The organism is Clostridioides sp. ES-S-0108-01 (assembly GCF_020662285.1).
GTDB lineage: Bacteria > Bacillota > Clostridia > Peptostreptococcales > Peptostreptococcaceae > Clostridioides.
This window is the reverse complement of the sequence record NZ_JADGMN010000008.1, coordinates 1-57,671: the sequence shown is the minus strand read 5'-3', so window position 1 is coordinate 57,671 and position 57,671 is coordinate 1. Positions and strand designations below refer to the sequence as shown.

Genomic DNA, 57,671 nt, shown 5'->3' with positions numbered 1-57,671 from the left:
AGCCAAAGTAATTCAAGTGATTCTAGTCAAAGCAATGATAAAAAAAGTACTAATAAGGTTGTAAATACAGCTTCTTTAAACGTAAGAAGTGGACCAGGTTCTACATATAGTAAGTTAGGAAAGGTTTATAAAGGAAGTAAGGTAACTGTATTATCAGAAAGTAGTGGATGGGCTAAGATTAATTTTAATAATAAAGAAGCCTTTGTAGTAGGTAATTATTTATCTACTTCAACAGATACATCAAATAATAACTCAAATAGTAACTCTGATAGTAGTTCTAATAATAATGGTAATGATTCTTCATCATCAGGTCAAGTAAATGGTATGTCAGGTATAAGTGGGGCTAAAATTGATTATAAATCTTTGAGTTATACTTTGGAGTCTCATATAAGTAAACAAGTTGAAAAGGCAGTAGCAGGAGGAAATGTGATAGCACCAAGTAACAGGAGAAGCACTCCAAGTCCTGAATTTAGTACTTTTTCAGCCCAAAGAACAAGCTCATTTGTAAATGCAAGTTCAAGTGATATAGAATATTATTTAAATCCTAAAAACTTTACAAATACTACTAAGGGTATGATGCAGTTTTTAAAGATTAACAGTTACAGAGGAGGTATCTCAGAATCAAGTCTTAACTCGTATCTTAATGGTTTATCTTCTAGTGTATTTAAAAATCAGGGAGCAGCATTTATAAATGTTGCCAAGAAGTATAATATAGATGTTGTATACTTAGTATCTCATGCTATGTGGGAAACTGCTTATGGTAAGTCTACACTTGCACAAGGTCAGACACTAACATCTTATAAGGGTCAACCCCTTAGTAAACCAGTTAAAGTATACAATTTTTTTGGGATAGGAGCAATAGATAAAAGTGCTAATGTTTCAGGTGCAGAAGCAGCGTATTCCAATGGTTGGACTAGTGTAGAAGCTACAATAGATGGCTCTGCAAAGTGGATATCACAAAATTATGTAAATAGTTCTAAGTACAATCAGAATACTATCTACAAGATGAAGTGGAATTATGATTATACATGGCATCAGTATGCAACTGATGTAAACTGGGCTAATGGAATTTCTGGAATTATGGAGAATTTAATTGGTCTTTATGGAGGAGGAAGTAATTTGGTTTTTGAAGTTCCTCAATACAAGTAGTACATAAATAAAGAATATAGACTATGGGTAGTTTTCATTTTATTTAAATTATCTATAGTCTTTTTGTATATAATTTACAAACCGTAAATTTAGTATCAATAAAATTTTTATGTTATAATATTAATTCTAAGTAAATATAAGTGAATAATAGATAGAAATAGATAAAAGGTGGTAATAATATATATAAAGATAATTTTGAGAAAGGAGGATATATATGGAAAGTATTAAGGAATATTTAGATAAATTAGAAATTAATAATAGTGGTCTTGGAAAGCAACTTAAAGAAGTTTACATAAATAGAGTAGTTTATTTTAAGGAAGATAAGATAGTTTATTTTTATCTGACTTCTAAAGATATTGTTTCTCATGAACTTTTAGATAAATTTAAAGAAGAATTGATGTATAAACTCGACTATTTTAAAGACATGAGAATGAAGATAAGGTTTACTGGTTTTGAGAGGAAATCTAATAAAGATGTTATAAAAAAATATTGGAATAATATATTGTATATATTAAAGTGTCTTTGTCCATCTATTGCAGGATGGTATAAACAAGTAGAATTTCTTTGTTTAGATGAAGAATTAAAAATAAAACTTCCAAAAGGTATATTTTATGAGCGATTAATGAAAAAAAATGTAATTTATGTACTTAAAACTGTGCTTAGTGAAGAGCTGGGATTAGATTTAAATATAACAATAGAAAAAGCTGTTGATGAAAAAGTAAATAAAGAGAGACTTATAAGAATCAATGATAGAGAAATGGAAGAAAGAATTAGGGCTTTAGAAATTGGAAAAGTTAATAACTGTGAAGAAAGTGAAGAGGAAAGTTATGTCATTAAGTCTGAAGTGGATGAAAATTTAATCTATGGAGATAATGCAAATGCTATGATTGAAAATATAGTTGAATTAAATGCATCTTCTGGAACGGTTGCAGTTGTTGGAGACATATTTGATGTTGACACTAAAGAACTTAAAAATGGGAAAATACTTATGATAGCATCAATTACAGATTATACTAGTTCAATAAGCTGTAAGCTTTTTTTAACAGATACAAACAAAGATGGAGTACTTGAAAGTGTTAAAAAAGGAGCATACTTAAAAATCAAAGGTGACATAGTTTACGATACATATCAAAGAGAAATTAGTATGATGATTAGTGGGGTAAGAAAAGAAACTAGAATAGAGAGAGAAGATAAATCAGAAGAAAAAAGGGTAGAACTACATGCACATACACAAATGTCTTCTATGGATGCTATTTGTTCTGTTAAAAAACTTGTAGAACGTGCATCTAAATGGGGACATTCTGCTATTGCTATAACAGACCATGGTGTTGTACAAGGATTTCCAGATGCCATGAGTGCAGGTAAGTCAAATAACATAAAAATACTTTATGGAGTAGAGGGATACTTGGTTGAAGATGATTCCCTTATTATAGAGGATGCAAATGATAAAGAACTCTCACAGACATTTGTTGTATTTGACATAGAGACAACTGGGTTTTCCAATACAAATGATAAAATAACTGAAATTGGTGCTGTAAAAATAGAAAATTTTAAAATTGTAGATAGATTTAGCGAATTGATAAACCCTGAAAAAGATATTTCTTATAAGATACAGGAATTGACAGGAATAACTAATGAGCTAATTAAAGACAAGCCAACTATTGAAGAAGTTCTTCCTAAGTTTATGGAATTTGTTGGAGACAGTGTATTAGTAGCACATAATGCAGAGTTTGATACTGGGTTTATATCACAAAAATGCAGGGAACAAGGTTTATTATATAATAACAAAAAAGTAGATACACTTATGTTGGCAAGAGTAATGTTGCCAAACTTAAAAAGACATAGATTAAATGTTGTTGCTAAAGAGCTTGGTATACCTCTTTTAAATCACCATAGAGCAGTGGATGATGCTGAGGCTACAGCACTTATATTTAATAAGTTTTTACAGATGCTTACAGAAAAAGGTGCAAAAACTCTAAGTGATGTAAACAATATACTTGGAAAAATTGATTATACAAAGCTTAGCACAAATCATATAACCTTGATAGCAAAGAATTCTGTAGGCATAAAAAATTTATATAAAATAATTTCAGATGCACATGTAAATCATTTTTTTAGAGCACCGAGAATCCTTAGAAGTGTATTAAATGAGTATAAAGAAGGGTTAATAATTGGTTCAGCTTGTGAAGCAGGAGTGGTTTTTCAAGCTGTAAAGAAGAATGTGTCTGATGAGGAAATGAAAAAAATAATAGATTTATACGATTATATTGAAGTAATGCCTATAGATAATAATAGATTTATGATTGATAAAGGAGAAGTAAAGGATGAAGAAGAGTTAAGGGAACTTAATAGAAAGTTAATTGATACAGCTAAAAAATTTAATAAAATTCCAGTAGCTACTGGGGATGTTCATTTTTTAGATAAACATGAAGCAATCTTAAGAAAAGTTCTTAAATATTCTCAAGGATTTAAAGTAGATGAAGAAGAAACTTATTTACATTTTAGAACAACAGATGAAATGTTGGAAGAGTTTAGTTATCTTGGTGAAGAATTAGCGTATGAAGTTGTGGTTGAAAATAGCAATTTGATTGCTGATATGGTTGAAGATATAAAACCTATACCAGATGATACTTATCCTCCAATTATAGAGGGTTCAGATGTGGAGTTAAGAGAAATGTGTTATAAAAAAGCCAAACGTATCTATGGAGACCCAATACCAGAAATAGTTCAAAAAAGGCTGGATAGAGAATTAAATTCAATAATAAGCAATGGATATGCAGTTATGTATATTATAGCTCAAAAACTAGTTGCAAAATCTCTTTCAGATGGGTATTTAGTTGGTTCAAGAGGTTCAGTTGGTTCATCTTTTGCAGCTACAATGAGTGATATAACAGAAGTTAATCCTCTCCCAGCACATTATATTTGTGAAAATGAAGACTGTAAATATTCATTTTTTTATGAAATAGGTGAATGGGGTTCAGGTGTTGATTTACCAGATAAGGATTGCCCGAAATGTGGAAGAAAACTTGCCAAAAACGGTCATGATATTCCATTTGAGGTTTTCTTAGGTTTTGAAGGTGATAAAGAACCTGATATAGACTTAAATTTCTCAGGAAATTATCAGCCAACGATTCATAAATACACAGAAGAACTATTTGGAGAGGGATACGTATATAGAGCTGGTACTATAGGTACTGTAGCAGAAAAAACAGCTTTTGGATATGCAAGAAAATATGTAGAAGAAAATAATATAAGTGTACCAAATGCAGAAGTACTTAGGCTTTCAAATGGATGTACTGGAGTAAAAAGAACTTCAGGACAGCATCCTGGGGGAGTTATGGTTATACCAGATTATAAAGATGTATATGATTTTACACCTATACAGTATCCAGCAAATGATACTTCTTGTGGAGTTATAACTACTCACTTTGATTATCATTCAATAAGTGGTAGAATACTTAAACTTGATATACTTGGACACGACGGTCCTACCATTATAAGGATGCTCGAAGATATGACTGGAATAAATATAACAGAAATTCCGTTGGATGATAAAGAGACTATGTCTTTATTTACATCTACAGAAGCATTAGGTGTTACACCAGAAGAAATAAACTGTCCTATAGGTTGCCTTGCTGTACCTGAGTTTGGAACTAAGTTTGTACGACAAATGCTACTTGACACCAAACCTACTACATTTGCAGAACTTGTACGTATATCTGGTCTTTCTCATGGTACAGATGTTTGGGTAAATAATGCACAAGATTTAGTTAGAGAAGATATAGTTGGATTAAAAGATGTTATATCTACACGAGATGACATAATGAACTATTTAATATTTAAAGGATTACCTCCAAAAATGAGTTTTACAATAATGGAGAGTGTAAGAAAAGGTAAAGGTCTAAAACCAGAACACATTGAAGAAATGAAAAAAAATAATGTTCCAGAATGGTATATAGGTTCATGTAAAAAGATTAAGTACATGTTCCCAAAAGCACATGCTGTTGCTTATGTCATGACATCATTTAGAATTGCGTATTGTAAAGTTCACTATCCAGAAGCATTTTATGCTACTTATTTTACTACAAAAGTTGAGGATTTTGATGCAGATTTAATTGTTAAGGGATTAGATGCTATAAAATCGAAAATAAATGAAATTGAGGCACTGGGAAATGATGCAACTACAAAAGAAAAAGGTATGTTAACCGTTTTAGAAGTTGCTCTTGAAATGTATGCTAGAGGAATAAAATTATTACCAGTTGATATATATAAATCAGATGCGACTGAGTTCATAGTTGTAGGAGAAAAAACATTACTTCCACCAATGGCAGCAATACAAGGCTTGGGAGGAAATGCTGCTATAAATATTCAAAATGAAAGAAAAAATGGTGAATTTATATCAAAAGAAGATTTAAGAAAGAGAACAAAAATATCAAAAACGGTAATAGAAACTCTTACTAATCATGGTTCACTTGAGAATATGAGTGAGAGAAATCAACTGTCATTGTTTTAAGTTAGCTCAAAAAGTTGCAAATAAAAGAATTTTATGATATCATAGTATAGAAAATAGTATACTTTGCAGAAACTAAGAGTGAGACCGCTGTTCTCACTCTTTTATTTTAAATATATTATTAAAAAGCTGGTTTAATTTTATTAAATATATTTTATTTAAGATTATATGAACTGGTCATTTACAATTGAATAGGAGGAAATTTAATGAAAAAAAATTTAGAAGCTACAATCGAGGAGATTGTAACTAAAATAACGGATGAGCATGGATTTGAAATGGTTGATGTTGAATATGTAAAAGAAGCAGGAGAATACTACTTAAGAGTATACATAGATAAAGAAGAAGGAATATCTTTAAATGAATGTGAATTAGTTAGTAGAGAATTAAGCCCAATACTTGATGAAAAAGACCCTATAAAAGAGAATTACTTTTTAGAGGTATCTTCTCCAGGACTTGATAGAGCATTAAAAAAAGACAGAGATTTTGTGAGATATCAAGGTAGAGATGTAGATTTAAAATTATATAAACCGTTAAATGGATGTAAACAATTTGAAGGTGAACTTGTAGGATTAACAGAAGATAATAATATAAAAATCATTGTAAATGGTAAGGAAATGGAATTTAATAGAAAAGATGTTGCTATTGTCAGATTAGCAATAAAGTTTTAGTGGTATATTAAATAGGGAGGATATAAAAAAATGAATCATGAATTTATGGAAGCATTAGATGAATTAGTAGTTGATAGAGGTATAGATAAAGAGATACTTATAGACACTATAGAACAAGCTCTTTTAACTGCATACAAGAAAAACTTTGGTTCAGCACAAAATGTTAGAGTTGAGTTTGATAGAGACAAGGGAGATATAAAAGTATTTTCTCAAAGAGTTGTTGTTGATGAATCAGATTTATATGATACTTTCTTAGAGATAGAGTTGGCAGATGCTAGAGAGATAAATCCTAATTATGAATTAGGTGATATTATAGAACATGAGGTTACACCTAAAAATTTTGGAAGAATTGCAGCTCAGACAGCAAAACAAGTAGTTGTTCAAAGAATAAGAGAAGCTGAGAGAGAAATAGTGTATAATGAATTTATAGAAAAAGAAAATGAAATAGTTACAGGAGAGGTTGCTAGAGCAAATAAAAATGTTGTTTATGTAAACCTTGGAAGAATAGAAGGTATAATGACTCAAAGTGAGCAAATACCATTTGAGAATTATAGAGCAGGTCAAAAAATAAAATTCTATATACTTGAAGTTAAAAAGACTAACAAAGGACCTCAAATAGTTGTATCAAGAAGTCATCCAGGTTTAGTAAAGAGATTATTTGAAGAAGAAGTTCCTGAAATATATGAAGGAATAGTTCAAATAAAATCTGTAGCAAGAGAAGCTGGGTCAAGAACTAAAATGGCAGTAAAATCTATAGATGAAAAAATAGACCCAATTGGAGCTTGTGTTGGACCAAAAGGACTTAGAGTAAAAAATATAGTGGATGAACTTGGTGATGAAAAAATAGATATAATAAAATATAGCGAAGACCCAGCAGAGTTTATATCAGCAGCACTTAGCCCATCAAAGGTTGTTAGAGTAGATATAAATGAAGATGAAAAGTCTGCATTAGTAATCGTTCCAGATTATCAGTTATCGCTTGCTATAGGTAAGGAAGGTCAAAATGCAAGACTTGCAGCAAAATTGACTAACTGGAAAATAGATATTAAGAGCGAATCTCAAGCAGAACAAGAAATGTTAAATCTTGAAAATTCCAAAGAAATAGAAGATGAGGATGTTGAAGCTGAATTTATCAACCAAGAGGAGTTAGATACTTCAGATGATAATTTTATTGAAGAAGAGTAAGGAGGGATGATTTTGAAAAAAGTAAAAAAAGTGCCTCAAAGAAAATGCATAGCATGTCAAGATAGAGACTCTAAAAAAGAGCTTATAAGAATAGTTAAAAATAAAGAAGGAAAAATATTTTTAGACCCAACAGGAAGAGCTAATGGAAGAGGAGCATATGTATGTAAAAGCTCTGAATGTTTAAAAAAAGCTATAAAAAGTAAAGCGTTAAATAAAGCTTTTAAGATAGATGTTCCTGATGAAGTCTATGATAATCTACTTATGGAGTTAGAAGAATATGAAAAATAATAAAGAAAAAGTACTTTCGTTCTTAGGGCTCGCAACTCGTGCAGGGAAAATAGTGTCTGGTGATGATTCAACTTTGCTTGACCTTAAAAAAGGAAAAGTAAATTTAATTTTAATAGCAGAAGATGCATCAAATAATACCAAAAAACTTTTTAAAGATAAATCAACTTTTAGAAATATTCCATATCTATTTTTTTCAACAAAAGAGGAAATAGGATTTGCAATAGGAAAATCTCCAAGAGCAGTTGTAGGAATAAAAGATGAAAATTTTTCTAAAAAGATAATTGAACTAATAGAAATTTAAAATAAAATAGGGGGTGATCTTGTGTCAAAAACAAGAGTATACCAAATAGCAGAAAAATTAAATATATCAAATGAAGAGCTTATAAATAAGTTAGCTGAATTAGATATAAATGTAACTGACAAAGATTCAGTATTAGAAGGTGAAGAGTTAGAATTAGCACTTGAAATGTTAGGTGAAGATTCATCTCAAGAAAATGGAAATGTTATAGAAATAGATGGAAAGTTGACAGTACAAGTATTAGCAACGAAATTAGATAAATCTCCATCAGAAATAATTATGAAGCTTATGAAAATGGGAACTATGGCAACAATAAATCAAGAGATAAGTTTTGAGATTGCTGCTTTAGCTGCCAAAGACTATGGATTTGAATTAACAGTAGCTGAAAGTGATGATACAGAAGCTTTAGAAATAGAAGCTTTAATGGAAATTGAAGAAGATAAAGAAGAGGACTTAAAACCTAGACCACCAGTTGTTACAGTTATGGGACATGTTGACCATGGTAAGACATCTTTATTAGATGCAATAAGAAAAACTGATGTAATTTCAGGTGAAGCAGGAGGCATTACTCAACATATAGGAGCTTCAGAAGTCAAAATCAATGGACACAAAATAGTATTTTTAGATACTCCAGGACATGAGGCTTTCACATCAATGAGAGCAAGAGGAGCACAAGTTACAGATATAGCAATATTAGTAGTTGCAGCAGATGATGGTATAATGCCTCAAACAGTGGAAGCTATAAACCATGCTAAAGCAGCAGGTGTACCTTTAATAGTTGCTATCAATAAAATAGATAAGCCAGGTGCAAATCCAGACAAAGTTAAACAAGAATTAGCGGACCAAGGATTATTAGTTGAAGACTGGGGTGGAGAAGTAATAGCAGTTCCAGTATCAGCTAAGAAAAAAGAAGGAATAGATACACTTTTAGAAATGGTATTATTGGTTGCTGAAATGGAAGAGTTAAGAGCTAATCCAAATAAAAGAGCAGTAGGAACTGTTATAGAAGCTGAGCTTGATAAAGGAAGAGGACCAGTTGCAACAGTACTTGTTCAAGGTGGTACTTTAACAGTAGGTGACCCAATCGTTGCAGGTGTTGCATGTGGTAAAGTTAGAGCAATGATAAATGCAAAAGGTAAGAGAGTAAAAACAGCAGGCCCATCTACAGCAGTGGAAATATTAGGTCTATCAGAAGTTCCACAAGGTGGAGACCAATTTGTTGAGGTTCCAACAGATAAAATTGCTAGAAGTGTAGCAGCAAGAAGACAACAATTAGTTAGAGATGAGATGTTAAAATCAACTCAAAGATTATCACTAGATGCTTTATTTAGTCAAATGAGTGAAGGTTCTATAAAAGACCTTAATATAGTTATAAAAGCAGATGTACAAGGTTCAGTACAAGCAGTTAAACAATCTTTAGAAAAATTATCAAATGAAGAAGTTCAGGTTAAAGTAATACATGGTGGTGTTGGAGCTGTAACAGAATCAGACATATTACTTGCAGCAGCTTCTAACGCAATAATCATAGGATTCAATGTAAGACCAGTTCCAGGTGCAGAATCTCTAGGAGAAAAGGAAAATGTTGATATAAGAACATATACTATAATATACAAGGCTATAGAAGATATACAAGCTGCTATGACTGGTATGTTAGACCCTGAATATGTTGATGAAGAAACAGGAAAAGCTGAAATAAGAGAAATATATAAAATATCTGGTGTTGGAACAGTAGCTGGATGTTATGTGACTAATGGTAAGATATTTAGAAACTGTAAAGTAAGATTAGTTAGAGATAGTATAATAATACATGAAGGTGAGCTTGCAGCACTTAAGAGATTTAAAGATGATGTAAAAGAAGTTAATTCTGGATACGAATGTGGTATGAGTTTTGTAAATTATAACGATATAAAAGAAGGCGATATAGTAGAAGCTTATATAACTAAAGAAGTAGAAAGAAAATTATAAATTCGTATCAAAGAAAATCAGTTAGTAAAGAAGGTCGATGGTATGGCATCATATAATAGAACAAGAAGAATAGCAGAAGAAATAAGAAAAGTAGTAAGTACTATGCTTATAAATGGAGTAAAAGACCCTAGAATAACCTCTATGGTAAGTGTAACTGATGTAGAAGTTACAAATGACCTAAGATATGCTTATGTATATGTAAGTGTTTTAGGTGGAGATGAAGAATCTACACTAACAGGTCTTAAAAGTGCTGGAGGGTATATAAGAAGAGAAGTAGGAAAAAATATAAAACTTAGATATATTCCTGAGATAGTATTTAAAATTGATGATTCAATAGAAAAAGGAATGTATATGGATAGCCTTATAAAAAGAGTTAATGAAAAAAATGCTCAACAAAATGAGGATGAAAATTATGATGAATAATATGGATAGTATCATAAACTATATTTATGAGGGTGACTATTTTATAGTTACCTCTCATATCAGTCCAGATGGAGATAATATTGGTTCTACACTTTCAATGTATTATACATTGAAGAATTTAGGTAAAAATGTATATTATGTACTTGATGACGAAGTTCCATTAAATTTAAGATTTTTGGTTGAAGGTGTAAAAATCTATAAATCTAATGAACTTAATATGAAGGAGTATTCTCTAATTGCACTTGATTGTGGAGATAAAATGAGAATATGTGTAAGTGATGAAATAAAAAATAATGCATCAAAATTAATCTGTATTGACCATCATGCTAGTAATGATTCATATGGAGATTTAAATTATGTGGATATTGATGCATCTTCTACATGTGAATTAGTTTATAATTTATTGGTCAGATTCCAGCAAATAAAAGATATTAATATTATAAATGAAGATATAGCAACATGTTTATATACAGGTCTTGTAACTGACACTGGAAATTTTTCATATTCAAATGCACATGCAAGTAGTTTTGAAATGGCAAAGAATTTACTTGTTTTAGGTGCACAAAAAAATACTATAATACAAAATATATATCAAAGTAATTCTTCTGATTATTATAAATTGTTGGGAGAAGCTCTAAAGGGTTTGGAGATATTTGATTAAAAAATAGTTACGCACACTCGTGACTTTAGTCATGAGTTAGTAGCTAAAATAGTCAGCATATAGGGAAACTTATATGTAGAGATAGGATAAAACCTATCCAATACTACTTGAATTGCTGGAAACCCCTAAAGCTAACCAAACTAAAACATAAGGATGAAATAAACCTAAGTGTGAAAGTTACGAAAGTAGAAAAAATTGGTTAGATGGTATAAGGTTAAATCCTAAGTACTTTAAAATGGGCAATCAGCAGGTAAACTCCGAATAGGAGAAACTTCAACGACTATTCCTCTTGAGGGAAGTACACTACAAGTTATTGGTAGTGGAAGTGGGTAGACCTTAACGGATAATGCCGAAGGATAAGATATAGTCTGTGCTTGCATGAAAGTGTAAGAAGTTCATAAGAGAACTGCATAGGTAGTAGCGAACTTATGTGAACGACAACCTCAAAAATGATAAAAGTTAAGACTTACGGTTCTTAAATATGTTATTTAAAATTAAATATAAAACCTTCTAAATAATTGTTTTAAATAATTACATTTGTTAATATTATGATAGGTGATTAATAAATTGTTCACCACAGCATTATATAATATATTAAATATGATAAAATCATTAAAAAGTGTATCAAAAAACAATTAAAGTGAGGTGATAGCAGTGGAAAAAGCTTATAAGTTTAGAATGTATCCAAATAAAAAACAGCAAGAGTTAATTAACAAAACTTTTGGATGTTGTAGATTTGTATATAATAAGTATCTTGCTAAAAGAATAGAAGTTTATAAAAATGATAAAGAAACTTTTACTTATAAACAGTGCAGTTCTGATTTGACCAATTTAAAAAAAGAATTAAAGTGGCTTAAAGAACCTGACAAATTTTCACTACAAAACGCCTTAAAAGATTTAGAAAACGCATATGAAAAATTCTTTAAAGAAAAGGCAGGATTTCCTAAATTTAAATCAAAGAAAACTAATAGATTTTCATATAAAACTAACTTTACAAATGGAAACATTATGTACTTTAGTCAATATATAAAATTACCTAAACTTGGTATGGTTAAAATAAGGGATAAACAAGTACCTCAAGGGAGAATACTTAATGCTACTATATCTAAAGAGCCAAGTGGTAGATATTATGTATCATTATGCTGTACTGATGTAGATATTGAAGTATTTGAAAATACTAATAATCAGATAGGTTTAGATTTAGGAATTAAAGAATTTTGTATCTCAAGTTGTGGAGAATTTATAGAAAATCCTAAGTATCTTAAGAAGTCATTAAACAAGCTTGCTAAATTACAAAGAGAATTATCGAGAAAAACAATCGGTAGTTTAAATAGAAATAAAGCAAGATTAAAAGTTGCAAGACTTCAAGAACATATAGCCAATCAAAGAAATGATTTTCTACAAAAACTATCTACTAAATTAATAAAAGAGAATGATATTATTTGCATAGAAGATTTACAGAGGATATGATTAGAAATCGTAAACTATCTCGCTTAATTTCTGATGTGTCATGGTCAGAGTTTATTCGTCAATTAGAATACAAGGCTAATTGGTATGGTAGACAAATTGTAAAGGTGGGTAAATTCTTTGCAAGTTCACAAATATGCAATAAATGTGGGTACAAAAACGAGGAAGTGAAGAACTTAAATATAAGAGAATGGATTTGTCCTAGTTGTAATGAAACTCACGATAGAGATATAAATGCAAGTATAAATATATTAAAAGAAGGATTAAGACTAATAACAATTCAAAATAAATAACGTATGTAAGAACCGTAGGAACTACGGGGATAGCCTGTGGAGAATTAGTAAGACATATTTTAATATGCAAAATTCTGTGAAGCAGGAACCCTGTGACTTTAGTCATGGGAGGTTCAGTCAAAGGTATCTAGTATAGTTTTAACTCAAGACATGATGAATAGAAATAATATTAGCTTTAATGATGTTGATGGAATAACAACATATACAAGAGACATAAAAGGTATTGAAGTTGGAATTTTATTTAAAGAGAAAAAACAAAATGAAGTTAAAGTGAGTTTTAGGTCAAAAAATTATGTTGATGTAAGTGAAATAGCCAAGTTATTTGGCGGTGGTGGTCATGTAAGGGCTGCTGGATGTACTATTAGAGAGAGTATTGATAATGCAAAGAAAATGGTACTAGAGGCAGTGTTAAAATCAATTTAAGGTGACAGTAAAATGAATAAGATTATAAGTATATTGAAACCTACAGGTATGACATCTCATGATGTTGTAAGTAGAGTGAGAAAGATTTTAAATATAAAAAAAGTCGGTCACACAGGTACTCTTGACCCAGATGCTTCAGGTGTTTTACCAATCTGTATAGGGAAAGCTACAAAAGTATGTGAAGTTATCTTAAATAAAGATAAATCGTATATATGTGAGCTTACTTTAGGTATAAGTACAGATACCTATGATGCCTCAGGTGAAATTTTAAAAAAAGTTGATGATTTTAAATTTAGTGATGAAGAGATAGAAAGAGCTTTTGATACACAAAGAGGAGAAATAAATCAACTTCCACCAATTTATTCAGCTTTAAAGGTAAATGGAAAGAGAATGTGTGATTTAGTAAGAAGTGGTAGGCAATCTGAAATTACTTTAAAAACAAGAAGAGTAAATATAAAAGACATAAAAATACTCAGTATAAAAGGTAAAAAAGTAATGTTTTATGTTGAGTGTTCTAAAGGGACTTATGTGAGAAGTATTTGCCATGATATAGGAGAATATCTAGGTTGTGGAGCATACATGTCATTTTTGAATAGAACATCTTCTGGTAAATTTGACTTAGATAATTCAATAACATTAGAAGAACTAGAATTGTTTTATGAAGATAAAACTTTAGACAAATACTTATATGATATAGATTATGTACTTGATTCGTTTAATTATATTGTATTAAATCCTAGTGCTATAAAATATTATAGCAATGGTGGCTCCATAGATGATAAAAGATTTTTGAAAAATAATTGCAATAAAGATGATGAATTTGTAAGGGTATACAGTACAGATAATTTCTTAGGCTTAGGAAAGTTATCAAAACATAATAATACAATAAGTGTTAAAAGTGATAAGATGTTCATATAACTAATGTATTTAAAAAAACAATAAAAGAGATAGTACTATAATAACTTCTATAGTCTATCTCTTTTACTTATGCTATAATAGTTTGTGAATAAGTTAAGAGTAAATTATATTTTAGCGGGGAAAATTTATTATGGTGATTATAAAATCTATAAAAGAAATAGCAAACATAAAAGGAAGTGTCATTACCATAGGAAATTTTGATGGTGTACACAAAGGACATCAAGTTCTTATAAGAAAAACAGTTGAACATGCAAAAAAAGAAAATATGCAGAGTATCGTATTTACATTTGCAAATCATCCTGTAAATTACTTTAGACCAAACTCAACAAAAAATATTATAAGTAATGATGATAAGATAAAATTATTAGAAGAATTGGGAATAGATATAGTTGTAATCATACCATTTGATGAGTATATGACTAAAATACCTGCAAAGGATTTCGTAAATGATATACTAGTAAAAAAATTAAAAGCTAAAAAGGTAGTAATTGGACATGACTTTACGTTTGCAAGAGCCAAAGAAGGTAATGTTAATCTATTAAAAAGCTTAGAACATGAATTTGGTTTTGAGGTAGAAGTAATAAAACCAATCAAAATAAATGGTGTAAGAGTGAGTAGTACTTATATTAGAAGTTTAGTATCTCAGGGTGATATGGCTAATGTCAAAGAGTATTTAGGTCGTAATTACAAGTTAGAAGGTTGTGTTATACATTCCAAACATCTTGGAAGAACTATTGGATTTCCAACAGCAAATATTGACCTTAAGAATAATATGCTCGTTCCAAAGAGAGGTATCTATACTTCTATTGTACATATTGGAGATGAGGCTTATTTTGGTGCTACAAATGTAGGTTACAACCCAACAGTTAATGGAAAATCTTTATCTATTGAAACAAATATTTTAGAGTTTGATAGAGATATTTATGGTGAAAATATAATTATTGAATTTTTGGAAAGAATAAGGGATGAAAGAAAGTTTAATTCAATAGATGATTTAAAAAATCAATTGTTTAATGATACAAATTATGTGTATGAAAACTATGTTTGCAAAAGTAAGTAATGTATGGTAAAATGATTAAGGAAAATAACCATTACTCGGCATTTGAATACTCCAATCAATGCTTAGTAATAGGCGTTTCTAAAAAATTATGGAGGTAATCTAAATGATAAACAAATCAGAAATAATAAAAGAATACGGAAGAGCTGAAGGAGATACTGGTTCTCCAGAAGTACAAATAGCTTTATTAACAGCTAGAATAAACGAGTTAAATGGACATTTAAAAACTCATAAGAAAGACCACCATTCAAGAAGAGGACTATTAAAAATGGTTGGTAGAAGAAGAAACTTATTAGCTTACTTAAAAGAAAAAGATCTTGAGGGATATAGAGCATTAATAGCTAAATTAGGATTAAGAAAGTAATTTCATTCTTTATAAAAAAGCAGGTATAGTGTATACCTGCTTTTTTATAGTTAATTCATTATAAAGTAAAATGGTTAATAATAAAAGTATTTCATATATTATAAAGAATTATAAAATGAATAATATTGGGTAAGAATATTAAAATAGTATATAAATACATAATCAATTTAAAAGGAAAGACAGGATAAATATAGAAGTTTTATAACAGGATAATTAGTTGGAATAAGGAGGATATTATTTTGAAAATAAAGTTAATATGTGATAGTTTATGCGATATTCCAGATGAAATATCAGAAAAAGATTATATAGAGATAGTGCCACTTACAGTTATTTTTAATGATAGAGAATATATAGAAGGCGTAGATATAAAGAAAGAAGAGTTTTATAAAAAAGTAAAAGAAATCAAGCAAATACCTAAAACTTCACAAGCTACGTATATGGAGTTTAAAGAAGTATTTGATAAGGTCATAGAAGAGGGCTATTATATAATTTGTCTAACAGGAGCAGCAAACGCATCAGGAACTTTCCAAAGTGCCATGATAGCTAAAAATGATGTAGATGAAAATGAAAAAATACATATATTTGATACTAGAAATTTATCTCTTGGCAGTGGACAATATGTTATAAAGGCGTGTGAACTTCTTGAAGAGGGTCTAGGCTTTGAAGAAATCATAGAGGAGCTAGAGAATACTCGCAGTAGTGTAAGATTACTTTTTGCACCATATACACTTGATTTTTTAAAGCAAAGTGGAAGAGTTCCAGTTGCAACTGCTTTGATAGGAAATATGTTGAATATAAAGCCTATATTTTTCTTTGATAATGGGGAAGCTAAGCTAGTAAATAAGGTTAGAGGAGTAAAGAATATAGCAAGCAAATTGGTTGACATAATTTTAGAAATGAATGAAGGGTCTTTGGAAGGAAAAATCGTCACAATAGGTTGTGGAGATAATTTACATGATTGTGAAATATTAAAAGATGAAGTAAATAAAAGGATAAAGGCAAGAAGATTATTATTTACTCGAGGAGGAGTTTCTATTTGCTCTCATACAGGGCCAGATATATTGGCTATAAGTTGTTCTAATTAGTAGTAATATAAGGTTTTTGCATATATATGTGAAGATAATTTTATATTGTTAATTTATAGTATTTTTGATAATATAGTAAATAGAGTGATATACGTGTTTTTTAATAAGAGGAGGACAAGCATTAATGTTTGAACATAAAATATTTAAAATGGATTTTGCAGGAAGAGAACTTTCTGTAGAAGTAGGAAAGATTTGTGAAATGGCTAATGGTAGTTGTATAGTTAGATATAGTGATAGTATGGTAATGGTAAATACAACTAAGTCAGCCAAACCTAGAGACGGAATAGACTTTTTTCCTTTAAGTGTGGATTATGAAGAAAAATTATACTCTGTAGGTAAGATACCTGGAGGTTTTTTAAAGAGAGAAGGTAAGCCTTCAGAAAAAGCTATACTTACATCAAGATTGATAGATAGACCAATAAGACCTTTATTCCCAAAAGGATTTAGAAATGATGTTCAGGTAGTTGCAACAGTTTTATCAGTAGACCAAGATTGCACACCAGATATAGTAGCAATGATAGGTTCTTCAATAGCCCTTTCTATATCAGATATACCATTTAATGGACCAACAGGTTCAGTATGTGTTGGTCTTGTAGATGGTGCATTTGTTGTAAATCCAAACGCAGAGCAAAGAGAAAAAAGTTCAATGCATCTAGTTGTTTCAGGTACAAAGGAAGCAATAATGATGGTTGAAGCTGGAGCTGATGAAGTTCCAGATGAGGTAATGCTTGATGCTATTTTATTTGCTCATCAAGAAATAAAAAAAATAGTTGAGTTTATAGAAGGTATAGTTGCAGAAGTTGGAAAAGAAAAAATGACTGTTGAATTATACCATGCAGGAGAAGAAATAACTCAGTTGGTTCGTGAATTTGCAACTGATAAGATGAAAAAAGCAGTTCAGACTTTTGAAAAGTTAGAGAGAATGGAAAATATGGATAGAGTTAAAGAAGAAACTTTAGCTCACTTTGGGGAGACTCTAGAGGATTTTGAAGAGTTTATTGGTGATATAGAAGAAGTATTACAAGATATAATAAAAGAAGAAGTAAGAAAACTTATAGTACATGAAAATGTAAGACCAGACAATAGAAAACTTGAAGAAATAAGACCTATATGGTGTGAAACTGGTATGATACCTAGAGCTCATGGCTCAGCTATATTTACTAGAGGACAAACTCAAGTACTTAATGTGGCTACTTTAGGTGCTTTAGGAGATGTTCAAAAGTTAGATGGATTGGATGAAGAAGAAAACAAGAGATATATGCATCATTATAATTTCCCTGCATATAGTGTTGGAGAAGCTAGACCATCAAGAGGACCAGGAAGAAGAGAAATAGGACATGGTGCCTTAGCAGAAAGAGCTTTATTACCAGTAATACCATCTCAAGAAGAATTTCCTTATGCTATTAGATTAGTTTCTGAAGTATTAAGTTCAAATGGTTCTACATCTCAAGCAAGTGTATGTGGTTCAACATTATCTTTACTTGATGCAGGTGTACCTATAAAGGATATGGTTGCAGGTATAGCAATGGGACTTATAAAGCATGATGGTAAGGTTGCAGTGCTTTCAGATATACAAGGTATGGAAGACCATTTAGGAGATATGGACTTTAAAGTAGCTGGTACAGAATATGGTATAACAGCAATACAAATGGATATAAAAATAGATGGTATAGACAAAGAAATTCTACAACGTGCTTTAAAACAAGCTAAAGAAGGTAGAATCCATATACTAGGAGAGATGAGAAAAACTATATCTCAGCCAAAACCAGAACTTTCACCATATGCACCTAAGATTGTTAAAATGCAAATAAATCCTGACAAGATAAAGGATGTAATAGGACCTGGTGGAAAGATAATAACTAAGATAATAGACGAAACTGGAGTTAAGATAGATATTGAACAAACTGGAGAAGTATTTATATCAGGTATTGAGATTGATATGATTAAGAAAGCCCAAGAACTTATAAATAATATAGTAGTTGAACCAGAAGTAGGAAAAACTTATAAAGGTAAAGTAAGTAGAATAATGAACTTTGGAGCATTTGTTGAGATACTTCCGGGAAAAGAAGGATTACTTCATATATCTCATATAGCTCATGAAAGAGTTGCCAAAGTTGAAGATGTATTGAATATAGGAGATGAAGTTGAAGTTAAAGTTACAGAAATTGATGAAAAAGGAAGAGTTAATTTATCAAGAAAAGTTCTTTTACCAAAACCAGAGCATAAAAATAAATAATTTATTATATAATTAAAAGCAAAGTCTTAGGATTTTGCTTTTTTAAATACAAAAAAGTAGATAGTTTTAAAAGACTAGTGATAGATAACTTACAGTTCTTTTTTTGTAAACTTTTACTCTTATGAAGAAGTTATTTAAAAGTTAATTAATAGAAAGTTTTATTGGTATATAGAAAATCACTTAAGTTATATTTAGTGCATAAACAGAGCTTATTTTTAATAGTATTAAATAAGAAACAATTTGTACATAATTAGGGGGAGTTTTAATGATAATGATGGTACTTAATAAGAGTAAGCTCAAAAAAATCATAATACTAATTTTAGTAATATTATTAGTATTATCAGGAGGGGTAATGGTATTAAAGTTATTTAACAATAAGCCGGTATTTAATTTATTTAATGGTGTAGATTTACCATATGAAAGAGGTACAAAGGATAAAAGTGGATATGTTGCGTTGACCTGTAACATAGACCTTGGATGGGAAACAGAGTACGTAGAATCCATTTTAGAAACACTTAAAAAAGAAAATGTAAAGATTACATTTAATGTAACTGGTAAATGGGCAGAAAAGAATAAGGACGAATTATTAAAGATAAAAAAACAAGGACATGAAATAGGTAATCATGGATACAAACATTTAGATTACTCGACATTATCATATGAAAATAATTATGAACAAATAGAGACATCTAAAAAGATAATTGAAGAAATTATAGGTGAAAAAACTAAATTTTTTCAAGCACCAGCAGGTTCTTTTGGTCCAGAAACAGTAAAGGCTGCTAAAGCATTAGGATATACTTCTATCAAATGGGATGCTGATACTATAGACTGGAAATACAAGGACCAACCAGAAGTAATCATTGACAGAATGAAGAAAAAAGATATTAAAGATAGTAGTATAATCTTAATGCACCCAACTGATGCAACGACAAAATGTATAGATGATATTATAGCAATTGTAAGAGAAAAAGGACTAAAGCCAGGAAAACTTAGTGATGTATTTAAGTAGACAAAGTATAAATATTTGGTTAAGATTGTATAGGTTGTGGTTGAATTAATTAAGAGACTGACTTATAATGTAATACATATAAAAATAAATAGAATTAAAACATAGTGTTTTCAATAATCCAATATGAAACAAATAATAAATTTTTAGGAGAATGTAATGTATAAGACAAAAATACTAGAAAATGAACTTACAATAATTGGTGAAGAAATACCATATCTAAAGTCAATAACATTAGGTATTTGGATAAATGCAGGCTCTAGGATAGAAGAACCACAGGTGAGTGGAACTTCTCATTTTATAGAGCATATGATGTTTAAAGGAACAAAAAACAGAACATCAAAAGAGATTGCTAGCTCAATAGATAATTTGGGTGGTCAAATAAATGCATTTACAAGTAAAGAATGTACATGTTATTATGTAAAACTAATAGATGAGCATATAGATACAGGAATTGATGTATTAAGTGATATGATACTAAATTCTAAATTTGATAAGAATGATATAGATAAGGAAAGACTTATAATATTGGAAGAACTTAAGATGTATGAAGATTCCCCAGATGACTTGTCGTATGATTTGTTGGTAGAAAATATATATGCTAATGATGGTCTAGGAATGAATATAATTGGGACAAAAGATTCTCTATACAGTATAACTAGGGAATCCATGTTAGAATACTTAAACAAGTATTATATTCCAAATAACGCTGTTATTTCTATAGTTGGAAACTTTAACTTTGATGATATGGTAGAGAAAATTAAATCAAAATTTGGACACTGGGAAAAGAAAAATTTAAGTATAGACATAAGCGAGGCTGAGTTTAATCCTTGCTTTGTATCAAAAAATAAAGATATTGAACAGGTAAACTTAGCTATGTGTCTAAAAGGTATTCCTTTTGAAAATGATGAAGAGGTCTACTCAATGGCAGTGGTAAATAATATTTTCGGTGGAAGTATAAGCTCAAGGCTTTTTCAGAAAATAAGGGAGGAAAAAGGTTTAGTATATTCAATATACTCATCACAGACATTATATAGAAAATGTGGTGAATTAGGTATATTTGCAAGTATGAGTACAGAAAATTTGCAAGATGTGTATAACTTAATAAAGAAAGAAATTGAAAATATAAGGAAAAACTATCTTACAGAAAAAGAAATATCTGAAAGTAAGGAGCAGTTAAAAGGCAATTATATATTGGATTTAGAAAGTACCAGCAGTAGAATGATGTCTACTGGTAAATCTATGTTACTTAGTAAAAAAGTAAAAACTACAGATGAAATACTTGAATGTATAGATAATGTTGATATTAGTTCAGTAAAGAAGGTTGTTGATAAGGTATTCAATATCGAAAATATTGGTACATGTATAGTTGGAAGAGATGTAGAAAAGATTCTACACCTGGATTAATATTGAAAAAAGTAAATCTCTGGAGGTATAAAATATGAATTTATCTGAAATAGCAGGTAAGGAAATAGTTAACTTGGTCACAGGAGAAAGATTGGGGGTCATTGGAGAATGTGACCTTATACTAGATGAAACTACAGGCGGTATATTAGCGCTTTTAATTCCAAGAGAAAAAGGCTTTTTTGCCAGAAGAAAAGATAAGTCATTTTTAGAAGTACCATGGAGAAATGTAAAAAAAATAGGTAATGACATGATAATTATAGAATATGAGGGATATATTTAGGAGGAAAAAATGAGTATTTTAGTGCAAAAGTTTGGTGGGACATCAGTAGAATCATATGAAAAAATGAATGAAGTATGTAAGATAGTAAAAGCATACAAAGAAAATGATGAAGAATTACAATTAGTACTAGTAGTTTCAGCAATGGGAAGAAAAGGAGCTCCATATGCTACAGATACACTTATAAATTTGTGTAGTGCAGTAAATGATGAACCAAGTAAAAGAGAACTTGATTTAATAATGTCTTGTGGGGAAATAATATCAGGAACAATTCTTGCTAATTTATTGAATGCACAGGGGATAGATTCTGTTTTCTTTACTGGTCAGCAAGCAGGTATAATTACAAGTGATGAATATTCTAATGCAAAGATAAAGTATATAAATCCTAAAAAGGTAAAAAGAGCTTTAGATGATGGTAAGGTTGTAGTTATAGCTGGATTCCAGGGTGTAACAGATGATGGAGAAATAACTACTCTTGGAAGAGGAGGAAGCGATACATCAGCAGTTGCTATTGGTAAAGCTTTAGAATGTGAAACCGTTGAAATTTACACTGATGTGGATGGTATAATGACTGCAGACCCTAGAGTAGAGCCAAACGCTAAAGTATTAAGTTTTATAGATTATGAGGAAGTATTCCAAATGGCTGACAAAGGTGCAAAGGTAATACATCCAAGAGCCGTACAATTAGCTAAAAGTGGCAATATAACTTTAGCTATAAAAAATACAATGAACCCAACTTTTGAAGGTACAAGAATAGGTTCTTTATGTAGACATTTAGAAGAGAATATAGAATATGAACAAGAAAAAGATTTTAAAGTTGCTGTTGCAAACAAAGATAGTGTAGCACAAGTTAAGATTAAATCAGCAGAAGAAGTGTTTACAGAAGTGTTAAATGAGATAGAAAAGAAATTTATAAATATAGATATGATAAATTTTTTCATATCAGAAAAAGCGTTTGTTGTAGAAGATGCTGATATAAAATCATTAAAGGAAATATTAGATAAATTTGAATTGGATTATGAAGTAAATAGAGATTGCGCTAAGGTAACATTGATATGTTCAAGAATTGCTGATGAAATGTCTGGTATCATGTCAAAGGTGGTTAGAGGATTATCAAAAGAAGGAGTATCTCTTTTACAAACATCAGACTCAAATATGACTATATCTTGTTTAGTTAGTGAAGAAGATATGCATACAGCAGTACATGCTATACATCAACAATTTTACTTAAAATAAACACTATAATACAATTATTTTTTGCTTAAATTTGATAATTTCATATATATCTTAATATATTTGATTTATTTGGTAAAACTAAGTTAAATATAATTTTGATAGGAGTTTTTTTATGAAAGATTATAGAGAAGATAATGAAAGATTTGATAAAGATAATTGTAGTGAAGAATCTAGTTGCGAAGAGAGAGAATGTATAAAGCAATTTGGCACTAATGAAATGCCACCTCAACCTCCTAAGGATATTCAATGTATAACTATAATTGGAGAAATTGAGGGACATTTTATAGGAAATCCTCAAAAAAAAGCTACAAAGTATGAGCATATAATTCCAATGCTATACTCAATTGAGGAAAGTAATGATGTCAAAGGAGTATTAGTTGTTTTAAATACTGTTGGAGGAGATATTGAAGCAGGTCTAGCTATTGCAGAGCTTTTAAACAGTATGTCCAAAAAAGTAGTTACTCTTGTTCTAGGAGGAAGCCATAGTATAGGAGTTCCTCTTGCTACAGCTGGAAATTACTCATTTATAGCACCAACAGCAACCATGATTATACATCCTGTGAGAACTACTGGTCTTGTGATTGGTATAAATGAGACTTTTGAATATTTTAAAAAGATGCAAGATAGAATAATTCAATTTATAATAAGAACATCAAATATAAAAAAAGATGTACTTGAGAAACTTATGCATGAAAAAGACGAACTTGTAAGTGATGTTGGCAGTGTATTAATAGGAAAAGAAGCTGTAGATTATGGTCTCATAGATGAAGTTGGAGGATTAAAAGAAGCACTTAAGAAATTAAAAGAGCTTATAAAAGAATCTGAAGAAGAAAAAAATAATGATTAAAATTTGTTTAAATAATAAAATTTATGATATAATGATGTAATAAAGTAGGAGTGTTAGTGTTAAGGCATTAGCACTTTTTGCTGTGAAGGGGTAAAACTTGCTAAAAATAAGGAGTGATATTAATGGCCACGAAAAAGAAGAAAAAAAAGAAGGTAAATACCTTAAGTTTTAATGCAGAATATCATAATTTAATAACAATATTTATAGGTGTATTTTTATTATATAGTTTAAATTCTAATTCTATGGGATGGATACCTGTGTTAATGCAAAATCTTTTTAAAGGATTATTTGGAGGGCTTTCAATAGCAATACCATTTATAGTGATTATAACAGGACTTTTAGGATTTTTTGATGGAAATGAATATATATATAGGCTGAGAAAGACTAAACTATACTACATAATTATTTTATTTATATTTGTATTTTATGGATTATTAAATGCAGGAACTCTTCCTGTAGATAGCCCACTAAAAGGTAACATGTTTGATGATGTTATGAAATTGGGGGTAAGTGGACAAGGTAGTGGTTTGATAGCAACTACTATTGCGTATTATATGAGTAAAATATTTGGGATAGTAGGTGGATGGTTAATAAGCATATTTGCCCTTATACTCTCTATAATGTTTATATTTAATATTTCTATAAAAGATTTGGTATCAAATGCAAAATCAAAGTCTAAAGCATCAAAAGATAGTAATTTAACATTTAAAGATAAAATTGCAAATATGAAAAAATCTGCAATAGATATGATGACTGATGAAGTAGATGATACTACCATAAATAAAAAACCAGGATTCTTTAAAGGGTTAATGTCAAAAGGTCGTAATAATGAAGATGAAGACGATGAATATTTTGAAGAAGAAAATGGTGATGGTGTAGATGATAAGACTATTAAAATAGTTGGGTTTAATAAGGCAGAAGATGAGTACTTAGAAATATTAGAAGGAACTCAAAGTATGCCAGAATTAGATGTTTTAAAAGAATTGCAAAAAGCTACAAATGAAAGTCCAGTTGCAGATACTAAACCAGAAAAAAAAGTTGATATAACTAAATCCAATTTAAATATAGAAAAAACTCAACCTATTAGTATTGTAGCAGAGTCGGCTAATGAGGATTATTCAAACTATAAAAAGCCTAGCATTGAGCTTTTAAACAAAGTAAATAAGAAGTCTGATGAAAATGGTAAAAAGAAGGTATTAAAAAATGCTTCTCTTTTAGAAAAGACACTATCAGATTTTGGAGTAGAAGCAAAAATTAATCAAGTTACAGTTGGACCTACTATAACAAGATATGAGATACAACCAAGCCCAGGAGTAAAGGTAAGTAAAATTGTAAATTTAACTGATGATATAGCTTTAAGTTTAGCAGCTAAAAGCATAAGAATTGAAGCACCAATTCCTGGTAAAAGTGCAATTGGAATAGAAGTTCCAAATGAAGAAGCTCAAATGGTTGGTGTAAGAGAAGTTCTAGAAAGTGAAGAATTTAATAATTTTAACTCTCCTCTTGCAATGGGACTTGGAAAAGATGTAGCAGGAAAAATTATAATTGGAGATATAGGTAAGATGCCACACTTACTAATAGCTGGTTCTACAGGTTCAGGAAAGAGTGTGTGTGTAAATACTTTGATAAGTAGTATTTTATATAAGGCAAATCCTGATGAAGTAAAATTACTATTAATAGACCCAAAAGTAGTTGAACTTGCAAATTATAATGGAATACCACATCTATTGATACCAGTAGTTACTGACCCTAAAAAAGCTGCAAATGCATTAAACTGGGCAGTTACAGAGATGAATAGAAGATACAAGCTATTTGCAGATGCTCAAGTAAAGGATGTAACAAGTTATAATGAGAAAGCAGAAGAAAAACTGCCTAAAATAGTAATAATAATAGACGAGTTGGCAGATTTAATGATGGCAAGTGCAAATGATGTAGAAGATTATATTTGTAGACTAGCTCAGATGGCAAGAGCTGCTGGAATGCACTTGATTGTAGCAACTCAAAGACCATCTGTTGACGTTATAACAGGGGTAATAAAGGCTAATATACCATCTAGAATAGCATTTGCAGTATCATCTCAAACGGATTCAAGAACAATCCTTGATATGGGTGGTGCAGAGAAGCTTCTAGGTAAAGGGGATATGTTGTTCTACCCACTTGGTGCAGCAAAGCCAGTTAGACTTCAAGGGGCATTCATATCAGAGAGTGAGTCAGAAAAAGTAATTGATTTTGTAAAAAGTCAGGTTAAAGATGGAATAAAATATGAAGAAGACATAATTGAAACTATATCTAAGGTTAGTACTTCAAAGGGTAGTGATGAGGATGAATTCTTGAGTGAAGCTATAGAATTTGTCGTGGAGAGTGGTCAAGCATCTGCCTCTATGTTACAGAGAAGATTTAAAATTGGATTTAATAGAGCAGCTAGACTTATAGATTCCATGGAAGAAAGAGGAATAATTGGAGCAAGTGAGGGAAGTAAACCAAGAAAGGTATTAATAAGCAAACAGGATTTGCAGAATTTAGAAGGTGAATAGAATTGTCAGTTATAAAAATAGAAAAAGCACTTAAGCTAGATAAAGTAATATTTGTAGATGTGAGAACTGAAGGAGAATATGAAGAAGACCATATATTGAATGCAATCAATATGCCTCTTTTTAAAAATAACGAACATAATGAAGTTGGAACAATTTATAAAATGCAGGGAAAACATGAGGCAATACAAAAGGGTTTTGACTATGTATCGTATAAATTAAAAGATATATATTTACAAGCAGCAGAACTTGCATCAAATTATGATAATATTGTCATATATTGTGCAAGAGGTGGAATGAGAAGTGGAAGTATAGTGAATTTATTATCATCATTGGGTGTAAATGTGTATCAACTTGAAGGTGGATATAAGGCTTATAGAAATTTTGTTTTAGAGTATCTAAGAAATGTAATGGATACAAAAAACTTTGTATCTGTTCATGGATTGACTGGTACAGGAAAGACTGATTTACTACATTTATTAGCAGAAAAAGGAATAGATGTACTGGATTTAGAAGGTATAGCTAAAAACAGTGGTTCTACTTTTGGTTTTATAACATTTGATAAAAAACCACCATCTCAAAAAAACTTTGAAACAAAATTATTTGAAAGTGTATTTTTCTCGAAGGAGAATTATATATTTGTTGAGAGTGAAAGTAAACGAGTTGGAAGTGTTACAGTTCCAAATGAAATTTTTGAGGCAATGACACGAGAAGGACATCATATATTATTAGAATGTGATATTGAAAATAGAGTTGATAGGCTTTGTAGAGATTATATTTATGATAAAGATGAAGATAATATATTGGTTTTAAAAGAATGTATAAATAAATTTAGAAAAAGATTAGGTCACAAAGTAGTAGATGATTATATTGATTTATTAGAATCAGGTAAATATAAAGAACTTGTAAAAAGATATCTTTTAGAATACTACGACCCATTGTATATGCATTCGGTAGAGAAATATAAGTATAATAAGGTTATAAATTTTAATGATACACAAAAAGCTTTAGAAGATGTTATAGACTTATATGAAAGTATATTGGAAGGAGAAAATGAATGTTAAAAATAGCATTAGAATCATTAGGATGCTCAAAAAATTTAGTAGATGCAGAAATAATGATGGGAATTTTAAACAACAAAGGCTATAAATTAATTGGAGATTTTGAAGAAGCTGATGTAATTATAGTAAATACATGTGGGTTTATAGAATCAGCTAAACAAGAATCTATTGATACAATAATAGACTTTGCAGAATTAAAACAAACTGGCAATTTAAAGTTGTTGATAGTAACAGGGTGTCTAGCACAAAGATATTCTGAAGAATTAAAAGCTGAAATTCCTGAAATAGATGCTATAGTAGGTACAGGAAGCTATCAAAACATAGATGAGATACTTAGAAAATTAAGTGAAAAGCATCAAATTGTAAGCCTTGATGATATAGAGTTTGTATTTAATGAAGATTTACCAAGATATTTATCTACACCTAGCTATATGGCGTATTTAAAAATTGGAGAAGGATGCTCTAATAATTGTACTTATTGCATAATACCAAAATTAAGAGGTAAATATAGAAGTAGAAAATTTGAAGATATAATTAAAGAAGCTAAGAAATTAGCTGAATCTGGAGTAAAAGAACTTGTAGTTATAGCACAAGATACGACAAAGTACGGTTTTGATTTATATGGAAAAGAAAGATTAGCAGAGCTTTTAGAAGAACTTGCAAAGATAGATGGATTTAAGTGGATAAGAGTTATGTATTCATATCCAGAATCTATAACAGAAGAATTGATACAAGTTATAAAGAAATATGATAATATATGTAGTTACTTTGATATGCCAATACAACATGCAAGTAACAATATTTTAAAATTAATGAATAGAAAAACTACTAAAGAAGATATATTAAATAAAATCAATCTTATAAGAAGTAATATACCAGATGCTATACTTAGAACTACGATAATAGTAGGGTTTCCTGGTGAAACAGAGGATGATTTTAGACAACTTGTAGAGTTTGTTGAAGAAGTTAAATTTGATAGACTTGGTGCATTTGCATATTCAAGAGAAGAAGATACACCAGCAGATAGATTGCCAAATCATGTAGATGAAGAAGTAAAAATACAAAGAAGAGATACTTTAATGATGATTCAACAAAAAATATCTGAAGAACTTAATGAAAAAAAGATAGGAAAAACGTATGATGTGTTAATAGAAGAACAGATAGAAGATAATGTATATACAGGAAGAACACAGGGTGATGCGGAAGAAATTGACAGTATAGTGTATGTGAAAAGTGTAGATAATCTCGAAGTAGGAGAATTCGTAAGTGTTCAAATAAATGATGCAATGGAATACGATTTAATGGGAGATGTTTTATATGAACTTGCCTAACAAATTAACTTTGTTTAGAATATTTTTAATACCAGTATTTGTTTTAATTATGTTACTCAATATACCAAATAAGTTTTTAATAGCTTGTATTATTTTTATAATAGCTTCAATTACGGATGCTTTAGATGGAAAAATAGCTAGAAAATACAACCTAGTTACTGACTTTGGAAAGTTTATGGACCCATTAGCAGATAAGCTATTGGTTATTTCAGCACTTACATGTATGATAGAAGACCATCTTGTAAGTAGTTGGATGGTAATTATAATAGTAGCTAGGGAGCTTACAGTTAGCATATTAAGAGCTATAGCAGCAGCTGATGGAAAAGTAATCGCAGCTGGAAACAGTGGAAAACTTAAAACGATAACTCAAATGGTATCGATAGTATTTTTATTGTTAGGTGTTCAGTTTGAAAATGGTTTAATATTAAATATAGGTGAAATTCTTATTCTTATAGCTACACTACTTACTTTATATTCTGGATGGGAATACCTATATAAAAATAAAGAGCTTTTTATGTCTTCTAAGTAAAAAATTATGATTTAATAAAGAAAAATTAATGATTAATAATAAAAAATAATAACTTGAAATTTTAAAAATGTAAAAAAGGGTATACTATTATAGTATACCTCTTTTCATTTTAAGAATATTTTCTTTTGTGTATATAATTATTAATAATGGTTTATAAATAAAATGTAATGAATAAAAATATAATCATTAGTAGCGTTTTTAAATTGACTAGGTTTGATTTATGTTATATAATTAATATATAACAAGAGAACAAATGTTTGTAGATAAATGAAGGGATGGTATAGAGATGAGTGTAAATCAAGAAAAATTAAAAGCGTTGAATGAAGCTTTAGGTAAAATTGAAAAAGATTTTGGTAAAGGTTCAGTAATGAAATTGGGAGAAGCAACATCTATGTCTATAGATGTTATATCAACAGGAGCAATTGGTTTGGATATAGCTATTGGTATAGGTGGTTTACCTAGAGGGAGAATAGTTGAAGTATATGGTCCAGAATCTTCTGGTAAGACTACTGTTGCGCTTAGTTGTGTAGCGTCAGCTCAAAAAGATGGAGGAATAGCTGCATTTATAGATGCAGAACATGCACTTGACCCAGTATACGCAAAAGCCTTGGGTGTGGATGTTGATAACCTAATAATATCTCAACCAGATACAGGTGAGCAGGCTTTAGAAATAGCAGAGGCATTAATAAGAAGTGGAGCGATAGATATAATAGTAATAGACTCAGTAGCAGCATTAGTTCCAAAAGCTGAAATAGATGGAGATATGGGTGACTCTCATGTAGGTTTACAAGCTAGACTTATGTCTCAAGCACTTAGAAAATTAACTGGTTCAATTAAAAAATCAAATTGTGTTGCTATATTTATAAACCAGTTAAGAGAGAAAGTAGGAATAATGTTTGGAAATCCAGAAACTACTACTGGAGGACGTGCACTAAAGTTCTATTCATCAGTTAGATTGGATGTTAGAAAAATAGATACAATAAAACAAGGTGATAAAGTTATAGGAAGTAGAACGAGAGTCAAAGTTGTTAAAAACAAAGTAGCACCACCATTTAAGCAAGCTGAATTTGATATAATGTATGGAGAGGGTATTTCAAAAATTGGAGACCTTCTAGATATAGCTGCTGATGTAGATATAGTTAAAAAATCAGGTTCATGGTATAGTTACAATGATACTAAACTTGGACAAGGAAGAGAAAATGTTAAAAAATTCTTGGAAGATAATTTGGATTTAACTAATGAAATAGACGAGAAAGTAAGAGTATTTTACAATTTAAATGAAGAACGTGAAGAATCGGGTACTTCAGTAGCAAAAGAAATTGTAGAAGAATAAGTAAAAATACAAAAAAATAACTAGTAATTAAAGACATGCCACGCTCCCTATTAGCTTGACACAATGTTGAAAAAATTATAAAATTAAGTGAGGATAAAATATCTAAATTTAATTTTAATTATTAGGAATATTTTTTAATCATAGTGATGACATTTTGGGATTATTAACGAAGGAGGTGGATGTCATAGATAGTGTAGTAATGATTGTAATAGGTGCAGCTGTTGGTATTATAGCTGGATATTTTGTTAGAAAGAATATATCTGAAGCAAAAATTGGACAAGCTGAAAACTTGGCCAAAGAAATAATAGATAAAGCACACCACGACTCAGAAACAGTAAAAAAAGAAAAACTATTAGAAGCTAAAGAAGAGATCCATAAGTGGAGAACAGAAGCTGAAAGAGAAAACAGAGAAAGAAGAACAGAGGTGCAAAAGTACGAAAAAAGAGTAGTACAAAAAGAGGAAGTCTTAGATAGAAAATTACAAAATTTAGAATCTAAAGAAGTAAATCTAAGTGAAAAATTAAAGGTAGTTGAAAAGAAAGAAGAAGAAGTTGAAGTAATAAAAAACCAGCAATTAGAAAAATTAGAAAGTATATCAGGAATTACTTCTGATAAGGCTAAAGAAATCATCTTAACAAATGCAGAGAGAGATGTAAGACGTGAAATGTCTATAATGATAAAAGAGATAGAAAGTCAAGCTAAAGAAGAAGCTGATAAGAAATCAAGAGAAATTATTGGGTATGCAATTCAAAAATGTGCAGCAGATCACGTAGCCGAAACTACTGTCACAGTAGTAAGCTTACCTAATGATGAAATGAAAGGTAGAATAATAGGTCGAGAAGGTAGAAATATAAGGACTTTAGAAACCTTAACAGGTATAGACCTTATAATAGATGACACTCCAGAAGCCGTAATTTTATCGGGATTTGATCCAATAAGAAGAGAAATTGCAAGAATTGCTCTAGAAAAATTAATAGCAGATGGAAGAATACATCCAGCTAGAATTGAAGAAATGGTTGAAAAAGCAAGAAAAGAAGTTGACAATATTATAAAAGAATATGGTGAACAAGCTGCATTTGAAACTAGTGTACATGGAATTCATCCAGAATTAATAAGATTATTAGGTAGACTTAACTATAGAACTAGTTATGGACAAAATGTCCTTAAACATTCTATAGAAGTTGCCCATATAGCTGGTATAATGGCTGCTGAAATAGGAGCAGATATTAGATTAGCTAAAAGAGCAGGTTTATTACATGATATAGGTAAGGCTGTAGACCATGAAATGGAAGGTACACATGTTGAAATAGGTATGGATTTACTTAGACGATATAAAGAATCTAAAGAAGTTATACATGCCATGAGTACTCATCATGGAGATTACGAACCTCAAACAGTAGAAGCTGTGTTAGTTACAGCAGCAGATGCAATATCAGCTGCTAGACCTGGTGCTAGAAGAGAAACTTTAGAAGCGTATATCAAGAGACTTGAAAAACTAGAAGAAATAGCCAATTCATATGAAGGTGTAGAAAAATCATTTGCTATACAAGCTGGTAGAGAAATAAGAATAATGGTAAAACCAGAGGCTATAAATGATGAAGAAATACACCTATTAGCTAGAGACATGACTAAGAAAATAGAGGATGAACTTGAGTATCCTGGACAAATAAAAGTAAGTATAATAAGAGAAACAAGAGCTATAGAGTATGCAAAGTAAAAGAAATAATATCTAAATAATAAGAAAATATTTTTAGAAATTTGAATTTGCCACAAGATATGATAATATATCTTGTGGCTTTTAAATTGTTTAAATTTAATTTTACATAATGTGAAAATAATCTAAGTGATAAAAGTGTTACTTACAAAAGATTAATAAAATAGAGATTTATATGTATGTTGTTTATATAATTATTCAAGTTTGTTTGATATAATGAAGTTGTAAAATAATATATTACTATTTGGAATGATTATATTTAAAGAGGGTAAAAGTACAATGAAGCCAAAGTGAGGTTAAAGAGAGGGCATACTATGGAAAAAAATACACTTTTACATACAAATGTTATTGTTTGCATTATTATTACTCTTGGTTTTATAGCTACTTCTGTAATTGGATACCAATCTAATACTAATATTTTTAAAAATGATGTTGAACATATATCTACATTGGCTGCTGAAGGTATTTATTATCAGATAGATAAACTTCTTTCAGAACCTATAAATGTATCTCTTACCATGGCAAATGATAGTTTACTAAAACATTTTTTAGATGGTGAGAAAGAGCATATAAATGATGAAGAATTTATTTATAAATTACAGGATTATCTAAATGTATATAGAAACAAATACTTATATGATTCCGTTTTTTTAGTGTCAACCAAAACAAATAACTATTATCATTTTAATGGGCTTGATAGGAATCTTAGTAAAAATAATTCAGAAAATAAATGGTATTATGATTTATTGAAGAATGATGATGAATTTGATGTTGTAGCACGTTTAATTGATGATAAAGGATTTGTACAATTAGCATCGGATAAAACTGGTCATGAACATATAAATTTCTTTGAAAATTCCAGAAGTAATTTATATGATTCAAAACAATTAATATTAGATAATAAAAAGGGACAAAAGTGTTTTTGGAATTCATCAAAAAAATCAAAAATTTATGTTGTATGTCAGTATATACCTAGTTTAAGATGGCATCTTGTGCTAGAAAATGATTTAACTGTAATTAGTAAACAACTTCATATACAACTTTTTAAAGGAATTGCAGTCATAATTTTAATTATAATATTTGTACTTTTTACAATTACGTGTGTACTTAAGAAGTATAAAAGTCAAATAATAAAGCTTAGTGTTTCTCAAAGATTAGAATATCAAAAGTTGTTGAGTCAATCTATTGAAGAACTTTATGAAAATATTTTTGAAATTGATGTAACTAATAATAGAGCTGGTTGTGAAGATGAAAATAGATATTTTCATGAGTTTGGATTAGGGCTTAATACACCATATGATGAAGCATTACATACTATAGCTACAAAACAAATCAAAGAAGAGTATGCACAGGGTTATTTAGATACATTCCTTCCAGAAAATGTGCTTAAGTGTTATAATAGTGGAATTAATAATATAAGCTATGACTTTTTAATTAAGAATAATGAAGAAAATTATCACTGGATGAGAATTAATGCACGAATTTTCTTTTGGACATCAGATGAATCTGTTCGTATGATATCTTATCGTGAAAATATAGATGAAGAAAAAAACAGAGAATTACTACTTCTTGAGCGTTCACAACGTGATTCTCTTACTGGTCTTTACAATAAAGGTGCTACAGAGGAATTTATTAGTTTATTTTTAAAAAATGAAAATAGTCAAGATTTAGAACATGTTTTTCTAATATTCGATATTGATGATTTTAAAAATGTAAATGACAAATATGGTCATGCATTTGGAGATTTTGTTATAAGTGAGTTTGCCATAGAATTAAAATCTCAATTTCGTGAGGACGATATTGTGGGACGTATTGGCGGAGATGAGTTTGTAGTATTGATAAAAAACTTTAATAGTAATAACTACATACTTATAGATAAATTAGAGCGTTTTTGTTCTAAGATTAATCAAAAAAAATTTGCTGAACAAGCAGAATTTTCTATTTCATGTAGCATTGGTATAGCAATATACCCTGAACATGGGTATGTATACTCTGAGTTATATGAAAAAGCAGACCAAGCTCTTTATTATACAAAAAGTCATGGAAAAAATTCTTACCATGTATTTTCAGACGATTCTATTGATAGTATGTCATTTCACATAGACCCTAAGGATATAAAGGTATTGTTGGAAATGGCTACTGATGGAGTTGTGAAATTTGCTTGTATGGAAAATTTGAAATTGCTTTATTTTAACCAAAAAATGCTTGAGTTTACTGGATATTCAGTTCAAACTGTTACTTCTACAGATTTTGATATTCTTTCTCCTGTATTACAAGATGACTTACAAATAGTACTTGATACATTGAGAGAAGCAATTTCTAAGAGAGAACCTTTTGAAGTGGTTTTTCGTTTTTGTCATGCAGATGGGCATATTTTCCCTGTAAGAATGCAGGGGAAATTTGTAAATGAATTATACCAAAATCGTTATCCTGTTTTTTATGCAATCTATACAGATATATCAAGTTTTAATACTTTATTAGAAAATAAAAAGTAATAGCACAGTAAAATATAAAGTTTGATATAATAGTATCAATATATGAAGATTATAAATAAAACCTGCTAATAAAAATAGATTATTTTTAGCAGGTTTTTAAATTTCTAATTTTAGTTTCTCTAAAGAAGTTTTTATATGCACTATCCAAATCATCAATAGTAGATTGTAAACTGGTTGAATCGACTTCTTTAAGCTATTTATATTCTTTTTTAAGTACTAACATGTGATTATATCCAAATATTGAACATCCAAAAGATTTTTCTATTATTTCTCTTTGAGCTTGATTTGGATATATTTTATATTAACATAGTTCAGGCTTACATATCCATCCTACTTACGTTTAAGGTGGAGTATTTAGCCTATCTTTGATAAAGTATTCTATAACAATAAATATCTATACTTATTGCGGAGTTTTTTTAATAGTTTTGTATTTATTTGTATTTATTTTGAATTTATTTACTAAATTTGCCTATGAAAAGTATATATAAAAATATAGTTCAAAATGGTATAATTAAGTATAACAGAAGGAGGTAATGTAAGTGAGCCAATACATAAATATAAATTCTCAGTTAGACGCCCTAAAATTGAAGGAATTCGAGAAACTATTTTACGAAAATATCAATAAGGACGTTAAAGTAGTGCCAAAAGTTACTCCTTTTAAAGGAATAAATACTGACTTGTTGTATGTTAAAGATGGAAGAATTTTATTTATAAAGTTTATGGATACAACAGAAGATATATTTTTTATTTTGGAAGAAGAGTTACTTGAAGTTATGAATGAGGAATATGAGCTTTTGAAACTAAAAATGGGACAAAAGAATAGGAATATAAGTTATAACTACGTTTACATTATGCCATACGTTGAAGTTGAAGAAACATATGAGTTTGAAGAATTTATCAATAACAATATAATAGATAAAAGTAAGCTTCAAGATATAATGAGTAAAGGTTCGCTAGATGAATATCTTAGTGAAAAAAATGATGAGATAAACTTAAATTTATTTTTATTAGATATATGTTCAGAGTACTATATAATAAATGATAAACTTCATCTAAATGAGAAATTTAAAAAAATTTCCTTCTACAATGATGACTATAAGTATACAGCAACCATGATGGAAGAAGTTCAAATTAAAGATGCTATCTCTATTAAATATGGGAATACACTTATTGAAGGTGGTTCTGGTATAGGCAAAACAGCAATTATGCTTTCTAGAGCTATAAAACTAGCAAAAGTATATCCACATCATAAATTAATCATATTTACACATACAAAGCAATTGTGCAATGAGCTTCGAGAGAGAATAGAATTATTATACAAAGATAATAACAATTTAGAAGTTCACACATTTAGTTCTTTTATATTTAAACTAGCTAAAAAATTCAACTTAATTGTAGACTATAACATGTTAAAAAATGATTACGAAAAGACCTTTAATAATCTTGTAAAGCAAGCACAGAACATTATAAAAAATAAAAATATGTTCAAGGCTATTTTTATCGATGAAGCAGAAAGTTTTTTAGAGTATGAAGTAGATTTTATAAGAGAGTTTTTATACAAAACAAAATTCATATTTAATGTGTGTTCTTGTAACTCTTTAAATATCTCTAATAGATTGAATATATTTAAAACATTATATACTGGTATAGAGTTTGATGATAAGATTATCTTAAGTAAAAATTATAGACAAGCTAAAGAGATTGTCGATTTTACAAATAAATTTTCAAATAATTCTAATTTATATATCAACGAATTAAGACCAAATACAAAGTTTAGTACTTTCTTTTATACTAAAGCACTTAGAGGTGGTAGTAAGTCTGTCGATATAATAAAGGTAAGTGACCTTGATGACCAAATAAGTTCTGTAATATGGGAAATTGAGTATTTAATAACCAAAAAAGGTCTTGATTATTCTGAAGTTGCTATTGTCTATCCCTATAATAAGAAGAAATTAAAAAGTGGAAAAACTATTTATTTCCAATACATGTTAAAAAAAGCATTGGAAGAGGCAAAAATTCCTTATATATGTGCAGAAGATAACTTGACAAATATAAGTAAGAAGGTAGGAACTACAATAGCAAATATATATGCAATAAAAAATTTAGAATATAAAGCAGTAATAGTATGTGAATTAGAAATGTTATATAATCAAACTATAAATGATATTGAGCAAGATTATCAAGTAAATGATTTTGTAGGAGATTTAAATAAGGTATATTTAGCTATGAGTAGAGCAACCGATTACTTAAGTATAGTAACGACTTTTAATGAAGAAGCAAGTGATATAATAAGGCTTATAACAGAATCAAAAGATATTTAGTAAAACAATATATTTTTAATTTAAGAAAATTAGAAGAGACTGATATTTGTAAAATAAACTTTACCAATTCAGTCTCTTATTTTTCTATTCTACTTTTCCAATATTATCAAGAGGTAATAGTCTTACCATGACTTTACCAAGAATTTCATCCTCATCAACCATACCTACATCAGGGAATCTACTATCATTACTATTTTCTCTATTATCTCCCATTGTAAATAGTTTACCTTTTGGAACAACAGTATCTATATCTCCAGAAGTATAATTATTGTGTATATATGGCTCATTTAATAATTTTCCATTTACATATACTTTGGAATTTGATATTTTTATGCTATCACCTTCAGTAGCTATGACTCTTTTTATTAAGTCTTTTTTCTTTCCTGTCTCTCCATCAACTAAATTGGTTTTAAAAACTACAATATCACCTTTCTCAGGTTTGCCAACTTTGTATGATATTCTATTTAAAATCAGATAATCTTTATCATCTAAAGTAGGGTACATTGATTCTCCACTGACAATAGAAGGTCTTATAAACTGTAGGATTACAAATGCAAGCACAATAGCCATAGCTATTGACTTAATCCAATCAAATATTTCTTTTTTAACACTCATAACTTTTCTCCTTATCATTTGTTATTAAATTAGAATACATTATAATAGAAAGAAATAAGCAAGAACAACTATACCCAAGACTATTCTATAATAACCAAATACTTTGAAGTCATGTTTTTTGATATAGTCCATAAAAAATTTAATAACTACAATTGAAACAACAAATGCTACTACAGAACCAACGCCTAAAATAAGCCATTCAAATCCAGTAAATCCAAATCCAGCTTTTAGAAGTTTTAGTGCACTAGCTCCAAGCATTGTAGGGATAGCTAGGAAGAATGAAAATTCTGCTGCTACATATCTAGAAGTACCAAGTAATACTGCACCTATTATAGTAGAACCAGACCTAGATGTACCTGGTATAAGAGCTAGACATTGGAATAATCCTATACAAAGAGCTAATTTATATGTAACTTGAGAAAAATCTTTATACTTAGGTCTTTTATTTCTCTTTTCAAGCCCTATCATTATTATACCATATACAATAAGAGCAATAGCAACTACTGTTGAATTAAAGAATACTCTGTCTATATCATCTTCAAACAGTATTCCAATAACTCCAGATGGTATAACTGCAATTATAACCTTAAGCCATAAACGGACTGTCTCTTTTTTCTGCTTAATATTTTTTGAACTATCAAAAGGATTTAACTTTCTAAAAAATATAACAAGTACAGCTAATATTGAACCAAATTGAATTACAACCAAAAATGTATTTATAAATGTATTTGAAAAATTCAATTTTATAAACTCATTAATTAATATCATATGCCCTGTACTACTTACTGGTAGCCATTCTGTGATTCCTTGAACTATGCCCAAAATGACTGCCTTAAAAACTTCAAGTAAACTAAATGTTTCCAAACTAAAATACCTCCAATACAAATTTATAGTAGCATATTCTATGTAGATATTAACAAAAAAATGCCACCTTTTACTAACTTATAATACCACAGTACTGTGTAGTGCACAATGGAAGAACGATATTTTCATAAAACCTTCATAATTTAACAAAATAAAGTTAAAAGCTATCTATTGAATAAGGGGTATATTTGAAGGGGAAATATATGGTATAGTAAAAGTATAACCATTTTATTTTATGAAAAGGAAAGGAGTTATTATGTATAGTACAAAAATACTAGATGATTATGAGTACGAAACCTTTAATGTTTTTTCTACAAAATTAAACCCAAACACAAAACACGATTATTTATCAAAGGTTATGTTATTTAAAGAGTTCTTAAAAGGGAAAGAATTGATTTATGCGACAAAAGAAGACTGTAAAAATTTTGTAGACTATATACAGACTAAATATGCGAAATCAACTTGTGAAAAGATATATAGTTATTTACATAGTTTTTATAACTTCTTAAAAAAAGAAGGATACATAGATATAAATCCATTTAGATATGTAGAAAAACCAACAGTAACAAGAATAAAAACAAAAGATGATGTCCTAAGTATACAAGAAATAAATAAACTTATAGGCATTTTACCAAAATTGAATATAAGAGATAGAGTAATAATAGTCTGTCTAGTTACTACTGGGTGCTTATTAAATGAATTAGTTAGCTTAAAGTGGAAAGACCTTATGGTAGATGAATATGACAACTCTTATGTAAGGTTAGGTAAGGGAAGAAAAGAAAGAGTAGTTAAATTACATCCGTACTTTTTTAAACTTTTAGAAGATTACAGGAATTATTCTGGACTTCCAGAGGTAATAATACCTAGTGATGACTTTATTTTTACAACTCAAAAAAGTAATTCTATAACAGATAGAAATGTCAGACTTATAGTCAAAAAAGCATTAGATTTAGCAGGACTTTCCCAATATTCAGCAAGAGACTTTAGACATTCATTTGCAGCAATAAGTTTAAGACTTGGGGCAGATGAGAGTGATGTGAAAAACCAGCTTGGGTGGAGTGATAAATACTATGCAATTAGATATAAGTATGTGTTAAATTTTGTTGATAGTGAAATAGTAGATTATCTGATTGAAAAAGAAAATTTAGATATAAATAAAAAATAGTAATAAATAAAAAATGCTATATATAAATATGAACAAAAAGTAAAAAAGTCTTGTTATAGTTCGTAAAATTATATATAATTATTTATGTACTAATGTGTACACAGTAATCACACAACAAAAGACTTAAGGAAGGTGCTAATATAATGATAGATAATAAATATACTACTTATTCAAACCCACTTACAGACAGATATTGTAGCAAGGATATGAGTTATATATTTTCTCCACAATTTAAATTTTCTACATGGAGAAGATTATGGGTTGCCCTTGCAGAAGGTGAGCATGAGTTAGGAATCAATATAACTGAAGAACAATTAGATGAGCTAAGAGCTAATATAGATAATATAAATTTTGATGAAGCCAGAAAAATAGAAAAAGAAGTAAGACATGATGTAATGTCTCATGTAAAAGCTTATGGTTTACAATGTGAAAAAGCCAAAGGAATAATACATTTAGGAGCAACATCTGCATATGTTGGAGACAATACAGACGTTATACAAATGAATGAAGCTTTAAAACTTCTAAGAGTAAAGCTTGTAAATTTAATAAACAATTTAAAAGAGTTTGCACTTAAGTACAAGGATATGCCAGCTCTTGGATTTACACACTTCCAAGCTGCTCAACTTACAACAGTAGGAAAAAGAGCTTGTTTATGGGCTCAAGATTTAATCCTTGACTTGGAAGATTTAAACTATAGAATAGATAATATGAAGTTAAGAGGAGTTAAAGGAACTACTGGTACTCAAGCAAGTTTTTTAAGCTTATTTGAAGGAGACCATGAAAAAGTAAAAGAGTTAGATAAGAAAATTTGTAAAAAGATGGGATATAATTCTTCTTATGCAGTAAGTGGACAGACATATACTAGAAAGTTAGATTATCAAGTAATAAGCATACTATCAGGAATAGCTCAAAGTATGCACAAAATGACTAATGATATAAGACTTTTACAGAGTTTAAAAGAATTAGAAGAGCCATTTGAAAAAAATCAAATAGGTTCATCAGCAATGGCTTACAAGAGAAACCCAATGAGAAGTGAGAGAATAGCATCCTTATCTAAGTATATAATCTCTGAATCTATAAGCCCTGCAATGGTACAGGCTACTCAATGGTTAGAGAGAACATTAGATGATTCAGCTAATAAAAGATTGGCAATACCTCAAGCTTTTATGGCAGCGGACGCTATACTTGAAATAGGGATAAATGTAACTGATGGTTTAGTAGTATATGAAAATATGATAAATAAGCGTGTAAATGAAGAGCTTCCTTTTATGGCTACAGAAACAATACTTATGGAAGCTGTAAAAAGAGGTGGAGATAGACAGGAATTACATGAAATAATAAGAGAATATTCTATGAAAGCTGCTTATAGAGTAAAACATGAAGGTAAGGATAATAACTTAATTGAGCTTATAATGAATGATGATTCATTTAAAATGAGCAAAGAAGAAATATTATCTATAATGGACCCAAAAAACTTTATAGGTAGAGCTCCAGAACAAGTGGTAGAGTTTGTAAATGAAGTTGTAGAACCTGCTATAAAAGATTATAAAGAAGATTTAGGAAAAGTGGATGTAGATTTAAGGGTATAGAACTTTACAGATAAAATATAATTAAAAACGGCTATCTTATTTATAAATAAGATAGCCGTTTTAATGGGCTAGCGTCTGCTCTTCACCGCTGTGAAGAGTTCTTCTTTACTTACTATACCATGAATTCAATAAAATAGCTATATAAATAGTATTTAATAGGTACAATATAAGTAAAAATAAAAAAATAATAAGATTACTAATTAAATTTAAACATTCGGCAAAAACTATTGTACTTGCAATATTTTTAATGTAAACTGAAATAAAGTTATTTAGATAATTTAATAAATTTTAAAACAACCGAGGTGATTATATGAACTATATAGTAAAAGATACCATAAGTTTTTTAGTAAAAACATTTCCTAAGATTTATTCTAGCCTGTACTTAGAAGACCTAAAAAAATTTGCACCAGACTATAATGTAAATAAAACACAATTAAGAGCATTAGTTTTCATAAAAAATTATGGAGTAATAAGTATGACTGATTTATGTTCTAAGTTAAATATAGAAAAAGGCAGTTTAACTAGTATGGTTGATGATTTAACTGACAAGAAGTATGTAATAAGAAAAAGAGATTTAGTTGATAGAAGAAAATATCTAATTGATATTACTGAAGAGGGAGATAAGATAGCAACTGGTTTTATGAATAAGTTGAGTGATGGTCTAGGAGAAAAGCTTTCTAAATTGACTGAAGAAGACAGAAGAAAATATCTAGAGGCAATAAACACTCTTCAATATATATTGAACAAAGAAGAATTTAGATAGAAAAAATACAAGAATTTTTACATTCAATAGTATTAAGATTAACTCTTTGTTACGCATTTAGCTATATAATTATAAATCTAAATACAATCTAAAAAGTACATCTTAAATTTTCTAGATGTACTTTTTTTTATTTCTTATACTATTCTGTATTTGTTAATATTTATCCATGTCTATTTACGTAATTTATATTTTTTATATTCAATAATTTTATTTTCTAATCTCCCTTTAAATTTTCTCCCTTTAAATTTCTATATTGTACAGCAGTATTATGTCTATATTTGAAAAAATTTACAGTTTTGAAAAAATTACTATTTATGTAAAAATATTTTAAAGCAAATTATAAAGTTTCAAAAACAAAATAAAAATATATAATTATGACATAGAAAACGTTTTAAAAATTTAAAAATGGAGGGATAGAAATGAAACAAAAAATGAAAGGGTTCTTTTTGCAGTTAGGAAAATCATTTTTATTACCAATAGCATTAATATCTGCAGCAGGTATATTTTTAGGTATAAGTTCAGCATTTTCAAATCCTAATATAGTTAAGGATATACCTTTTTTAGCAAATAATTTTGTTCAAGGGATATTAGGTTTTACAAAAGCTATAACAGGAGTACTTTTTGGCAATTTAGCAATATTCTTTGCTATATCAATATCTGTTGGTCTTGCTAAAGAAGAAAAAGCAGTTTCTGCATTCTGTGGTTTTGTTGGTTATTTAGTATTACACACTAGTGTAAATTATATGTTAGGATGTAGAGGTATTCTTGCAGAACCTGACATGATGAGAGAAATGGGTCAAGCTGTAACCTTAGGTATACAAACACTAGAATTAGGGGTATTCGGTGGAATTGTAGTTGGTATAATAACAGCATCATTACATAATAAATACTATAATATAAAGTTACCAGACTATTTAGGTTTCTTTGGTGGAACTAGGTTCGTTCCAATAATAACAACGGTAGTATTCTCTATTTTGGGGGTAATAATACCATATGTATGGCCATATGTAAATACAATTATTCAAAGTATAGGTATTGGTATAGCTAGTTTGGGATATTTAGGAACATTTGTATTTGGATTTCTTGAAAGACTTTTAATACCATTTGGATTACATCATATATTAAATGCCATGTTTAGATTTACTGAGGTAGGAGGTTCTTTAGTTGTAGGGGGTCAAGAAGTATTTGGAGCATTGAATATATTCTTAGCTCAACTAAGTGACCCTGAAACAATCAGCTTTTCAACAGAAGCAACTAGATTTTTAGCTCAGGGGAAAATACCTATAATGGTTTTTGGTCTTCCTGCAGCAGCATATGCTATGTATAAAACTGCAAAACCTGAAAATAGGTCAAAGGTTAAAGGAATATTACTAGCTGGTGCTTTAGCAACATTTGTAACAGGAATTACAGAACCATTGGAATTTTCATTTTTATTTATATCACCAATGTTATTTGTTATACATGCATTTTTATCCGGTGTATCATTTATGATAATGCATATGTTTGGAGTAGCAATAGGAAATACTCAAGGTGGTATAATAGATTTAGTAGTATTTGGAGTTATGCAACCTAATACAAAGTGGATTTATTCTATAATGCTTGGTTTAGTGTATACACTAGTTTATTATAATGTATTTAAAATTTTAATACTTAAATTTAACTTACAGACTCCAGGACGTGAAGAAATAGCAGATATAAATTCTGATTTAGAGCCTTTATCAAATAACATAGAAATGGCTCAAAACGGAGAAACCACTAAGAGAGCATTAGCTATAATTAAATATTTAGGGGGTAAGGACAATATAGAAGATATAACAAACTGTATAACTCGTTTAAGAGTAGTAGTTAAAGATATGAGTAAAGTAGATGAAAGTGCTTTTAAAAAATATACAGGTGCAATGGGAGTTATAAAAGTATCTGACAAAGATATTCAAATAATTTATGGACCATCTGTATCTCAAGTAAGAGATGAAGTTTCTTTTGCGATGTCTGTTTAAAGTAAAGATTAAAAAGGCAATACCAATTTATAATTTGTATTGCCTTTTTGTAGTATAATAAACATAAGATAAATGCTGTATAGCGTATATTTATATAATGAAATGTGACTGAGTTATTTAACTACAAATCACTATTATGGAGGTATAAATGAACTTAATAGACAAATTAGATATAAATCAAAAAAAATTATCTACAAATGAAATATCTCTCTTAAACTATTTCCTAAAAAATTCTGAAAAAATAAATCAAAAAAAGATTAAAGATATAGCAAACGAAACTTTTAATTCAACTGCATATATAGTAAGGTTCTGCCAGAAACTCGGTTTCTCTGGATATAGTGAATTTAAAAACTTTTTAGTTTTTTCATATTCAAATAAAAATGAAAGAAATAAGGAGTTTGCTAAAAGTCAAAGCGATATTTTTACTGATATTATGGATACACAGAATTTAATAAATGAAGAGAATATAGATATGTGCTTATGTGAAATACATAATTCTAAGCATATATATTTTTTTGGTGTTGGCTCATCTAGATTAGTATGTACTGAAATGTCCCAACGATTTTCAGCTATAGGTGTAAATGTAAAATACTATGATGATTCAACTCTTATGTATTTGGCTGCATCAAATATTAATAAAGATGACCTTGTAATTGCTATATCTATGTCAGGAGAGACTGCTCAGGTTATTAAGGCATGTAATATAGCAAAAACAAATCAAGTTAAAATAATTTCTTTGACAAATATAAGTGTCAACTCATTATCAAATATAGCTGATATAAAATTATTTGTATCTTCTCCACAATATAATTTTAATAGTGTTAACTATACATCTAGAGTGCCAGCACTTTCTCTTATGGAATATATGTTTCATAAATACATTGAAAAATACAATAGATGAAAAAAGTTACAATTTTGAAAAAAATACTAAAACTGAACTATTTTTAACTATTACCTAAAAGTATTCATGTAGAAAACTTTATATATTATAATCATCTTACAAAGTTAGTTAATAAAAAACAGGGGTGATTAATATGACAATGAAAAAAAGATATAATATAGCGATAGTTGGAGGAGGTAGCACTTGGACTCCAGGACTTTTAAAGTCTTTATGTAAAATGAGTGATAGATTTCCTCTAGATAAGGTAACGATGTTAGATGTAGTAGAAGAGCGTCAAAGGTTAATAGGTGAATTTGGAAAGATATTATTTAAAGAAGAATATCCTAAAGCGATACTTGAATATACTACAAATCCAGATGAAGCATTTGTAGATGTAGATTTCGTATTTGTTCAAATGAGAACGGGTGGTCTTAAGATGAGAGAATTAGACGAACAAATTCCTCTACAATTTGGACTAGTTGGTCAAGAAACTTGTGGAGCTGGTGGATTTGCCTATGGATTAAGGTCTATAGGTGATATGATAGAAATGGTTAAAACTGTAAGGAAATACTCTCCTAAAGCATGGATTTTAAATTACACAAATCCTGCTGCTATTGTTGCAGAAGCATTGAAAAGGGTATTTCCAGATGATAAAAAATTACTTAATATGTGTGACCAACCAGTTAACTTATTAAGGTCTTATGGAAGATTACTAGATATGGACTCAAGAACATTTGAGCCTGTATACTTTGGATTAAATCACTTTGGATGGTTTACACATTTGTATGATAAAAATGGTGAAGATTTAGTACCTAAGATAAAAGCTTTAGTAGCAAATTCTGGCTTCCAACCTGTTGATGCAGAACAAAGAGATAAATCTTGGCTAGATACTTATGGAATGGTTAAAGATATGTTAGAAGATGTACCAGATTACTTGCCTAATACATATGTACAGTATTATCTATATCCTGATAAAAAGGTAGCTAAATCAGATATAAATTGTACTAGAGCAAGAGAAGTCATGAATGGAAGAGAAAAGCGTGTATTTGAAGAATGTAAATCTGTTATAGAAAAAGGAACATCTATAGGTTCTAATTTAGTGCATAATGATGCTCATGGAGAATTCATAGTTGAAGTTGCAGAAGCAATAGCTCATAACAAACACCAAATAGCTATAGTTATAACAGAAAACAATGGAGCTATTAACAACTTACCTGATGATGCAATGGTAGAAGTAGCTGCAATTCTTACTAAAAATGGACCTAGACCTTTACATGTAGGCAATATACCAACATTCTACAAGGGAATGTTAGAAGGTCAATTAGCTTATGAAAAGTTAGCAGTTGATGCGTACTTTGAACAATCTTATGAGAAAGCTCTTTTATCTTTAACATTAAATAGAACTATAATCTCTCCAACTAAGGCAAGACAAGTTTTAGATGCTTTAATTAAAGTGAATAAAGATTACTGGCCAACTCTATATAAAGCAAATGAAAAGGAGTAAGATTTAAGATTTAATTAATACATTAATTAATAAATATCCCCTTTTCAAATAATATCTGAAAAGGGGATATTTTATATCATTAAATTTATATAAATTAATTTTTAAAAATTATTTGTGTAAAGCTACATATTGTTCTAAACCTTCTTTTAATAATGTAGCGGCTCTATGAAGGTCTTTTTCATTTAGGATGTAAGCCAATCTTATTTCATCACGTCCTAAACCTGGAGTAGCATAGAATCCTTCAGCAGGGCAAACCATAACTGTTTCATTGTCTTTGTTGAATTCTTTTAGCATCCAGATTGTGAAATCTTCTGCATTTTCAACTGGTAATTTAGCAACTATATAGAAAGCACCAGTTGGTTTTTTACATATAACACCTTCAACTTTCATTAATTCATTGTACAATACATCTCTTCTTTTTTTGTATTCTTCATTAACTTCTTTGAAGTAAGAAACAGGAGTTTTATATAATTCAACAGCTCCTATTTGCTCTAATGTAGGAACACAAAGTCTTCCTTGACATAATTTAAGTATTTGAGCGATAAGACCTTTATTTTTACAAGCGATAGAACCAATTCTAGCACCACAAGCACTGTATCTCTTAGAAACACTATCTATTATTATAACTCTATCTTGTACACCTTCTAAGTTACCACAGCTTGTGTACTCAAGCCCATCATAAACAAACTCCCTATAAACCTCGTCTGCTATTATCCATAAATCTTTTTCTTTAGCTATTTCAGCTAGGATATTAAGTTCTTCTTTTGTATAAATTGCACCAGTTGGATTTCCTGGGTTAGAAAGAATTATAGCCTTAGTTTTATCATCTACTTTAGACAAGATTTCCTCTTTAGATGGAAGGTGGAAACCGTTTTCTGCTTTTGTTGTAACAGCATTAACTTCTACATTTACAGATTGACCAAACCCATTGTAGTTAGTATAGAATGGTTCTGGAACTAATAGATTGTCTCCTGGGTCACAAACTGCCATCATAGTGAAAAGTAAAGCTTCACTACCACCATTAGTTACTAATAATTCATCTTTTTCAAAATTCATATCGTAAGTTTTGTAGTAATTTTGAAGTGCTTCTAATAATTCTGGAATACCTTCTGATGTAGCATATTCTAAGACTTCGCTATCAAAGTTTTTAACAGCATCAAAAAAACCTTTAGGAGTTTTTATATCTGGTTGTCCTATGTTTAAGTGATATACTTTGATTCCTTTATCTTTTGCTGCCTGTGCAAATGGAACAAGTTTTCTGATTGGAGAGGCTTGCATTGCACGAACTCTGTTTGAATAATTCATTTTAATACCCCCTATTTAATTTAAATACGCATATTGTATTATGCAAATTGTATATTTGAATACAAGACATCTTTACAAGATAATAATAACATACTTATGGGTAAAAATCATCAAAAAAAATTAATATAGTTTTAAAATAAACTTTTAACAAATTATAGTAAAATACCCGTGTTTATGCCAATAAACTATGAATTCGTAAATTAATTTATGGTAAGATAATATTCTGATACATGATAGTAATTTTCTAGTTATAATCTTTCAATTCTAGACAAAAATAGATAATAATAAATATGCAAAATTATAAAAAATATTATAAATTTATTTAACAGATACGATAAATATCATATAATTATATTAAAGGCTATTAACTAAGAGGTGTTAATTATGAAAGAATTAAGAATAGATCCAATTACCAATGATGTTGTTATATTTGCTACTGATAGGTTAAAAAGACCTTTAGATACAGCAGATATACCAAATGAAGATGAAGAAACTAATGAATATGATGAAGAATGTCCATTTTGCAAAGGAAATGAAACTTATGCAACTGATACATTATTTGAAATAGAAGGTGAAGAAGGATGGCTTGTAAAATCTATCTACAATAAATTTCCTATAATTGATGATATGGCAAGAGATGTATATGGTGTTCATGAAGTAATGATAGAGAGTGATAAACATAATCGTAGTTTTTATAACATGAGTCAAAAAGAATTTGAAGATGTTTTTTTTATGTATAGAAATAGATTTAGAGATTTGTCGAAAGATGATAAAATAGAGTATGTTAGTATTTTCAAAAACTTCTTGAGAAAGGCAGGGGCATCTTTGATGCATCCACATGCTCAAATATTGTCTATGTCTTTTATTCCCCCTGAAATTACAAATGAGTTGCTAGTTTCAAAAGAGTATTATGATAGCAATAAAAGTTCTTTATATGATGATTTAATAGAAAATGAAATAAATTTAAATAGAAGAGTTATTTATAATGGAGAAGCTTTTTTGGTACTTATACCATATGCAACTAAGTATAGTGGAGAAGTAAGAATAATACTTAAAGATAAGATAAAGTTTGGCGAGTTAAATGACGATAATATAAAGGAACTTTCTACAATATTTGAAAAGTTGTTTAAGAAACTATATAATATCAATGGATATATGCCATTTAACTTATGTATTCACACTCATCCAACAAAGATTGAAACAAAATCGTATTTTAATGTTCATATGCACATAATTCCAAGAAAATATAATTTTGGAGGATTTGAACTTGGAACGAACATGTATGTTTCTTCAATGAGCCCTGAAGAGTTAACAAAAAAATTAAAAATTGATTAAAACATGTATTTTTAGGTATTAAGTAAATAGTAATTTTTAGATAAAATTATAGTATGGTACTATTAAAATAAAATCAAATGAAGAATAACAATAAATTTACTGTTTAGGTGAGGAGTATAGTATGAGATTTATATCATGGAATGTCAATGGAATAAGAGCTTGTGTTGGGAAAGGATTTTTGGACTTTTTCAAAGAAATTGATGCAGATGTATTCTGCTTACAAGAAACTAAATTACAAGAAGGGCAAATAGAGTTAGATTTGCCAGGTTATTTTCAATATTGGAATTATGCTGAGAGAAAGGGTTATTCAGGTACTGCTATATTTACAAAAAAAGAACCTTTAAAAGTAATGTATGGAATAAATATAGAAGAACATGATAAAGAAGGTAGAGTTATAACTTTAGAGTTTGAAGATTTTTATTTTGTTACAGTATATACACCAAATTCTCAAACTGAACTAAAAAGATTAGAATATAGAACTAGATGGGAAGACGACTTTATAGACTATTTAATTGAATTAGACAATCATAAGCCTGTGATTGTGTGTGGAGATATGAATGTTGCACATACAGAAATAGATTTAAAAAATCCTAAAAATAATATGAAAAATGCAGGTTTTACTAAAGAAGAAAGAGAGAAGTTCTCTAAATTATTAGATAGTGGGTTTATAGACACATATAGATATTTTAATCCCGATAAAGAAGGAGTCTATAGTTGGTGGTCATATAGATTTAATGCAAGAAAAAATAATGCAGGGTGGAGAATAGATTATTTTTGTGCATCTAAAAAGCTAGAAGATAGATTGGTAAGTGCAGATATACACACTGAAGTATTGGGTTCAGACCATTGTCCAGTCGAACTGGAGATAAAATAAAGATTAATCAGGATAAAAATTGGGCTGTAGATATAAATTTAAAGCTAAATATTTTTTTAATCTACATGCCTATTTTTAACCTAAATCAACCCTATTTATTTTTTCTTTGCTTAGCATTTTCTAATGTAAATTGATTCGTTTTTCCCATGTTATAAGCTAAGTTAACGATTTTTTTTTCGTCTTTAGTCAATTCACGATTTAAAATTTTCCTAAACTCGTCAAATAACTTATCATAGTCAACTCTTTTTTTATTAGAATATCTTATAGTTTTAGGTTTGATGCTCGTATAAAGATATATATCTGGCACTATACTCGGATTGTATATCTTAATAAAAACTTTAGCAGTATAATATGCATCATTTAAGGCATTGTGATAAGACATTTTTTCATCAAGTTCCAATATAGAAATAGCATTTTGTAATCCAATACTTTTTCCTGCTGGATTATTGAAGTATTTAGATGCATGTTGCTGTATATTAATATAAGACTTAGGTAAGGAATTTGATGGTAGTTTATGGTAATTGATATTCCTGTATAATTCCTTTAAATCTCCTGCTCCCCAGACACATAATATAGGGTCTTGGGATGATATAAATTTTATGAAATTGTTGTAAACTTCTGGGAAGGTAGGTGAATTATTAAAATCAGAATATTTAATATTAGTCATACGACTAATAAAGGGATGTATTTCTTTATAAATTGTAGGTTTCACATAACTATTAAACGTATCTATTATATTAAATTTAGAATCCAATTTAATTGCTCCTATTTGTATAATTTCAAAAGGACACTTTTCATTGGATGCAGTCTTATTGAGTTTTTTATCAAATCCTTGATTAAATTCCAAATCGAAAATTATGTATTCCATAAAGTTTATCTCCTAAATTTTTTTATTATTGCTGTTATTTATAGATTATATTATAAACAAAATAAAATTTTCAAATAAAAATACTTTTATTTTAGTATACCCCATATTTATAAAAATGTTAAACTATTGTATGTATAATATTTTTTCCAATAAAAAATATTGCGAACTTTTTGTACTTGATATATAATAATATAAATAAAAACACGAATAAAACACGAATGATTTGCAAGAAAAATTCATAAATGTAAGGAAAAATGAATTTTATCTTGTATTTAACAAAATAAAATTTACATAAAAATTATGGGAGAGTGAAAAAATGGATAGTCTATTATACGTAATAGAGAAAGATAAACATACTAATGAAGAAATAAGAGAAATTCTAAAAAGTAATAAAAATATAAGATTTGTTTCCTTAATGGGAGTTGATTTAGGAGGAAATGCAACAGATGAAAAGATTCCTGTAGAATTATTTTTAGAAGATATAGATAAGTTTTTGGAATCAGCTATACAGACTGATGGTTCTAGTGTTGAGCTTTACAATATAGCTACATTGAATAATGCAAAAGTAGACTTAATGCCAGATAAAAGTTGTCATTGGTATGTAGATTACAATATGGAATATATAGATGAAGAAGTAGGCTTGCCTGTTGGAACATTAAAGATACCTGCATTTTTGATACATGATAATAAAAAAGTATGTTCTAGAGGAGTACTTCAAAAAGCAGATAAGTATTTTAAAAAATCAATGTACGAAATATTTAGAGAATATCCACATGTAATAAATAACATAGGAATAAATTCAGTAGATGATATAGAAGAAATAATGTTAACAGCAGCTACAGAGCTTGAGTTCTGGGTTAATACTCCTGAGGATAAAGCTGACTTGGAAAAATTATATGTATCACAAAGTTTAAAAGAACAATACTGGAAAAGAACTCATGGTATTATAAGAACTTGCTTAGAGCAAAGTTTAATTATACTTCAAAAACTAGGTGTAAACCCTGAGATGGCTCACAAAGAGGTTGGAGGGATACAAAGTTCTATTAGTATAGATGGAAAGACAAACCATGCTATGGAGCAATTAGAGGTTTCTTGGAAGTTTTCTACACCATTACAAGCAGCAGATAATGAATTATTAGTAAGAGATGTTATAGAAGATGTATTTACATCACATGGACTAGAAGTTACATTTAAAGCAAAACCAATTCATGGAGTTGCAGGAAGTGGTGGACATACACATGTAGGAGTAAGTGCAAAGCTAAAGGATGGAAGTATAAAAAACCTATTTGCTCCAAAAGATTTAAAAGAAGACTATCTAAGTGAATTGGGATATGGAGCTCTTATGGGACTTCTTTACAATTATGAGGTATTAAACCCAATTGTAACAGCTTCCAATGATGGATTTAATAGATTAGTTCCTGGATTTGAAGCACCTGTATGTATAGTTACATCTCTGGGGCATAGTTATGAGATTCCATCAAGAAATAGGTCAGTACTCGTTGGTTTAATAAGAGATATGAAAAATCCAAAGACTATAAGATTCGAGTTAAGGTCACCAAGCCCTTTATCCAATACGTATTTAGTAATAGCAGGGTGTTATCAAACGATGTTGGATGGTATAAAAGCAACAGCTAAGAGTGGTCTTAGTACAAAAGAACTTGAAAAAGAGTTATCTAAAAATGTAGGTGAAGAAAGTTTCTATTTAGAAAAAGATAGAGCGTATAGAGATGAAAATGATGTATTTGAACATTATAGTTTGGAAGAAAGAAATGCAAGATTTGGAATTCCACCAGCTACAGTTTATGAAAATATGAAAAATTTAGAAATATATGCTTCAAAATTAAAATCTTTAAAACAAGGCGATGTATTTACTGATAGTATAATAGAGTCATTTAAGATTGGAGCTATAGATAAGTGGCAAAAGAAATTAAAAACTAGAATAATAGAGGATGGAATTCAAAAGATAAGAAGTATTGTAAAGATACATACAAAAGAAAATATGGATGCACTTGACGAGGTAGTTTGGAATTCAATATCAGATTTAAAGTTCAATATTATGAAGGATACTTTAACTAGAGAATCACTATTTACTAGGGTGAAAGAAGCTGTAGAAAATAAAGATTATCAGACTGCCTCAGATTTACAAATAGAGTTAAAGAGAAGTATGGAAGAAATACAACAACTATATATGCAATATAAGAAAAATATATACTAAGATAATAATTTGATTTTGATATGATAAAGGCAATCAAGTATGAGTAAGTACTATGAGTAAATTCTCAAATGTAAAAGCATACTTGATTGCCCTTAGTTTTATGTTTGAAATTTTGTAATAGTACAATTTAGCTGTAATGATTATCTATTAATTCTGATATATAATCAGCAATTTTATCTGGATGAATGACTGTTTTAAATTCCTCTAAATTTTTTTTCATAAAGTTTATTATAGAATCAAATTCATTTGATACTAATTTATAAAATATGTTTTTAAGGTCTAGGTCATCACTATAAATCATGCCAAGACCCTTATCTATTATAAATTTAGCATTTTCAATTTCTTGTCCAACTTTTGGCATTTTTACGAGTACTGGAGTTTGTGATTGAATAGCTTCAAATATAGTTGCTCCTCCAGGCTTAGTTAGCATTAGGTCACACTCTCTTATTAGATTATACATGTCGTTTACAAATCCAAGTACTTTAATATTTTTTAGAGGTTTTTTATGAGTTAGATTGTCATATAATTTTTTGTTTTTACCAGTAACTATTGTAATTTCTATAGAATCACTATGTTCTTCAATAAATTCATCTATCCAATGCATAAAATCCTCATCTATATCAAATAGACCTCTTCCTCCACCTAGAAGTAATAATCTATATTTATCAAGACAGAGTTCTTTACTTTCAATTTGAAATCTTTTATCTACAGGAACGCCAGTAACCTTTATGGAGTCTGGATTTATTCCTTTTTGAAAAAATCTATTTTTTATTTCAGGAGAAGGAACAAAATACAAATCTGTATTTTCAAAAACCCATTCCATACTATCTACAACATCTGTTATAATTGTAAGTGTCGGTATATTTATATCAGGGTTCTTTATCTTAAAGTTGTTTACACAAGCAGCAGCTAGTGGAAATGTAGAGATAATCAAATCTGGATTTATATCAGCAATATACTCAGAAAGTTTAGGTGTATATAATTTATGAGATAAATCATGTCTTGAATCAAACGATTTCTTAAAGTAATAATAGTAATTATATAATCCAGGAGTATATTTTGTATTGTTTTCATAAAGTTTTACCATAGGCTTATTCATCATGGGAATACTTGCATTTATAAAGTTTTGTATAACAACATTATAGTTACTATATTTTTCAATAATACATTCTTTGACTGCTTTTGCAGCACTTATATGTCCAGCACCAAATTGAGCAGTTAAGATTAATATTGTTTTATCATCTTTCATTTTAGCCAATTTATCACCACTTTCATAAAATATATCTGATTAGAGTATTATACATTTATAGAAGGATTTAATCAACAAGAATATTTAAAAATAACTATTGTGCAGAACATAGTACTGTGTTATTATGAGGATATAAGAAGTTTTAACATAGTACCTTGTAAAACACAATACTGTGTATTTAAAGAAAGGATGGAGTATATGAACACACAATTTAGAAAGGGTGTTTTAGAAATTTGTGTACTTGCTCTCATATCTAAGAAAGATATGTATGGATATGAGATAGTACATAACATCTCTAAAGTAATAGATGTAAATGAAGGAACAATATATCCTATTCTAAGAAGACTTACAAAAGATTTGTATTTCGAAACATATATACTAGAATCTAATGAAGGTCCTGCTAGAAAATACTATAGAATAACTTCACTAGGAAAAGAGAATTTATCCAATCTGATGGAAGAGTGGAGAGAATTTGTAAAGGCTGTTGAGATTTTAATAAGTGAAGATGAGGGAGGTAATGAACTTGAATAAAACTGAGTTTCTTGAAATTTTAAAGGATTATCTAAAAAAAGATTTTTCTGAGAGCGAAGTTAATGATATATTGAGAGATTATGAAGAGTATTTCGTAGATGGTCTTATAGAGGGAAAGAGTGATATGGAGATAATAGCATCACTTGGTTCACCAAAATCTATAGCCAAAGAGCTTATCTTACAGACTAAAGAAAAAAACATTGAAGAGGAAAAAATAATAAATACAGATGTTTTAAATGATAAATTTAGTAAGTTTAAATCGGATATGAAAAAGGGTTATTCTGTCTTAAAGGATGAAGCTAAGGAAAAGTACAATAAATCAAAAGAAAATATAAATGATAAGCTTACACCAAGTATAGAAGAAGGTGTTGGAGGCTTATCTAGACAAGTTATAAAGGCATTATTAGTAGTATTATCTTTATTATTGATTGTTCCAGCATTTGCATTTATATGTACTGTTATATCAGTTGCTATTGGATTAGTTTGCACATTAATTGCCTTTGTTATATCAATTCCATTTGTGATTAAATTTATATCAATGGTTCCAGATGTTGCGATGTTTTGTATCTTTGCAACTATAGCATTTATAGGGATTGAGATACTAGCATGGCAAATTTTGTTGTTCGTTATAAAACTAGGTAAACAATTACTAGGCAGTTATATAAACTGGATAAAGAGAAAAAACATTTATATAAATGCAAATGAAAAGATGGAAAAAAGAAATAAAGATACTTTAAATGATGAAGATTTGAATAAAAATATTAATGAAGATTTATATAGTGATGACCACTACAATATGAAAGAAGACAGTATCAAAGAAACTGATGACTATAGTGATGATAGTATAAATTTTGAGGCGATGTATAAAGACTTTGAAGATATAGATGATAAGAAAGGAGAAGATAAACATGAATAAGAAACTTGCCATATTTGCTACAGTTTTATTGGTAATAGGCATAATTGGAACAACATGGTCAGGGATTTTAGTTATGCCAAGCTTAATAAACTTTGGGCTAGAGAAGGAAATTGAATTAAAAAAAGAAAATAAACTTTATCAAGAAAAAGTAAATATTGACAAGTTAGATGTATCTGTTGACAATATAAATGTTATGATAAAGAAAAGTTCAAGTGAAGATGTGCGTGTGACTACAAGAGGGAATAATGAATTTTACAAATACAGTGTAACTTTACAAGATAAGACTTTAGTTGTAAAAGGCGAAAGGAAATCTGAAAATAAAATTAAAAAGATTAAAAATTTCGACCAATTATTAAATACATCTATAAATAGTATGTTTTCACATGATTATAGAGAGCTTATAATATATGTACCAAATAATGTAGACATAAATGCATCAAGTATAAGTTCGTACTTATTTGTATATGATAATGTAGCTTCAAATAATATAACATATAAAACTTCTTATGGAAGTTTTAGTAGAGCTATAACAGAAAACAAAGTAAATAGACTAGAAAACTTAAACTTAATATCTAATAGCAATCTTAGTTTGTCAACAAAGTCGATTTTAGGTGTTAAAAATGTAAATATAGAATCAGAGTCATTGGATATATCTTCAGATTATGAAGATGTATTTATAAATAATCTAGAAGAGTATATACCTGAAAATGTAAATATAAAAGAGAAAATAGGTAGAAGCTCAAATTATGATAGTGAATTTAATTTGTACTCTAACATACCAATTGCTAAGTATTTGTATATAGAAGTTCCAAATTCTAAGGTAAGCCTTGATATACCAGTAAATAAGTATAAATTTAATTGTGATATAAAGTCAAAAGAGGTAATTGAAGAATTTAATAATGATGAAGAATATAACAATGATTCCTATGATTATGAACATAGTGAAGGACATAGCAACAAGTACAGAAATATAAGGGAAATAAAAGGGCTTTTGAATAAAAATCTGTCGAATTTAGAAAAAGAGTATACTATAAAAATAAATTCAAATAGATTAGAATTGTAAATAATTTACTATAATAATTTATAAATTGATTTAAAAGTATAAAAATATAATCTATACTATGGTATAATAAGTATCGAAAGAGAATTAGGAGAGGGATACTTATGAATAAAATAGCAGTAAGTTTTTTAATAATTGCTACTACTTTATTGAGTACAGCATGTATGGATTATAGCATCAGCGCAGTTGAGCTAGTTGATTCTAAAGAATCAGCAGTTGTAAAGAAGGATGAGGATGCCAAAGAAGAAACAACTAGTAAAATGATTAATTCTAAGAAGACTACTAAAATACCCATAGAGATAATTTCAAAGGATGATAAGATAGTAAAGTACTTACAGATTGATGAAGAAAGTACACTTAAAGATAAACTGCGATTAATCTTAGACACATTATCAAATGAGTATTTTAATGGTTTAGACATGGAAGTAGAAGTTAAGGAAAAAGACAATCTCGTTAAAATAAACTTGATAGAACCAGATGAAAAAAGTAGAGTTTCTTGGAAGGATGATTATTTGAATGAACAAAATATAATATATACTATAAATAATATTATTAAAAATGTCATCCAAGAAGAAGATAATAGTATTTGGATTGAAGAAGTAGAGATATACTACAATGGAAAATTAATAGAGTTAAGATAAAGAAGATGTGTATTTACACACATCTTTTTTTTATAATTTTTTAATTCTTATAAAATCCTTATATTTATGATTTAGAATGATTCTTGTAAATAAGTTTGATTAAAAAATAGCTACGCACACTCGTGACTTTAGTCATGAGTTAGTAGCTAAAATAGTCAGCATATAGGGAAACTTATATGTAGAGATAGGATAGAACCTATCCAATACTACTTGAATTGCTAA

46 protein-coding genes and 3 pseudogenes (1 of these 49 running past the window's edge) are annotated in these 57,671 nt (G+C 29.0%); 42 read left to right on the top strand and 7 right to left on the bottom strand.

From position 1 onward, the window contains the following. The 9 genes and pseudogenes from acd to IR152_RS09420 all read left to right on the top strand — a co-directional run. Positions 1 to 1,149: the 3' portion of an N-acetylglucosaminidase gene (acd, locus tag IR152_RS09460; RefSeq protein WP_227451596.1), read on the top strand. 675 nt of this gene lie to the left of the window's left edge; 1,149 of the gene's 1,824 nt are visible here — the last part of the coding sequence; its start codon lies beyond the left edge, outside the window; its stop codon occupies positions 1,147 to 1,149. 214 nt (positions 1,150 to 1,363) lie between these two features. Continuing rightward, entirely contained in the window at positions 1,364 to 5,662 is a 4,299-nt protein-coding gene (locus IR152_RS09455; RefSeq protein ID WP_227451594.1) for a PolC-type DNA polymerase III, read from the top strand. Positions 5,663 to 5,865: 203 nt separating this feature from the next. Continuing rightward, positions 5,866 to 6,327 (top strand): ribosome maturation factor RimP, encoded by a 462-nt coding sequence (gene rimP / locus IR152_RS09450; RefSeq protein WP_003428240.1) that lies wholly within the window; start codon positions 5,866 to 5,868, stop codon positions 6,325 to 6,327. A gap of 30 nt (positions 6,328 to 6,357) precedes the next feature. After that, positions 6,358 to 7,512: a transcription termination factor NusA gene (gene nusA / locus IR152_RS09445; RefSeq protein WP_227451592.1), complete on the top strand. Its 1,155-nt coding sequence runs from the start codon at positions 6,358 to 6,360 to the stop codon at positions 7,510 to 7,512. 6 nt (positions 7,513 to 7,518) lie between these two features. Beyond that, a complete protein-coding gene (gene rnpM / locus IR152_RS09440) occupies positions 7,519 to 7,800 on the top strand; it encodes an RNase P modulator RnpM (protein WP_003419469.1) in 282 nt (93 codons plus the stop codon). After that, positions 7,790 to 8,101, top strand: coding sequence for a L7Ae/L30e/S12e/Gadd45 family ribosomal protein (locus tag IR152_RS09435; RefSeq protein ID WP_003419470.1), 312 nt, complete (start codon positions 7,790 to 7,792; stop codon positions 8,099 to 8,101). The genes rnpM and IR152_RS09435 overlap by 11 nt, the downstream gene beginning before the upstream one ends. A gap of 21 nt (positions 8,102 to 8,122) precedes the next feature. Beyond that, complete coding sequence (gene infB, locus IR152_RS09430; RefSeq protein ID WP_227451590.1) at positions 8,123 to 10,063, top strand: translation initiation factor IF-2; 1,941 nt, start codon at positions 8,123 to 8,125, stop codon at positions 10,061 to 10,063. 42 nt (positions 10,064 to 10,105) lie between these two features. Beyond that, on the top strand, positions 10,106 to 10,486 hold the full coding sequence (gene rbfA / locus IR152_RS09425; protein WP_227451588.1) for a 30S ribosome-binding factor RbfA: 381 nt from the start codon (positions 10,106 to 10,108) through the stop codon (positions 10,484 to 10,486). Beyond that, a pseudogene (locus IR152_RS09420) lies at positions 10,467 to 11,144 on the top strand (DHH family phosphoesterase); the annotation flags it as partial. The gene rbfA and the pseudogene IR152_RS09420, both read left to right, overlap by 20 nt. Positions 11,145 to 11,377: 233 nt before the next feature. Here IR152_RS09420 and IR152_RS09415 read toward each other — a convergent pair. Next, positions 11,378 to 11,527 (bottom strand): hypothetical protein, encoded by a 150-nt coding sequence (locus IR152_RS09415; protein ID WP_011860874.1) that lies wholly within the window; start codon positions 11,525 to 11,527, stop codon positions 11,378 to 11,380. Between the two features lie 265 nt (positions 11,528 to 11,792). Between IR152_RS09415 and tnpB the strand changes: the two are divergent. The 19 genes and pseudogenes from tnpB (at position 11,793) to IR152_RS09320 (ending at position 34,757) form a co-directional block, all read left to right on the top strand. Beyond that, positions 11,793 to 12,907 (top strand): annotated as a pseudogene (gene tnpB, locus IR152_RS09410) (IS200/IS605 family element RNA-guided endonuclease TnpB). 117 nt (positions 12,908 to 13,024) lie between these two features. Next, positions 13,025 to 13,330: pseudogene (locus IR152_RS09405) on the top strand (DHH family phosphoesterase); the annotation flags it as partial. Between the two features lie 12 nt (positions 13,331 to 13,342). Further along, positions 13,343 to 14,248 (top strand): tRNA pseudouridine(55) synthase TruB, encoded by a 906-nt coding sequence (gene truB, locus IR152_RS09400; protein ID WP_227451585.1) that lies wholly within the window; start codon positions 13,343 to 13,345, stop codon positions 14,246 to 14,248. A 130-nt stretch (positions 14,249 to 14,378) separates the two neighbouring features. Beyond that, entirely contained in the window at positions 14,379 to 15,308 is a 930-nt protein-coding gene (locus IR152_RS09395) for a bifunctional riboflavin kinase/FAD synthetase (protein WP_227451584.1), read from the top strand. Between the two features lie 103 nt (positions 15,309 to 15,411). Then, positions 15,412 to 15,669, top strand: a complete 258-nt coding sequence (rpsO, locus tag IR152_RS09390) for a 30S ribosomal protein S15 (RefSeq protein ID WP_003419491.1) — start codon at positions 15,412 to 15,414, stop codon at positions 15,667 to 15,669. Positions 15,670 to 15,908: 239 nt separating this feature from the next. Then, on the top strand, positions 15,909 to 16,754 hold the full coding sequence (locus tag IR152_RS09385) for a DegV family protein (RefSeq protein ID WP_227451582.1): 846 nt from the start codon (positions 15,909 to 15,911) through the stop codon (positions 16,752 to 16,754). A 124-nt stretch (positions 16,755 to 16,878) separates the two neighbouring features. Continuing rightward, positions 16,879 to 18,990 carry a polyribonucleotide nucleotidyltransferase gene (gene pnp / locus IR152_RS09380; RefSeq protein WP_227451581.1) on the top strand — a complete coding sequence of 704 codons (2,112 nt, stop codon included), beginning with the start codon at positions 16,879 to 16,881 and terminating at the stop codon, positions 18,988 to 18,990. Between the two features lie 265 nt (positions 18,991 to 19,255). Next, positions 19,256 to 19,999, top strand: a complete 744-nt coding sequence (locus IR152_RS09375) for a polysaccharide deacetylase family protein (RefSeq protein WP_227451580.1) — start codon at positions 19,256 to 19,258, stop codon at positions 19,997 to 19,999. Positions 20,000 to 20,155: 156 nt separating this feature from the next. Continuing rightward, a complete protein-coding gene (locus IR152_RS09370) occupies positions 20,156 to 21,403 on the top strand; it encodes a M16 family metallopeptidase (protein ID WP_227451579.1) in 1,248 nt (415 codons plus the stop codon). 34 nt (positions 21,404 to 21,437) lie between these two features. Then, complete coding sequence (locus IR152_RS09365) at positions 21,438 to 21,683, top strand: YlmC/YmxH family sporulation protein (RefSeq protein WP_227451578.1); 246 nt, start codon at positions 21,438 to 21,440, stop codon at positions 21,681 to 21,683. Between the two features lie 9 nt (positions 21,684 to 21,692). Next, positions 21,693 to 22,916, top strand: coding sequence for an aspartate kinase (gene dapG / locus IR152_RS09360; protein ID WP_227451577.1), 1,224 nt, complete (start codon positions 21,693 to 21,695; stop codon positions 22,914 to 22,916). A gap of 112 nt (positions 22,917 to 23,028) precedes the next feature. Continuing rightward, positions 23,029 to 23,763 carry a ClpP family protease gene (locus IR152_RS09355; protein WP_227451576.1) on the top strand — a complete coding sequence of 245 codons (735 nt, stop codon included), beginning with the start codon at positions 23,029 to 23,031 and terminating at the stop codon, positions 23,761 to 23,763. 122 nt (positions 23,764 to 23,885) lie between these two features. Beyond that, entirely contained in the window at positions 23,886 to 26,297 is a 2,412-nt protein-coding gene (locus tag IR152_RS09350; RefSeq protein ID WP_227451573.1) for an FtsK/SpoIIIE family DNA translocase, read from the top strand. Between the two features lie 2 nt (positions 26,298 to 26,299). After that, positions 26,300 to 27,358 carry a tRNA 2-selenouridine(34) synthase MnmH gene (gene mnmH / locus IR152_RS09345; RefSeq protein WP_227451572.1) on the top strand — a complete coding sequence of 353 codons (1,059 nt, stop codon included), beginning with the start codon at positions 26,300 to 26,302 and terminating at the stop codon, positions 27,356 to 27,358. Then, a complete protein-coding gene (gene rimO, locus IR152_RS09340; protein WP_227451571.1) occupies positions 27,352 to 28,686 on the top strand; it encodes a 30S ribosomal protein S12 methylthiotransferase RimO in 1,335 nt (444 codons plus the stop codon). The genes mnmH and rimO overlap by 7 nt, the downstream gene beginning before the upstream one ends. Continuing rightward, positions 28,673 to 29,215 carry a CDP-diacylglycerol--glycerol-3-phosphate 3-phosphatidyltransferase gene (pgsA, locus tag IR152_RS09335; RefSeq protein WP_227451569.1) on the top strand — a complete coding sequence of 181 codons (543 nt, stop codon included), beginning with the start codon at positions 28,673 to 28,675 and terminating at the stop codon, positions 29,213 to 29,215. The genes rimO and pgsA overlap by 14 nt, the downstream gene beginning before the upstream one ends. 286 nt (positions 29,216 to 29,501) lie before the next feature. Beyond that, positions 29,502 to 30,548 carry a recombinase RecA gene (gene recA / locus IR152_RS09330; protein WP_227451568.1) on the top strand — a complete coding sequence of 349 codons (1,047 nt, stop codon included), beginning with the start codon at positions 29,502 to 29,504 and terminating at the stop codon, positions 30,546 to 30,548. Between the two features lie 175 nt (positions 30,549 to 30,723). Further along, the gene (gene rny, locus IR152_RS09325) at positions 30,724 to 32,265 is read left to right on the top strand and encodes a ribonuclease Y (RefSeq protein ID WP_227451567.1); all 1,542 of its coding nucleotides are present in this window, start codon (positions 30,724 to 30,726) and stop codon (positions 32,263 to 32,265) included. 311 nt (positions 32,266 to 32,576) lie between these two features. Beyond that, positions 32,577 to 34,757, top strand: coding sequence for a diguanylate cyclase (locus IR152_RS09320; protein ID WP_227451566.1), 2,181 nt, complete (start codon positions 32,577 to 32,579; stop codon positions 34,755 to 34,757). Positions 34,758 to 34,950: 193 nt separating this feature from the next. Here the strand turns inward: IR152_RS09320 and IR152_RS20430 are convergent, their stop codons facing one another. Then, positions 34,951 to 35,052 carry a helix-turn-helix domain-containing protein gene (locus tag IR152_RS20430; protein WP_227451695.1) on the bottom strand — a complete coding sequence of 34 codons (102 nt, stop codon included), beginning with the start codon at positions 35,050 to 35,052 and terminating at the stop codon, positions 34,951 to 34,953. Positions 35,053 to 35,296: 244 nt separating this feature from the next. On the opposite strand from IR152_RS20430, the gene IR152_RS09310 reads away from it, so the two are divergent. After that, positions 35,297 to 37,078 carry a UvrD-helicase domain-containing protein gene (locus IR152_RS09310; protein WP_227451565.1) on the top strand — a complete coding sequence of 594 codons (1,782 nt, stop codon included), beginning with the start codon at positions 35,297 to 35,299 and terminating at the stop codon, positions 37,076 to 37,078. 84 nt (positions 37,079 to 37,162) lie between these two features. On the opposite strand, the gene lepB is transcribed toward IR152_RS09310, so the two are convergent. Both lepB and IR152_RS09300 read right to left on the bottom strand, forming a co-directional pair. Beyond that, entirely contained in the window at positions 37,163 to 37,693 is a 531-nt protein-coding gene (gene lepB / locus IR152_RS09305) for a signal peptidase I (RefSeq protein ID WP_227451564.1), read from the bottom strand. 39 nt (positions 37,694 to 37,732) lie between these two features. Next, complete coding sequence (locus tag IR152_RS09300; RefSeq protein ID WP_227451563.1) at positions 37,733 to 38,557, bottom strand: undecaprenyl-diphosphate phosphatase; 825 nt, start codon at positions 38,555 to 38,557, stop codon at positions 37,733 to 37,735. A 256-nt stretch (positions 38,558 to 38,813) separates the two neighbouring features. Between IR152_RS09300 and IR152_RS09295 the strand changes: the two genes are divergently transcribed. The 6 genes from IR152_RS09295 to IR152_RS09270 all read left to right on the top strand — a co-directional run bounded on the left by IR152_RS09295 (position 38,814) and on the right by IR152_RS09270 (position 46,455). Further along, positions 38,814 to 39,722, top strand: a complete 909-nt coding sequence (locus IR152_RS09295) for a tyrosine-type recombinase/integrase (RefSeq protein ID WP_227451561.1) — start codon at positions 38,814 to 38,816, stop codon at positions 39,720 to 39,722. 143 nt (positions 39,723 to 39,865) lie between these two features. Next, positions 39,866 to 41,311 carry an adenylosuccinate lyase gene (purB, locus tag IR152_RS09290; RefSeq protein WP_054273324.1) on the top strand — a complete coding sequence of 482 codons (1,446 nt, stop codon included), beginning with the start codon at positions 39,866 to 39,868 and terminating at the stop codon, positions 41,309 to 41,311. 310 nt (positions 41,312 to 41,621) lie between these two features. Next, the gene (locus tag IR152_RS09285; RefSeq protein ID WP_227451560.1) at positions 41,622 to 42,074 is read left to right on the top strand and encodes a MarR family winged helix-turn-helix transcriptional regulator; all 453 of its coding nucleotides are present in this window, start codon (positions 41,622 to 41,624) and stop codon (positions 42,072 to 42,074) included. Positions 42,075 to 42,493: 419 nt separating this feature from the next. After that, the gene (locus tag IR152_RS09280) at positions 42,494 to 44,071 is read left to right on the top strand and encodes a PTS transporter subunit EIIC (protein WP_227451559.1); all 1,578 of its coding nucleotides are present in this window, start codon (positions 42,494 to 42,496) and stop codon (positions 44,069 to 44,071) included. Between the two features lie 148 nt (positions 44,072 to 44,219). Beyond that, on the top strand, positions 44,220 to 44,972 hold the full coding sequence (locus IR152_RS09275; protein WP_227451558.1) for a MurR/RpiR family transcriptional regulator: 753 nt from the start codon (positions 44,220 to 44,222) through the stop codon (positions 44,970 to 44,972). Between the two features lie 133 nt (positions 44,973 to 45,105). Continuing rightward, positions 45,106 to 46,455, top strand: a complete 1,350-nt coding sequence (locus IR152_RS09270; RefSeq protein ID WP_413927484.1) for a 6-phospho-alpha-glucosidase — start codon at positions 45,106 to 45,108, stop codon at positions 46,453 to 46,455. 108 nt (positions 46,456 to 46,563) lie between these two features. Here the strand turns inward: IR152_RS09270 and IR152_RS09265 are convergent, their stop codons facing one another. Then, a complete protein-coding gene (locus IR152_RS09265) occupies positions 46,564 to 47,760 on the bottom strand; it encodes a pyridoxal phosphate-dependent aminotransferase (protein ID WP_227451556.1) in 1,197 nt (398 codons plus the stop codon). A gap of 384 nt (positions 47,761 to 48,144) precedes the next feature. Between IR152_RS09265 and galT the strand changes: the two genes are divergently transcribed. After that, a complete protein-coding gene (gene galT / locus IR152_RS09260) occupies positions 48,145 to 49,095 on the top strand; it encodes a galactose-1-phosphate uridylyltransferase (protein WP_227451555.1) in 951 nt (316 codons plus the stop codon). Between the two features lie 121 nt (positions 49,096 to 49,216). Continuing rightward, positions 49,217 to 49,969 carry an exodeoxyribonuclease III gene (locus IR152_RS09255; RefSeq protein ID WP_227451554.1) on the top strand — a complete coding sequence of 251 codons (753 nt, stop codon included), beginning with the start codon at positions 49,217 to 49,219 and terminating at the stop codon, positions 49,967 to 49,969. Between the two features lie 91 nt (positions 49,970 to 50,060). Here IR152_RS09255 and IR152_RS09250 read toward each other — a convergent pair whose 3' ends face one another. Continuing rightward, positions 50,061 to 50,837, bottom strand: a complete 777-nt coding sequence (locus tag IR152_RS09250) for a 3'-5' exonuclease (RefSeq protein WP_227451552.1) — start codon at positions 50,835 to 50,837, stop codon at positions 50,061 to 50,063. Between the two features lie 316 nt (positions 50,838 to 51,153). On the opposite strand from IR152_RS09250, the gene IR152_RS09245 reads away from it, so the two are divergent. Beyond that, positions 51,154 to 53,052, top strand: coding sequence for a glutamine synthetase (locus IR152_RS09245; RefSeq protein ID WP_227451551.1), 1,899 nt, complete (start codon positions 51,154 to 51,156; stop codon positions 53,050 to 53,052). A 127-nt stretch (positions 53,053 to 53,179) separates the two neighbouring features. On the opposite strand, the gene IR152_RS09240 is transcribed toward IR152_RS09245, so the two are convergent. Beyond that, on the bottom strand, positions 53,180 to 54,301 hold the full coding sequence (locus tag IR152_RS09240) for an MGDG synthase family glycosyltransferase (protein WP_227451550.1): 1,122 nt from the start codon (positions 54,299 to 54,301) through the stop codon (positions 53,180 to 53,182). Positions 54,302 to 54,499: 198 nt separating this feature from the next. Here IR152_RS09240 and IR152_RS09235 point away from each other — a divergent pair, with 198 nt between their 5' ends. From IR152_RS09235 to IR152_RS09220, 4 genes are all read left to right on the top strand, one after another. Further along, a complete protein-coding gene (locus IR152_RS09235) occupies positions 54,500 to 54,832 on the top strand; it encodes a PadR family transcriptional regulator (RefSeq protein WP_009889116.1) in 333 nt (110 codons plus the stop codon). After that, positions 54,819 to 55,748 carry a DUF1700 domain-containing protein gene (locus IR152_RS09230; protein WP_227451549.1) on the top strand — a complete coding sequence of 310 codons (930 nt, stop codon included), beginning with the start codon at positions 54,819 to 54,821 and terminating at the stop codon, positions 55,746 to 55,748. Before IR152_RS09235 ends, IR152_RS09230 begins: the two co-directional genes overlap by 14 nt. Beyond that, entirely contained in the window at positions 55,741 to 56,811 is a 1,071-nt protein-coding gene (locus tag IR152_RS09225; RefSeq protein ID WP_227451547.1) for a DUF4097 family beta strand repeat-containing protein, read from the top strand. Before IR152_RS09230 ends, IR152_RS09225 begins: the two co-directional genes overlap by 8 nt. Before the next feature lie 101 nt (positions 56,812 to 56,912). Beyond that, entirely contained in the window at positions 56,913 to 57,449 is a 537-nt protein-coding gene (locus IR152_RS09220) for a hypothetical protein (protein WP_227451545.1), read from the top strand. Positions 57,450 to 57,671: the final 222 nt, after the last annotated feature.

Coding starts and splice junctions, on each gene's coding strand:
- IR152_RS09285 (WP_227451560.1), top strand. CDS start 41,622: ATGAACTATATAGTAAAAGATACCATAAGTTTTTTAGTAAAAACATTT.
- IR152_RS09240 (WP_227451550.1), bottom strand. CDS start 54,301: ATGAAAGATGATAAAACAATATTAATCTTAACTGCTCAATTTGGTGCT.
- IR152_RS09320 (WP_227451566.1), top strand. CDS start 32,577: ATGGAAAAAAATACACTTTTACATACAAATGTTATTGTTTGCATTATT.
- IR152_RS09225 (WP_227451547.1), top strand. CDS start 55,741: ATGAATAAGAAACTTGCCATATTTGCTACAGTTTTATTGGTAATAGGC.
- IR152_RS09365 (WP_227451578.1), top strand. CDS start 21,438: ATGAATTTATCTGAAATAGCAGGTAAGGAAATAGTTAACTTGGTCACA.
- IR152_RS09395 (WP_227451584.1), top strand. CDS start 14,379: ATGGTGATTATAAAATCTATAAAAGAAATAGCAAACATAAAAGGAAGT.
- IR152_RS09220 (WP_227451545.1), top strand. CDS start 56,913: ATGAATAAAATAGCAGTAAGTTTTTTAATAATTGCTACTACTTTATTG.
- IR152_RS09370 (WP_227451579.1), top strand. CDS start 20,156: ATGTATAAGACAAAAATACTAGAAAATGAACTTACAATAATTGGTGAA.
- truB (WP_227451585.1), top strand. CDS start 13,343: ATGAATAAGATTATAAGTATATTGAAACCTACAGGTATGACATCTCAT.
- IR152_RS09375 (WP_227451580.1), top strand. CDS start 19,256: ATGATAATGATGGTACTTAATAAGAGTAAGCTCAAAAAAATCATAATA.
- purB (WP_054273324.1), top strand. CDS start 39,866: ATGATAGATAATAAATATACTACTTATTCAAACCCACTTACAGACAGA.
- IR152_RS09455 (WP_227451594.1), top strand. CDS start 1,364: ATGGAAAGTATTAAGGAATATTTAGATAAATTAGAAATTAATAATAGT.
- IR152_RS09235 (WP_009889116.1), top strand. CDS start 54,500: ATGAACACACAATTTAGAAAGGGTGTTTTAGAAATTTGTGTACTTGCT.
- IR152_RS09270 (WP_413927484.1), top strand. CDS start 45,106: ATGACAATGAAAAAAAGATATAATATAGCGATAGTTGGAGGAGGTAGC.
- IR152_RS09230 (WP_227451549.1), top strand. CDS start 54,819: ATGAACTTGAATAAAACTGAGTTTCTTGAAATTTTAAAGGATTATCTA.
- galT (WP_227451555.1), top strand. CDS start 48,145: ATGAAAGAATTAAGAATAGATCCAATTACCAATGATGTTGTTATATTT.
- IR152_RS09355 (WP_227451576.1), top strand. CDS start 23,029: ATGAAAGATTATAGAGAAGATAATGAAAGATTTGATAAAGATAATTGT.
- nusA (WP_227451592.1), top strand. CDS start 6,358: ATGAATCATGAATTTATGGAAGCATTAGATGAATTAGTAGTTGATAGA.
- IR152_RS09350 (WP_227451573.1), top strand. CDS start 23,886: ATGGCCACGAAAAAGAAGAAAAAAAAGAAGGTAAATACCTTAAGTTTT.
- pgsA (WP_227451569.1), top strand. CDS start 28,673: ATGAACTTGCCTAACAAATTAACTTTGTTTAGAATATTTTTAATACCA.
- IR152_RS09435 (WP_003419470.1), top strand. CDS start 7,790: ATGAAAAATAATAAAGAAAAAGTACTTTCGTTCTTAGGGCTCGCAACT.
- rpsO (WP_003419491.1), top strand. CDS start 15,412: ATGATAAACAAATCAGAAATAATAAAAGAATACGGAAGAGCTGAAGGA.
- lepB (WP_227451564.1), bottom strand. CDS start 37,693: ATGAGTGTTAAAAAAGAAATATTTGATTGGATTAAGTCAATAGCTATG.
- IR152_RS09295 (WP_227451561.1), top strand. CDS start 38,814: ATGTATAGTACAAAAATACTAGATGATTATGAGTACGAAACCTTTAAT.
- IR152_RS09275 (WP_227451558.1), top strand. CDS start 44,220: ATGAACTTAATAGACAAATTAGATATAAATCAAAAAAAATTATCTACA.
- IR152_RS09245 (WP_227451551.1), top strand. CDS start 51,154: ATGGATAGTCTATTATACGTAATAGAGAAAGATAAACATACTAATGAA.
- pnp (WP_227451581.1), top strand. CDS start 16,879: ATGTTTGAACATAAAATATTTAAAATGGATTTTGCAGGAAGAGAACTT.
- IR152_RS09250 (WP_227451552.1), bottom strand. CDS start 50,837: ATGGAATACATAATTTTCGATTTGGAATTTAATCAAGGATTTGATAAA.
- recA (WP_227451568.1), top strand. CDS start 29,502: ATGAGTGTAAATCAAGAAAAATTAAAAGCGTTGAATGAAGCTTTAGGT.
- IR152_RS09255 (WP_227451554.1), top strand. CDS start 49,217: ATGAGATTTATATCATGGAATGTCAATGGAATAAGAGCTTGTGTTGGG.
- rimO (WP_227451571.1), top strand. CDS start 27,352: ATGTTAAAAATAGCATTAGAATCATTAGGATGCTCAAAAAATTTAGTA.
- rbfA (WP_227451588.1), top strand. CDS start 10,106: ATGGCATCATATAATAGAACAAGAAGAATAGCAGAAGAAATAAGAAAA.
- rnpM (WP_003419469.1), top strand. CDS start 7,519: ATGATTTTGAAAAAAGTAAAAAAAGTGCCTCAAAGAAAATGCATAGCA.
- IR152_RS09415 (WP_011860874.1), bottom strand. CDS start 11,527: ATGCAAGCACAGACTATATCTTATCCTTCGGCATTATCCGTTAAGGTC.
- rimP (WP_003428240.1), top strand. CDS start 5,866: ATGAAAAAAAATTTAGAAGCTACAATCGAGGAGATTGTAACTAAAATA.
- IR152_RS09265 (WP_227451556.1), bottom strand. CDS start 47,760: ATGAATTATTCAAACAGAGTTCGTGCAATGCAAGCCTCTCCAATCAGA.
- IR152_RS09280 (WP_227451559.1), top strand. CDS start 42,494: ATGAAACAAAAAATGAAAGGGTTCTTTTTGCAGTTAGGAAAATCATTT.
- dapG (WP_227451577.1), top strand. CDS start 21,693: ATGAGTATTTTAGTGCAAAAGTTTGGTGGGACATCAGTAGAATCATAT.